The 57,671-nt window shown below is 58.3% G+C and carries 51 protein-coding genes (1 of these 51 only partly in view); 11 read left to right on the top strand and 40 right to left on the bottom strand.

The genetic code is table 11. From position 1 onward, the window contains the following. The 7 genes from AC50YL_RS24755 to AC50YL_RS24725 form a co-directional block, all read right to left on the bottom strand. A protein-coding gene (locus tag AC50YL_RS24755; protein ID WP_494835487.1) for a sugar ABC transporter ATP-binding protein crosses the window boundary here: on the bottom strand, positions 1 to 449 show its 5' portion. Its footprint begins 1,084 nt before the window's first position; 449 of the gene's 1,533 nt are visible here — the first part of the coding sequence; its start codon is at positions 447 to 449; the stop codon falls past the left edge of the window. A 290-nt stretch (positions 450 to 739) separates the two neighbouring features. Then, the gene (locus AC50YL_RS24750; RefSeq protein ID WP_494835485.1) at positions 740 to 1,870 is read right to left on the bottom strand and encodes a sugar ABC transporter substrate-binding protein; all 1,131 of its coding nucleotides are present in this window, start codon (positions 1,868 to 1,870) and stop codon (positions 740 to 742) included. A 165-nt stretch (positions 1,871 to 2,035) separates the two neighbouring features. Continuing rightward, positions 2,036 to 2,653: a M15 family metallopeptidase gene (locus AC50YL_RS24745; RefSeq protein WP_494835484.1), complete on the bottom strand. Its 618-nt coding sequence runs from the start codon at positions 2,651 to 2,653 to the stop codon at positions 2,036 to 2,038. A gap of 153 nt (positions 2,654 to 2,806) precedes the next feature. After that, positions 2,807 to 4,138, bottom strand: coding sequence for an MFS transporter (locus AC50YL_RS24740; RefSeq protein ID WP_494835483.1), 1,332 nt, complete (start codon positions 4,136 to 4,138; stop codon positions 2,807 to 2,809). A gap of 244 nt (positions 4,139 to 4,382) precedes the next feature. After that, on the bottom strand, positions 4,383 to 5,774 hold the full coding sequence (locus AC50YL_RS24735) for a glycoside hydrolase family 32 protein (protein ID WP_494835481.1): 1,392 nt from the start codon (positions 5,772 to 5,774) through the stop codon (positions 4,383 to 4,385). A 75-nt stretch (positions 5,775 to 5,849) separates the two neighbouring features. Then, positions 5,850 to 7,007 carry a glycoside hydrolase family 172 protein gene (locus AC50YL_RS24730; RefSeq protein WP_494835480.1) on the bottom strand — a complete coding sequence of 386 codons (1,158 nt, stop codon included), beginning with the start codon at positions 7,005 to 7,007 and terminating at the stop codon, positions 5,850 to 5,852. A gap of 255 nt (positions 7,008 to 7,262) precedes the next feature. After that, positions 7,263 to 8,000, bottom strand: coding sequence for a ThuA domain-containing protein (locus AC50YL_RS24725; RefSeq protein ID WP_494835479.1), 738 nt, complete (start codon positions 7,998 to 8,000; stop codon positions 7,263 to 7,265). A gap of 184 nt (positions 8,001 to 8,184) precedes the next feature. Between AC50YL_RS24725 and AC50YL_RS24720 the strand changes: the two genes are divergently transcribed. Together AC50YL_RS24720 and AC50YL_RS24715 are read left to right on the top strand one after the other, a co-directional pair. Next, positions 8,185 to 9,111 (top strand): helix-turn-helix domain-containing protein, encoded by a 927-nt coding sequence (locus AC50YL_RS24720; protein ID WP_494835477.1) that lies wholly within the window; start codon positions 8,185 to 8,187, stop codon positions 9,109 to 9,111. An 87-nt stretch (positions 9,112 to 9,198) separates the two neighbouring features. Further along, on the top strand, positions 9,199 to 10,068 hold the full coding sequence (locus tag AC50YL_RS24715) for an imm11 family protein (protein WP_494835476.1): 870 nt from the start codon (positions 9,199 to 9,201) through the stop codon (positions 10,066 to 10,068). 184 nt (positions 10,069 to 10,252) lie between these two features. Here the strand turns inward: AC50YL_RS24715 and AC50YL_RS24710 are convergent, their stop codons facing one another. After that, entirely contained in the window at positions 10,253 to 11,206 is a 954-nt protein-coding gene (locus AC50YL_RS24710; protein ID WP_494835475.1) for a glycoside hydrolase family protein, read from the bottom strand. Between the two features lie 278 nt (positions 11,207 to 11,484). Between AC50YL_RS24710 and AC50YL_RS24705 the strand changes: the two genes are divergently transcribed. Beyond that, entirely contained in the window at positions 11,485 to 12,378 is an 894-nt protein-coding gene (locus tag AC50YL_RS24705; protein ID WP_494835473.1) for a helix-turn-helix transcriptional regulator, read from the top strand. A 403-nt stretch (positions 12,379 to 12,781) separates the two neighbouring features. Here the strand turns inward: AC50YL_RS24705 and AC50YL_RS24700 are convergent, their stop codons facing one another. From AC50YL_RS24700 to AC50YL_RS24660, 9 genes are all read right to left on the bottom strand, one after another. Further along, positions 12,782 to 13,213, bottom strand: coding sequence for an NUDIX hydrolase (locus AC50YL_RS24700; RefSeq protein WP_494835471.1), 432 nt, complete (start codon positions 13,211 to 13,213; stop codon positions 12,782 to 12,784). Further along, complete coding sequence (locus tag AC50YL_RS24695) at positions 13,210 to 13,623, bottom strand: hypothetical protein (RefSeq protein WP_494835470.1); 414 nt, start codon at positions 13,621 to 13,623, stop codon at positions 13,210 to 13,212. The genes AC50YL_RS24700 and AC50YL_RS24695 overlap by 4 nt, the downstream gene beginning before the upstream one ends. A gap of 43 nt (positions 13,624 to 13,666) precedes the next feature. After that, positions 13,667 to 14,254, bottom strand: coding sequence for a metallophosphoesterase family protein (locus AC50YL_RS24690; RefSeq protein WP_494835468.1), 588 nt, complete (start codon positions 14,252 to 14,254; stop codon positions 13,667 to 13,669). Between the two features lie 37 nt (positions 14,255 to 14,291). Continuing rightward, complete coding sequence (locus AC50YL_RS24685) at positions 14,292 to 14,759, bottom strand: hypothetical protein (RefSeq protein ID WP_494835467.1); 468 nt, start codon at positions 14,757 to 14,759, stop codon at positions 14,292 to 14,294. A gap of 8 nt (positions 14,760 to 14,767) precedes the next feature. Then, positions 14,768 to 15,643, bottom strand: a complete 876-nt coding sequence (locus tag AC50YL_RS24680; protein WP_494835466.1) for a phosphotransferase — start codon at positions 15,641 to 15,643, stop codon at positions 14,768 to 14,770. Between the two features lie 401 nt (positions 15,644 to 16,044). Continuing rightward, entirely contained in the window at positions 16,045 to 16,422 is a 378-nt protein-coding gene (locus tag AC50YL_RS24675) for a DUF4181 domain-containing protein (RefSeq protein ID WP_494835465.1), read from the bottom strand. Positions 16,423 to 16,539: 117 nt separating this feature from the next. Beyond that, the gene (locus AC50YL_RS24670) at positions 16,540 to 16,773 is read right to left on the bottom strand and encodes a VOC family protein (RefSeq protein ID WP_494835464.1); all 234 of its coding nucleotides are present in this window, start codon (positions 16,771 to 16,773) and stop codon (positions 16,540 to 16,542) included. Between the two features lie 82 nt (positions 16,774 to 16,855). After that, on the bottom strand, positions 16,856 to 17,395 hold the full coding sequence (locus AC50YL_RS24665) for a histidine phosphatase family protein (protein ID WP_494835463.1): 540 nt from the start codon (positions 17,393 to 17,395) through the stop codon (positions 16,856 to 16,858). 12 nt (positions 17,396 to 17,407) lie between these two features. Next, entirely contained in the window at positions 17,408 to 17,746 is a 339-nt protein-coding gene (locus AC50YL_RS24660) for a hypothetical protein (protein ID WP_494835462.1), read from the bottom strand. Positions 17,747 to 18,339: 593 nt separating this feature from the next. Between AC50YL_RS24660 and AC50YL_RS24655 the strand changes: the two genes are divergently transcribed. Further along, positions 18,340 to 25,071: a S8 family serine peptidase gene (locus tag AC50YL_RS24655; RefSeq protein WP_494835461.1), complete on the top strand. Its 6,732-nt coding sequence runs from the start codon at positions 18,340 to 18,342 to the stop codon at positions 25,069 to 25,071. A 115-nt stretch (positions 25,072 to 25,186) separates the two neighbouring features. Here AC50YL_RS24655 and AC50YL_RS24650 read toward each other — a convergent pair whose 3' ends face one another. The 12 genes from AC50YL_RS24650 to AC50YL_RS24595 all read right to left on the bottom strand — a co-directional run bounded on the left by AC50YL_RS24650 (position 25,187) and on the right by AC50YL_RS24595 (position 39,167). Further along, positions 25,187 to 25,432, bottom strand: a complete 246-nt coding sequence (locus tag AC50YL_RS24650; protein WP_494835460.1) for a hypothetical protein — start codon at positions 25,430 to 25,432, stop codon at positions 25,187 to 25,189. Between the two features lie 398 nt (positions 25,433 to 25,830). Beyond that, on the bottom strand, positions 25,831 to 26,427 hold the full coding sequence (locus AC50YL_RS24645; RefSeq protein WP_494835459.1) for a GNAT family N-acetyltransferase: 597 nt from the start codon (positions 26,425 to 26,427) through the stop codon (positions 25,831 to 25,833). Positions 26,428 to 26,626: 199 nt separating this feature from the next. Beyond that, complete coding sequence (locus tag AC50YL_RS24640) at positions 26,627 to 27,052, bottom strand: hypothetical protein (protein ID WP_494835458.1); 426 nt, start codon at positions 27,050 to 27,052, stop codon at positions 26,627 to 26,629. A gap of 207 nt (positions 27,053 to 27,259) precedes the next feature. Further along, positions 27,260 to 27,574: a hypothetical protein gene (locus AC50YL_RS24635; protein ID WP_494835457.1), complete on the bottom strand. Its 315-nt coding sequence runs from the start codon at positions 27,572 to 27,574 to the stop codon at positions 27,260 to 27,262. Between the two features lie 812 nt (positions 27,575 to 28,386). Then, positions 28,387 to 30,228 (bottom strand): glycoside hydrolase family 127 protein, encoded by a 1,842-nt coding sequence (locus tag AC50YL_RS24630; protein WP_494835456.1) that lies wholly within the window; start codon positions 30,226 to 30,228, stop codon positions 28,387 to 28,389. 27 nt (positions 30,229 to 30,255) lie between these two features. Next, the gene (locus AC50YL_RS24625) at positions 30,256 to 31,086 is read right to left on the bottom strand and encodes a carbohydrate ABC transporter permease (protein ID WP_494835454.1); all 831 of its coding nucleotides are present in this window, start codon (positions 31,084 to 31,086) and stop codon (positions 30,256 to 30,258) included. Beyond that, positions 31,083 to 32,033: a carbohydrate ABC transporter permease gene (locus AC50YL_RS24620; RefSeq protein WP_494835452.1), complete on the bottom strand. Its 951-nt coding sequence runs from the start codon at positions 32,031 to 32,033 to the stop codon at positions 31,083 to 31,085. The genes AC50YL_RS24625 and AC50YL_RS24620 overlap by 4 nt, the downstream gene beginning before the upstream one ends. A gap of 90 nt (positions 32,034 to 32,123) precedes the next feature. Then, positions 32,124 to 33,587 (bottom strand): ABC transporter substrate-binding protein, encoded by a 1,464-nt coding sequence (locus tag AC50YL_RS24615; RefSeq protein ID WP_494835450.1) that lies wholly within the window; start codon positions 33,585 to 33,587, stop codon positions 32,124 to 32,126. Positions 33,588 to 33,706: 119 nt separating this feature from the next. Beyond that, on the bottom strand, positions 33,707 to 35,482 hold the full coding sequence (locus AC50YL_RS24610; RefSeq protein WP_494835449.1) for a cache domain-containing sensor histidine kinase: 1,776 nt from the start codon (positions 35,480 to 35,482) through the stop codon (positions 33,707 to 33,709). Beyond that, the gene (locus tag AC50YL_RS24605) at positions 35,479 to 37,197 is read right to left on the bottom strand and encodes a response regulator transcription factor (protein WP_494835448.1); all 1,719 of its coding nucleotides are present in this window, start codon (positions 37,195 to 37,197) and stop codon (positions 35,479 to 35,481) included. Before AC50YL_RS24605 ends, AC50YL_RS24610 begins: the two co-directional genes overlap by 4 nt. Positions 37,198 to 37,562: 365 nt before the next feature. Then, on the bottom strand, positions 37,563 to 38,339 hold the full coding sequence (locus tag AC50YL_RS24600; protein WP_494835446.1) for an MBL fold metallo-hydrolase: 777 nt from the start codon (positions 38,337 to 38,339) through the stop codon (positions 37,563 to 37,565). A gap of 48 nt (positions 38,340 to 38,387) precedes the next feature. After that, positions 38,388 to 39,167 carry an MBL fold metallo-hydrolase gene (locus tag AC50YL_RS24595; RefSeq protein ID WP_494835444.1) on the bottom strand — a complete coding sequence of 260 codons (780 nt, stop codon included), beginning with the start codon at positions 39,165 to 39,167 and terminating at the stop codon, positions 38,388 to 38,390. A 199-nt stretch (positions 39,168 to 39,366) separates the two neighbouring features. On the opposite strand from AC50YL_RS24595, the gene AC50YL_RS24590 reads away from it, so the two are divergent. Continuing rightward, positions 39,367 to 40,134 carry a DeoR/GlpR family DNA-binding transcription regulator gene (locus tag AC50YL_RS24590; RefSeq protein ID WP_494835442.1) on the top strand — a complete coding sequence of 256 codons (768 nt, stop codon included), beginning with the start codon at positions 39,367 to 39,369 and terminating at the stop codon, positions 40,132 to 40,134. A 211-nt stretch (positions 40,135 to 40,345) separates the two neighbouring features. Here the strand turns inward: AC50YL_RS24590 and AC50YL_RS24585 are convergent, their stop codons facing one another. Then, complete coding sequence (locus tag AC50YL_RS24585; protein ID WP_494835440.1) at positions 40,346 to 40,519, bottom strand: hypothetical protein; 174 nt, start codon at positions 40,517 to 40,519, stop codon at positions 40,346 to 40,348. A gap of 373 nt (positions 40,520 to 40,892) precedes the next feature. On the opposite strand from AC50YL_RS24585, the gene sdaAB reads away from it, so the two are divergent. Together sdaAB and sdaAA are read left to right on the top strand one after the other, a co-directional pair. Next, a complete protein-coding gene (sdaAB, locus tag AC50YL_RS24580) occupies positions 40,893 to 41,570 on the top strand; it encodes an L-serine ammonia-lyase, iron-sulfur-dependent subunit beta (protein WP_494835439.1) in 678 nt (225 codons plus the stop codon). Positions 41,571 to 41,588: 18 nt separating this feature from the next. Further along, positions 41,589 to 42,677, top strand: a complete 1,089-nt coding sequence (gene sdaAA / locus AC50YL_RS24575; protein WP_494835438.1) for an L-serine ammonia-lyase, iron-sulfur-dependent, subunit alpha — start codon at positions 41,589 to 41,591, stop codon at positions 42,675 to 42,677. Between the two features lie 135 nt (positions 42,678 to 42,812). Here sdaAA and AC50YL_RS24570 read toward each other — a convergent pair whose 3' ends face one another. The 4 genes from AC50YL_RS24570 to AC50YL_RS24555 form a co-directional block, all read right to left on the bottom strand. Then, positions 42,813 to 42,956, bottom strand: coding sequence for a sporulation protein YjcZ (locus AC50YL_RS24570; RefSeq protein ID WP_161744230.1), 144 nt, complete (start codon positions 42,954 to 42,956; stop codon positions 42,813 to 42,815). 372 nt (positions 42,957 to 43,328) lie between these two features. Beyond that, the gene (locus AC50YL_RS24565; RefSeq protein WP_494835436.1) at positions 43,329 to 44,111 is read right to left on the bottom strand and encodes an ABC transporter permease; all 783 of its coding nucleotides are present in this window, start codon (positions 44,109 to 44,111) and stop codon (positions 43,329 to 43,331) included. A 4-nt stretch (positions 44,112 to 44,115) separates the two neighbouring features. After that, positions 44,116 to 44,919: an ABC transporter permease gene (locus AC50YL_RS24560; protein WP_494835434.1), complete on the bottom strand. Its 804-nt coding sequence runs from the start codon at positions 44,917 to 44,919 to the stop codon at positions 44,116 to 44,118. After that, positions 44,916 to 45,893, bottom strand: a complete 978-nt coding sequence (locus tag AC50YL_RS24555; protein WP_494835433.1) for an ABC transporter ATP-binding protein — start codon at positions 45,891 to 45,893, stop codon at positions 44,916 to 44,918. Before AC50YL_RS24555 ends, AC50YL_RS24560 begins: the two co-directional genes overlap by 4 nt. Positions 45,894 to 46,337: 444 nt before the next feature. Here AC50YL_RS24555 and AC50YL_RS24550 point away from each other — a divergent pair, with 444 nt between their 5' ends. Beyond that, positions 46,338 to 47,123 (top strand): SDR family oxidoreductase, encoded by a 786-nt coding sequence (locus AC50YL_RS24550; RefSeq protein ID WP_494835432.1) that lies wholly within the window; start codon positions 46,338 to 46,340, stop codon positions 47,121 to 47,123. 179 nt (positions 47,124 to 47,302) lie between these two features. Here AC50YL_RS24550 and AC50YL_RS24545 read toward each other — a convergent pair whose 3' ends face one another. Further along, the gene (locus tag AC50YL_RS24545; RefSeq protein ID WP_494835431.1) at positions 47,303 to 50,038 is read right to left on the bottom strand and encodes an alpha-L-rhamnosidase; all 2,736 of its coding nucleotides are present in this window, start codon (positions 50,036 to 50,038) and stop codon (positions 47,303 to 47,305) included. A 137-nt stretch (positions 50,039 to 50,175) separates the two neighbouring features. Here AC50YL_RS24545 and AC50YL_RS24540 point away from each other — a divergent pair, with 137 nt between their 5' ends. Next, a complete protein-coding gene (locus AC50YL_RS24540) occupies positions 50,176 to 51,042 on the top strand; it encodes a helix-turn-helix domain-containing protein (RefSeq protein WP_494835429.1) in 867 nt (288 codons plus the stop codon). Positions 51,043 to 51,240: 198 nt separating this feature from the next. Here the strand turns inward: AC50YL_RS24540 and AC50YL_RS24535 are convergent, their stop codons facing one another. The 4 genes from AC50YL_RS24535 to AC50YL_RS24520 form a co-directional block, all read right to left on the bottom strand. Beyond that, the gene (locus tag AC50YL_RS24535) at positions 51,241 to 51,741 is read right to left on the bottom strand and encodes a hypothetical protein (protein ID WP_494835428.1); all 501 of its coding nucleotides are present in this window, start codon (positions 51,739 to 51,741) and stop codon (positions 51,241 to 51,243) included. A gap of 67 nt (positions 51,742 to 51,808) precedes the next feature. Further along, positions 51,809 to 52,039, bottom strand: coding sequence for a YczO family protein (locus AC50YL_RS24530; RefSeq protein WP_494835427.1), 231 nt, complete (start codon positions 52,037 to 52,039; stop codon positions 51,809 to 51,811). Between the two features lie 67 nt (positions 52,040 to 52,106). After that, positions 52,107 to 52,658 carry a glutathione peroxidase gene (locus AC50YL_RS24525; protein WP_494836009.1) on the bottom strand — a complete coding sequence of 184 codons (552 nt, stop codon included), beginning with the start codon at positions 52,656 to 52,658 and terminating at the stop codon, positions 52,107 to 52,109. A 348-nt stretch (positions 52,659 to 53,006) separates the two neighbouring features. Further along, positions 53,007 to 53,885 carry a helix-turn-helix transcriptional regulator gene (locus AC50YL_RS24520; RefSeq protein ID WP_494835426.1) on the bottom strand — a complete coding sequence of 293 codons (879 nt, stop codon included), beginning with the start codon at positions 53,883 to 53,885 and terminating at the stop codon, positions 53,007 to 53,009. 130 nt (positions 53,886 to 54,015) lie between these two features. Between AC50YL_RS24520 and AC50YL_RS24515 the strand changes: the two genes are divergently transcribed. Both AC50YL_RS24515 and AC50YL_RS24510 read left to right on the top strand, forming a co-directional pair. Next, entirely contained in the window at positions 54,016 to 54,993 is a 978-nt protein-coding gene (locus tag AC50YL_RS24515) for a Gfo/Idh/MocA family protein (RefSeq protein WP_494835425.1), read from the top strand. Between the two features lie 19 nt (positions 54,994 to 55,012). Next, complete coding sequence (locus AC50YL_RS24510) at positions 55,013 to 55,999, top strand: Gfo/Idh/MocA family protein (RefSeq protein ID WP_494835423.1); 987 nt, start codon at positions 55,013 to 55,015, stop codon at positions 55,997 to 55,999. Between the two features lie 232 nt (positions 56,000 to 56,231). On the opposite strand, the gene AC50YL_RS24505 is transcribed toward AC50YL_RS24510, so the two are convergent. Beyond that, the gene (locus tag AC50YL_RS24505; protein ID WP_494835422.1) at positions 56,232 to 57,479 is read right to left on the bottom strand and encodes an MFS transporter; all 1,248 of its coding nucleotides are present in this window, start codon (positions 57,477 to 57,479) and stop codon (positions 56,232 to 56,234) included. Between the last annotated feature and the right edge of the window lie 192 nt (positions 57,480 to 57,671).

Below are 57,671 nucleotides of genomic sequence, written 5' to 3'. Positions count from 1 at the left end.
ACGCTGCGCAGCACGTCGATCTGCAGGCCAAGCCTCGCCAGCACCTGCGCGGCTTCCTCGTTGAGCTTGCCCCACGAGATCCACTTGCTGCCATCCGAGGAGGCCAGGCGATCCAGCATGATATTTTCCGCGACGCTCAAATGCTGCACGAGCGACGTATCCACTTCCTGATAGACGCAGTGAATGCCGTTCTTCTTCGCATCCGCCGGCGAGCGGACGAGCAGCGTCTGGCCGTCGATGTCGATCGTGCCCTCGTCGCCCTCGTAAGCGCCGGATAATATTTTCATCAGCGTGCTCTTGCCCGCGCCGTTCGCGCCGAGCAGGGCATGAACCTCGCCGCCGCGCAGCTCGAAGTCGACGTTCTTCAGCGCCGCCACGCCCGCGAAGGACTTGCCAATCCCGCGCATGCGCAGCACCCGGGCCGTCCGTACTGGCTGTCCAGAAACCATCGTAATTCCCCTTTCGCGCTTCGCCGAAATAAACAACTTTTGTGAAGTCCGTGACCTGCGGCCGGTATGGGTCTTCGCTCGCTGTTGTACCTGGATTTCTTTGATGATATTAAACATTAATCGGTTGAAATTCAGCTACAAAGGCGATCACTCTGCGTTGCTGCGACTCCATACCGACCTCCGGTCACTTTTTCACTACGTTAGTTTATAAATCGCTAACACTTCTAGACTCATAAACAGCAGGAAACGGCGCGGTTATACCCGCGCCGTGCTTTAATGCGATTTCGTGCTTACTTGCCGACGGTTTGCTCCAGCTCTTTGAGGTAGTCCGTGTTGCCTTGCTCGCTTTTGCCCCAGCCTTCCACGTACTCGCCGAGGTCGGCGGTCGTGACTTTCTTGTCCGTCGGAAGCATGTCGCGGCTTACGAAGACCGGCTCGATTTGAACCGTTGCGTCCGCTTGGTCGCCGTGCAGCTTTTGGTACAGGTAACGCACTTGAACTTGTCCGATCGAGGAAGGATCCGCGCCGGCGGCCGCTACCCATGGGCTGGCCGGATCTTGGATCAGCGCCAGATCTTCGTCGCTCATGTCGATGCCGTAGACTTTGATTTCCGTACGGCCGGCTTGCTTGATCGCGTTCGTGACGCCTTTCGCGAATTCATCCCAAGCTGCCCATACCGCCGTGATGCTGCCCTTCTCCGGATACTGCTTCAGGATCGCTTCCATGCGCGTTTGCGCGTCGAGCTGCGGCGAGTTCGCGTCGCCGAATTGGGAGATTTCCTTGATGTCCGGGTACTTCTTCAAGAAGCTCGCGTACGTGATTTGGCGGCTTTCCATCGGCGGGAAGCCCGCAACCCATACTTTAACGATGTTGCCTTTGCCGCCGGCGTCTTTCGCCAGCGCCTCAAGCGATTTATCTGCCAGCATCTGATCGTTCTGCGCCAGGCTCGTTACGCCTTCGATCGCGAGACCCGAGTCGAATGCGACGACCGGAATGCCGGCCGCGACCGCTTTATTGACGCCGTTCGTCAGCGCGTCCGCGTTGCCGTGGTCGATCAGGATGCCGTCGTATTTTTGGTTGATGGCCGTGTCTAAGTTGGTGACCATTTTGCTCAGGTCGTTATCCGAAGCGAGGACGGTGACTTTGCCGCCGAATTTCTCGACCTGCTTCGTAACGCCGTCGACGTATTGCGCCGAGAACGTGCCTTGATTGAACTGCATGATAAGTGCGATTTTCTTGCCTTTCAACGAATCGACCGCGGAATCTCCGCCTGCCGCCGCGTTACCGGAGTTCGCCGGGGCGTTGCCGCCGTTGCCGGCAGCGGTGTTCGCGTTGTCCGCTTTGTTGCCGCATGCGGACAAGACGAGTACGACCGCAAGGATAAGTGCGAGCGCGAGGCCCGCGCGTTTCTGGAATTTCATGTAGATACTGCCTCCCTATTCTTCTCTCTTAAGCTCTGAAACTTACTATAAACGGTAATATCCTAGTATGTCAATCGGAAATGTGGAATTTTCGACAATACTTGGACAATACTTGGGTCATGTGAAAACCGCCCGGCCGCGGGCGGCTTTCCGCGATATTCCCCGCTATGGCTTAACGGCGTCCGGCGGCCGCTTGCCGCGCTTCAGCTCGTCGATGGAATAGCCGAAATCCATCTGCAAATGCGGATAATCCTTGAAGCTCTTCCAATCGCCGCCCCATGCGAAGCCGAGCGATTTGGCGATGGCGACGACTTCCAGCCAGTCGGCTTTGCCGTTATGGTTGCCGTCGTATTTCAAATCCCAGATCGCGTCCCCCTTCGGGGTGCGAAGCGCGAAATCGATCGCCAGTCCGTAGTTGTGGTACGAGGCCCCGCCTTTGACGTTGGTGACGACTTGTCCCTTCGCGGTGCGTCCTTGCCCGTAGAGCACGTCCTGCTCCAGGCTGCTGCGGAAGCCGTCGGTGATCAGGATCGTGATGCCGGCCTTGGAAGTCAGCTTGATCAGCGCCGTCATCTTGGCGGCCACGACGGGATGAAGCGCTTCGACCGGCGGCGGCGGTTCGCCCGGCACGTCGCCCGGCGGCGGCCAGAGCCGCTCCTTGAAGGGGGAATTCAGAACGATCAAACCCGCCAGCGACAACAGCATGAGCGGAAGCAGCCAAGGCTTCCGTCTCGCCCGCCGCAGTCCGGGCCTCGCCGAAACCGGGAGGTTCATGTCCGGCATTCGAATGGTCACTTCCTTCGAAGCTTTGTTGCGTGACTGTGCTAAATTGCTATTTTACTAGTCTACCCTATTTTAATAGAGAATAACGTGTCGAAAAAGCAAAAAAAACGACATTTCTGTCGCTTTTTTTTGGAAATTATGATGGATCCGTTTTCAAGCCGGTTTCTTGACCGCTTCGCGCGCCTGCCCGCGCTGGGCAAACGGCGGAATGAAGGCGATCAGGCTCATGATCAATCCGAACAAGAAGAGCTTGTGGATCCCGTCGTAGAAATGCTCGGCCTTCGTCACGAAGGCGCCCATGACCGTGACCCCGACGGCCGTCCCGATGTTGCGCGCGAACATTTGGAGCGAGGTCGAGATGCCTTTCTCGTGCGGCTCCACCAGCTGCTGCGAACCGATGATGGACACCGTGGAGAGCAGCCCGTACGCCAGGCCGTACACCGTCATCGCCAGGAACACGAACGCGAGCGGCGTGCTTTCCCGGAATTCCAGCAGGAGGAGGCCCGTCGCGATCAGCATGATATTCCCCGTGACCAGCAGCGGCTTATAGCCGTAGCGCAGCACCCATTTGCCCGCGGGCACCGACACGGCCATCCAGCCGAACGCCACGAACAGCAGCGCCACCCCGCTGACGAGCAGCGAGTGGCCTTGGTTCTGCACGAACAGCGGCACGAAGCTCGAAGCGCCGAAGAGCGCCATGTACGAGAGGAGCGAGCCCCCCAGCATCCAGGAAACCGGCTTGTTGCGCAGCAGCGAGAGCGGCACGATCGGCGACGCGTGCCTCCGCTCGTACAGGAAGAACGCCGCGATCAGCACGATGCCGCCCGCCGCATACCAGATCACGCCGCGTTCGACGATGGTCGTGGCCAGCAGCAGCGAGACGCCGCCGGAGAAGAGCAGCGCGCCGAGCACGTCGATGGACGATTTCTTCGGCACGTACACTTCCTTATAGGGCAGCAGCGTCAGGAACGAGACGAGGCAGATCGGCAGATTGACGTAGAAAATCCAATGCCAGCTCAAGTACTCGACGAACAGCGAACCGAGCAGCGGCGCAAGCACGGCGGACAACCCCCACATCGCGGTGAAGAACGCCTGGATCTTGCCGCGCTGCTCGACCGGGAAGAGGTCGCCCGCCAAGATGGCCGGGAACGGCAGCATGAAGCCTGCGCCGATCCCTTGAACGGCGCGGAAGATCACGAGCTGCACCATCGTCTGCGAGAATCCGCACAGCAGGGAACCGCCCAGGAACAACAGGATGCCCACGGCGAAGATCCGTTTGCGTCCGAACAAGTCGGACAATCTTCCCGCGAGCGGCGAGAGCACGGTGGACGCGATCATATAAGCGGTGAACACCCAGGCGTACAGCTTGGCGCCGCCCAGGTCCTTCACGATGATGGGAATCGTCGTATTGATGATCGTCGAATCCATGGACGCCACGAGCATGGCCAGCACGATGCTGACCATGACGACGACGCGGTTGTTCATTTGGGCTAACCTCCTTGGTTGCGTAAATCATGCTGGTCGTACCTATGTCTATAATTGTATAGGAGTACGACCGATCTGACTAGGGAAAGTGACGCGGGGCGGAAGGTTGTGCGGGAATGGGACCGAGCGACGGCAGGGACAGGGTCGAAGGCGGCGCTTGGGCCGGCAGCGAAAAAAAAGACGGCCGACGCTTGTCGACCGACTCTTTCATAACATCCGTCATGTCCGGACTTCTCGCTCTCGCTTATCTAATCTCGGCCGCTTTCATTTCCCAGAACGCCATCTCGGCAACGCGAACCTCGCCGTCTGCTTGCAGCCGCATGCCCAGGCTGTCGTCCAAGGAAGGATAGACCCGCGCCGTGATGCAGGTCTCGTCGCCCGCGAACAGCTCGATGGACGATTGATCGACGAACAGGCGCAGCTGGAGCGTGCGTTCTCCGTCCTCCAGATTGAACCGGCCGACAAGCGGAGACTTGCGCACCTCCGGGAACAGGCTCGACGCCGAACGGTCGACGGCGATCGTACCCTCCGCGAAATCGACGCGCACGTCCGTATGTTCCCGGCCGCAAGCCGAGACGAGAACGGAGACGGTCAATTCGCCGACGCCGCCGGAGGGAAGCTCGATGTCGAGCGCGCACTCGAAGGAGGACGAAGCCACTCCCGGGTCGAACGGGTTGGAGCCGACCCGCACCTCCGCCCAACTCAGGCGTTCGCCCCGCAATGCTTCCAGCTCGGGAATCGGCGTGATCGCGAGCGCGCCGTTCGGTTTCAGATCTACCAGGCGCGGCAGCGCCAAGGCGCCGGTCCATTCGAGCGGCACCGGGAAATTCTCCCCTCTGCTCTCCGGCATCCAGCCGAGCAGGACGCGCCGCCCCCGCTCGTCGACGAACCCCGTCGAGGCGTAGAAGCCCTCCCAGCCCCCGTAATCGACGATGCCGCGGCGTGCCACTTCCGAGAATCCGTCGGCCGCGAACGTACCCGAGACGTAGCCGACCGGGCCGCTCGGCGAATAGCAGACGACGGCCTGATCGCCGAACCGGAAGATATGCGGGCATTCCCAGATCCCCTCATCCCCCTGATGGAACAACCCGCCGAAGCGCCATTCCTTCAGATCCGCCGAACGATAGATCAGTCCGCAGCCCTTGCCGCCCGCGATGCCGCCGAGCAGCATGTTCCACTCGCCGCCTTCCTTCCACACGTAGGGGTCCCGCCATTCCGTGACGCGAAGTTCCCCGTGAAGCTCGGCCGTCAGGACGGGATTATCATCCGGCTTGCGCCAGTCGACCGCATCCCCGCTTCGGGCGGTCCACTGCTGCGCGCCGGTCGTCGCGTTCCGTTCTCCTTCGCCGATGCTCGTATAGAACAGCTTGACCTCTTCGCCGTCGACGACGGAGCAGCCAGAATAGCAGTGAAGCTCCCCCAGCTCCTTCGAAGGCGCGAGCGCGACGGGCAGCCGTTCCCAATGGACGAGATCCAGGCTCTTCGCATGTCCCCAGTGGATGTCCCCCCATTCCTTTCCGGACGGATTATGCTGATAGAACAGATGGTACTCGCCATGCAATTGAAAAGGGCCGTTCGGGTCGTTCATCCAATTGCGCGGCGGCGTGAAATGATATCTCGGTCTGTAGCGATCCATGTTACGCGCTCCTCTCGTTTCTACAGAGTCTCCGCCGATCGCCTCTTCGCGATCGCGGGCGTCCGGCGGCAATGATCAGAACGTCCGATAAAACCTGCGCGCGCTCTCCTTCTCGGCTAGCGGCAGCCGCAGCGCGACCGGCAGCATCTCGGGAAACGCCTTGTGCGGCTCGCGCTGGTACCAGTACGCGACGGACGAGTAGTCGTTGGACTGGGCGTTCCCATGGCCGTGCTCGATGCTGAAGCGAATCGAGCTGCGGAAGATAATCGGATCGACGATATGAAAGCGGTACTGCGTCATTTTGCCGGAATATTCGTTGAACGGGATCGTATTGCTCTCCCGCCAGGCATCGCCGTTCTCCCGGATCGGCGCGTAGAGCGACAAGCCGTGATAAGGCGCGTAATACTGGCCGGAGGGATAGCCCCATGCCGCGCAGAAATAATCTTCCGTTCCCGTTCCGTGCAGGCGCGGGGGCCACGGCTCCCCGTCGATGAAGAACATGTCGTCCCCTTCGCCGGGCCAGCTGAACCCCGGCATCGGGTTGATATGATCGATGCTGAGGTTGCAGCCTACGTAATGGCCTTCTCCTTCGGCGTCCAGCAGGACATAATTCTCGTCTCCCGTCAGGTTCTTGACCTCGTACACCTTCGCGTCGGCATACGAGGCTTGGTCCTGGCCGTCCTGCTCTGCCTTAAGCCGGTCGAGATCCACCGTCCCCTTGGCGGGATTCTCTCTCCGCCACGACGCGTGGAAGTAGAAGCTGTCGTCCGATACCGGCTGCTTCGCGTAGTCCACGTAATAGTAGAGCACGATATCGTGCTCGCATTCGTTGACCAGCTCGATCCGCGCGCTCTGCCGGAACGGCATCTCGAAGAAGCAGTTCATGGCGGCTTTGTTCTCCACGACGCCCTGCGTCGTGATCATGTTCAGCGGCATCGACACGTAATGGCTGGCCACGCCGTGCCCGACGCCGAAGAAGTCGCCGACGGGCGACTCCACGCTCGGCTCGCGCTCGCCGTCCCAGTACATGCGAAGCAGCACTTTGCGGAACGCATGCTTGTCCCGGGAGGAGACGGTCATCCAGATATGCTTGATGATGCCCGCGCCTTCGATGTCCGCGAGCACTGCCGCGGTTCCTGCCTGAATCTCGATAAAATCCCGATTGCCGCCGGTTCGGTCCCAGCTGGACGCCCGGTGGGAGGTGCCTTCCTTGCGCAGATAGAGTGAATGCATGTCGCGCGATCGCTCCGTTTCCGTTAATGGCTTGATTGCAAACGCTAACATTTCCTTAATGCCGTTATTATTTCAAATGCGCGCATAGGGGTCAATCCCTCTTCCAGCTTATTTCCATTAGCTGTGCACGAGCAGCCTCGCTCCAGCCGCGACCGCAGTACCGGCCGTCGCGCAAACGGGCTTCAAGCACGTTCGCTTGAAGCCCGTTCGTTTCCATCATCGGCTTGCCCGTTCTCGAAGCCTGCGTGCCGACGCTTAATGCGCGCCCTTGATCGGCTCGAGCGGCGTCGCGGCATGGCCGTACTTCGGATATTCGCGGCCGACCGGCGCCGCCCATTTGACCGCGTTGTCGATGACCTTGCGCACCTGCGGGTTATGGTAGGTCGGGTACGTTTCGTGGCCCGGACGGAAGTAGAACACCTTTCCCGCGCCGCGCGAGTAGCAGCAGCCGCTGCGGAACACTTCGCCGCCCTCGAACCAGCTCACCATGACGAGCTCGTCCGGCTGCGGGATGTCGAAGTGCTCGCCGTACATTTCTTCCGCCGGCAGCTCGATGTATTCGCCGATGCCCGCCGCGATCGGATGCGCCGGGTTGACGACCCAGATGCGTTCCTTCTCGTCCGCTTCGCGCCATTTCAGATCGCAGGACGTGCCCATCAGCTTCCGGAAAATTTTCGAGAAATGGCCGGAGTGCAGCACGATCAGCCCCATGCCGCGCAATACGCGGTCGTAGACGCGCTGGACGATCTCGTCCTGCACCTCGCCATGCGCCAGATGTCCCCACCAGATCAGGACGTCGGTATTGTTCAATACCTCTTCCGACAGGCCATGCTCCGGCTCGTCCAACGTAGCAAACCGGATCTCGCCCTGCACGTTCAGACCTTCGGCAATCGCGGCATGCATGCCTGCCGGGTAAATCTCGCCCACGACGGGGTTCTTCTTCTCGTGGCGGTACTCGTTCCAGATCGTTACGTTAATCGGTTGTTGGGTCATGTTCTTATCGTTCCTCCTGTAAGGGCATTCATTTTGCTTTTATTATAAGGAACGGGGCGGACCGGATCGATTGCAGATCGGACGAATTTTTTACGGTATTCTGTCTTCCCGCGTCCAAGATGCCCGATTCGTGCTACACTGGCCTTACGAGATCTTGCATTCAGACCGCCGAAGGAGCAGCGCGATGACAACCGAAATCCACCATGAGCATGTCGCTTACCAGAATCCGTTTCTCGCCATCAAGATCTGGCGGATCGATTCGAGCCGGGAGCATGACAAAGCTTACGGGACAGGCAAGCAGGCGGGACGCAAGCCGCCCTTTCCCCCGTGGAATTACCATGACGAAATCGAATTTCTGCTCATCCTCCGCGGCGAGATGACCGCCTATTACGGCGACGAGCAGCTGCCCTTGCGCAAAGGCGACGTCGCGCTGTTCGGTTCGGCCGAGCCCCATACGACGCAGCAGACGAAGGCGACCCCGCTCAGCTATCTCGTCTTCCAGCTCAACCTGCGCAAATACTGGGATCACAGCACGATGAACAACATGATGCATTTCGCGGAGATTTTCCGGCCCCTGAGCGCGCTCAACTATATCTTCCGCGAGAACCGCGATGCCCGCGCGCGGGTCTCCGCGCTCATCCGCGACATCTACAAGGAGATGAACGAGGAACGGATCGGCTGCGAGCTGGCGGTATCGTCGATGGTCAAGCTGATCCTGCTGACGCTCCTGCGCAGCGACGACCGGAAGCTGCTCCACTATCACGACCATCTGCTCTACGACCGGCTGCGGCCCGCGATCAATTACGTGGAAGAGCATCTGCACGAGAAGCTCTCCGTGGAGACGGTGAGCGGGCTGCTGAACCTGAGCGGCACCCACTTCATGAAGTCGTTCAAGAAGGCGCTCGGCATGACCTTCACCGAATTCGTGGTCTTTAAGCGCATTAAACGCGCCGAACAGCTGCTGCTCACGAGCGACATCAGCATCGCGGAGGCGGCCGTCGCCGTCGGCATGTCGAACCTCGGGCATTTCTACCAGCTGTTCAACCGCCTGAACGACTGCTCGCCGAAGCAGTTCCGTGACCGGCTGCGGACGGATGCCGGGAATGGCTGAGACAAAACGCCTCTTTTCTGCTAGGATCATAGTGACTTCCCAAAATAAGGAAGTCATCCTATCATCCATCCAGAGGAGCACGAAACGATGAAGCTTTGGCTGCTAGACTATCATCCCGCTTATGCCAGCTGGGATTTCGAGCAAATGGAAGATTTCGATCGCCTCGCCTTCGACGGCCAGCCCATGCTGGCGAGCTGGGTGCCGCCGAAACTGAAATGCACGCCAAAAGGCCGGCATTCCGATTTCTTGAAGCGCCACAACGGCGCGCTGCTCGTCACGGAGAAGGCGAAGGCATTGTTCGAGCGGCATATTCATCCCGGGGAAGCCGAATTTCTGCCCGTGGAGCATGAAGGCGAGACCGTGTATTTTGCCCACGTCCTGAATCTGGTCGACTGCGTGGATGCTGCCAATAGCGAAGCGCGCAGAGTCGGCAGCACGCTGGTCGACTATAACCGTTACGCGTTCCACGAACGCCTCGCGGCGCCGCATCATATGCTGAGAGTCAAGTTCCACGAAGGGGACAGGCTCGTTATTTATCCGTTCGTCAGCGATACGCTGCAGGAAGCCATTGCGAACTCCGATCTTGCCGGCTATCAGTTGCTCGAGATGTGGGATTCCGAATACAGCTGGCAGCAGAAGGATGCCGATTTTCAAGCCATGCAGGACGCGCTGACCGCCTCGTTGACGAAAACCTTCGACTATTCGACGGCCGTGCGTTATACCGAGAAGAAGGGCATGACGGTCTACAGCGGCAAATGGGCCATGCGCCACGATCCGAAGAAGGGGCTGCTGCTCGGCGATCTGCTCGCGGACGGCACTTACAGCTGGATGGATCCGATCTACCTTCCGCCGATCTTGTTCGGCCTGACCTGGGGCATCAGGGACCCCGAACCCGAGCCGACCGGTCTGATGGGCAAGCTCGCCGGCACCTTCTCCGGCGGTCGGAAGAAATCGTGATTCTACCAACCTGATCTGCTTCCGGAATCCCTGTTCCGATTCCCCATCCTTCCGCAAAAAAGCTATTCCCGGGCTACGGTTAGTCGGGGCTGCACCCCGTCCGAGGGGCAGGCCCGACCCACAGGGCCATGGAATAGCTTTTTATCGTTCCCTATAACGGGCACGCTGCTCATCGGATCCCGCGCTACGCCTTCGGAATCGAGGCCATGCAGATCTGCGAGGAGATGTCCCAGCTGTATTTGCCCCGGCTTCCCTCGTACAGGAGGACGAACTCGCGCTCCGTCTCGATCAGCGCCGGGAACCAGATCGCGCCGCCGTCCTCCTGCCCCATCGCGCCGCAGCCGAAGATCGGATTGCCGGGATGCGGCTCCCAGGTCAGCAGATCCGCCGAGCGGGCCAGGCCGAAGAAATCCGGCTCGTCCGCCAGGTACGAGCTGCCGCCGTACAGCATGTAGAACGCATCGCCGTCCTTCATCAGCCGCGCCGTGACGATGGACAAGGCATCCCAGCTGCCCGCCGTTCCGGCGAATACCGGCTGATCCGACACCGGTTCGAAATGAATGCCGTCCGCCGAGCGGGACAGATAGAGCTGGTAGCCGTTATTTTGCAGGAGCTGGTAGATCATGTAGATCTGCCCGTCCTTCACGATGGCGGCAGGGGCCCGGCCTTCCATGATGTTGCCGACCTTCTCGAAGCTGACGCCGTCGCGGCTGACCGCGAGGCCGACGCAGTCCGGTCCGGCGCCGATCGCGGAATAATAGACGAATACCCGGTCCTGGAACACGACCGCGGACGGGTCGAGCACGTCCTTGCCGTCGAACGCGTCCGGTCCGCCGACGTCCACGATCGGCTCGCCGCCGTTCAGCTCGCGAAGCCGGATATTGTCCCGGGTCACCTCCAGGATCTCGGCAACGCCCAGCCGGTCATGCCGCTGTCCGTCCGTATTCGGCTGAACGCCGTTGCCCCTGTAGTAAAGCAGCTGTTTGCCGCCGAACGCGATCACGTCGGGGTTCGCGACCCAGACGCTCCGCCAGGAATCGCCGCTTGCCGGGACGACCGGATTATGGGCGGAATGCTGCCAGGACAGGCAGTTTTGCCGGTAATTGCCGTTGAATAAATGCCACAGTTTCTCGCTCATGATACGTGCCTCCTTCTTCTCCTCTCCACTATAGAAAACGATGAAGCGAGCGGCAAGCGCCGATCGAAACGAATGCTTGGATTTATGAAACGAACGCTATCGCTCCCGGTCTGCTCCTGCGGCATCGTTACGGGGGATTGGTCAGTATGGCCCGAGGTCCCATTGACAAGGATTCTGCGCTCGGCTTATCTTTGGATAAAATCATAACGCGGTTTCGTTTCTTCTGTGACAACCTGCATTTTCGAAACCCGCTAAACGCTAAGAATAGAGGGATCCCTATGCCCCTGACCGATCTGATCGTCCAAATTCCGCCCCTGCCCCATTTTCTGACCGCGGGACGGGATGTATTCGCGGCCGGCTCCCGGCACGTCGAGCGGCGGGCGATCGGCGTCTTCGATCTGATCGTCGTTGCGAGCGGCGCGCTCTTCATGGGAGAAGCCGGCGAGGAAGCTCGGGTCGGCGCCGGGGAGACGCTGATTCTGCGGCCGGATCTGCATCATTACCCGACGCGGCCCTGCGAGACGGAGACGCATTTTTACTGGCTGCATTTTCAGATCCAATCGCCATGGACGGAGTCCGGCGAGCACGCCGCTCTCCCGCCGTCCTCGCTGCGAGGCGCGGAATCTCTTCATCCGGGTGATCTCGGGCGTCAGTACGAGCTGCGGCTGCCCCGCCATCTAACGTTGTCGAATCCGCCGGATACCTACGCGGAGATCGAAGGGCTGCTCGCGCTGAACGCCAAATCGGATCTGGCGAGCAGCTGGAAGCAGCAGTCGGTCTTCCACGGCCTGCTGTTTCGCCTATGCGGCGATGCCCGGCAGCATCTCGCCGATTCCGCTTCCGTTCAGGTGGCGGAACGCGCCGCCTCGTTCCTCAAAGCGCATTACCGCCAGCCGGTGACGAACGAGCGGCTGCGGGACGAGCTGAACTACCATCCGATCTACATCACGCGCTGCATGCGCGCCGTCTTCGGCCGCACGCCGAACGAATACGTGAACGAGTATCGCTTGGAGCAGGCGAAGCTGCTGCTGCTGACCACGGACAAGCCCGTCGCCGAGATCGCCGCGGCCGTCGGCTACGAGGATCCGGCGTATTTCGCGCGCCGCTTCAGCCGAGCTGCCGGGATCAGTCCGTCGGCGTACCGGAATCGGTTCGAGGCAGGGGAGCGGTGATGGTATGGAAGGAAATTCAAGACACCGCGGCCACAGGCGTGACGCCGAATGCTAGCTTACCTGCAATCCGTTGCCGCCGCGAGAACGAGAACGGCCGCTCGTCACTGGAAGGACGAACGGCCGTCTGTTTTCTTAATCTAGCAAAATTATCTATTTTCACACATGGTGATTCTATGAATATCCGCTTATTGCGCCACTCTCCAGTAAATTAAATTGCAGATTCACAACGTTTACGCGCCATTTTCCGGTCGACTATTCGGCCATTCGGAACGCTTCATATTCCGCATCCACGCCCTGCATCCAGGGCTCGTACGCCTCCAGAACATCGGACAGCTCCCGATCGATGACATCCAAGGTCCGTTGTACCGTCATTGGAATTCCTCATTTCGACATGATTGGCCAATCACCAGCCCAAGCTTTCAAACCATAGCGTCCGATGATCCTTCTCGAGCGCCATTCGGATGTAGCCGATCATGGGCTCCGGCAGCTCCCTGACGTGAAACCAGGTCAACGCTTCGCATTTGTGCGGCTCGACATTGGTGATTTCCCCGCTCCATGCGCGTACCGTCAGATAGAAATCGATCCATTCCGAGCTGACGTTCTTGCGATGGACGACCCCGACGACATCGAGGTCCTCCGGTAAAATATCGACGCCGGCTTCTTCCTTCGCTTCCCGGATCGCGGCCGACTTCACTTCTTCTCCGCCGTCGATCCGACCGGCAACGACGCTCCATTTGCCGTCTTCGAATCCGGTATTCTGTCTTTTCAAGAGCAGCACATGCTCGTCCCGATAAAACAAAAGATGGACGGCTCCGTAAAATATAGGTGTGTTCACTTCAATCCTCCGCGGTCTATCTTCTCGATGGTGGCGTTCACTTCGTTGACGATTGCGTGCTCGGCTTCCTGCGGCACATTGATGACGAGTACGCCGCCGAATACCTGCTCGTATCTACCCTCCAGTTGGCTGATCGCTTCCTTGATCTGCTCGATCTCGGGGGATTCGCTGACTTCCTTGCTCAGCAGCCACGAATGCCGGACCAGCTCCGACTTCTGCAGGGTCTCGATGTAGTAATAGATGTCTTCCTCCTCTTTGACGCGAATCCGATCCCCATACGAGACATGCTCGCTAAAGATCGAATTCTCCGCCATGATCAAGATATCGTGATCGACTACGGACACATCCAGCACTTCAATCTCGCGGCCGACCTCATCGAAACATAAGGACAATGCACGAATCTCATTCATCGGGTTCACCTGCTTTGACTTTATATTCGCCTCCGTTCTCCCGCTAGACCTCGACCAAGTGGTAACCGAAGGCATTTATAATCCGCGTGTCCTTATACTGATGCACGCGTTGGTTTCTTCCGTAGTTCAGATGCTGATGGCCATGTAAAAGCAATTTTGGCTTATAACGGTCCATGAAGTCAACAAAACATTGAAATCCGCGGTGACATAAATCTTCGCCGTCCCCCAGCTTATAGGCCGGAGCATGCGTCACCAGGACATCCACGCCTTTGCCCAACCACAGCCTCGGCTTTCGTTTGGCGATTCGCCGGCTCATCTGACGTTCGGAATATTGATGCGTGCCCGGACTGTACCGATAACTGCCCCCGAGTCCCATGATCCGCAGTCCCCGGCAGCGAACGATTCGATCTTCGATGCATTCGCAGCCTTCGGGCGGAGCCGCTGCATACTTCGTGTCATGGTTGCCATGCACGTACAACAAAGGCACGGGAATCATGCTCACCGAATAGGACAAATACTCGGCCTTCAGATCGCCGCAGGAAATGATTAATTCAACGTCCCGGAACCTCTTGCGGTCAAAGTGGTCCCAAATGTACGTCGATTCTTCGTCGGACACAACCAGTATTTTCATGACCGTTCGACCTCCGCCTGGCCGTATTTGGCATTCGTTACCGGATCTCGTTCTTTTCGTTGATACCGGGCTTTCCGGGCAAATATTCGAGAATCACGCTGTCCGCTTCATCATAGAATACCGTCACTTCCGGGAGTCCGTCCACACTCGACGAGAGCACCGAGGCTTCTTTCTTCCTTCGCTTCCGGTCCCGATAGGTATAGACCAAAAATACCAGATTGCTGTTGTTGAACGTGATAAACGAGTTGCTCCACCCTTTAAAGCTGCCCTTCGTTTGAAGCCCGGTTTGAATCAGCCTGATTTTCTTGTTCGCCCGCACGATGCTGACCGCCACGAGCGTTAGCCCCGTCAGCAGGATGGCCACGACTGCGGGCAGCGCATTTATATCCTTTGCCACGGAATAAGCGAGCGTAATGAACCCGATAAGGGCGACTACGGCGCTGAACCGCGTGAATCGGCTGCCCAGCCGGATGGTCCAGATACGGAATTTCGATATCGTTCTCATGTTAGTTGTCATCGCCTGTCCGGTACAAGATCTTCCCAAAAATCAGTTTGCACAGTCCATTCTAATCTTCGTATCCATTCCTTTCTTATATCGTCGTTGGCATTTTGAAGTCGCGTCATAATCGTTAAGACTCTTCTTACCGCGTAGGCTTTCATTTGTCTTGCGGTAATACGGAGTTCGGAATGGCACTGATAAGAATGCAGGAATATCTTGGACAACTCCATCGAGATGGTTGGATAGTGTAAATTCACAAACCAGATGACCCAAGAGATATCATTCATTGAGCTGCCCCATCCAGCCCATTCCCAATCAATCAGATATAACGAATGATCCGCATAAATGGCGTTGTGCGGGCCGGCATCCCCATGAATCAATGCATACTTCCCGGGATCACATAGATTCTGAATACGTCTACCTTCAGTTAATATAGAGATTGGAACATATGCTAACGCATTTTCATCCATAGCAAACTCATCAACAATAGTTAAACCGGAAAGATTTGAAGGCATTTCGATAGAATGGATATCCCTTGCCAAGTTCAATCCAAGCTGCCTATAGATTTCCTTAGCGATTAATAAATCACCATTGTTTAAGCAGGTTTGTGCATTTATACCATGCAAATAATCCATTATCGTAATGCGGCTTTGATCAAATTCAAACACATCATATATTTTTGGAGTAACCGATAAATTGTTTAATAGTTTCAAACAATTAATCTCGGTTAATCCGTCGGTATTATTAAGGTTAGAGACCTTTGCCATAACGGGTGGTGACGAGCCCTCCAAAAGTAGAGCGTAATTCGTGAATCCTCCCGTAAGTTCCTTCAGTGTGAGGTTCTGATGTGGAAACTTCTGCAATAAAAACTCTGCAATAATTCGAGTCATTTGTCGGCCCCCATATAAAATAGGCGTATCCATCCGATTCTCTACCGGTGTGAATAGGCTAATGCTTATTTAAGTTCATATCTCTGTTCCGCCAATTTCTTTAATTCATTATTCCGATGTTCCAAGAACCGTTTCAAATACCGCTTCAATAACAAACGTTCAACAGCCCATCCTAATAGCCCGAATGGGGCTTCGAAAGTCAATATATCGCTCATGAACGTTTTGTTGTCTTGTTCGTTAAACGCATGGATGTGTTTTAATTTCTTAAAAGCGCCCTGTTGCATTTCATCGATAAAAAGATACGGTTCTTCGAACGCGGTTATTTTTGAGGTCAGCCTCTGCTTCACAAAAAAATGAACGGCGCGTGTCTAGCATCATGGTGTACTTGTCTCCAACGCGTGTCAGAAGATAAAAATTAAAATGTATATGAATCCGACCGCGAATTGAATAAGCGAACTCATGTATTCCTTGGAGCCTCTTAAATACCTCCATTCCATAAATGCTTGCTGTCCCGTGGCAACTGAAAAAACCAGTAACCAGAACCATTTCAGCGCGTTGATATTCGAGGTATCCAACACAAAGAAAAAAACGAACAACGTGACGATTACGAGCAATCCTTTGACCCACCGATTGATATTCTTGCCCGGCGTATCGGAAATCTTATTTGAATCTTCTGGAAGGATAAATTTCTTGACTGCTAGTTGCGTTATAGCCAACAGCATCAGCAATAACGCAAGGGGTAATGTCAGGGACTGTATATTCGAAACGGAAAACGCCATATACCTCCCCCTTCGAATTAGGCATTATTCGGCTAAAACAACGAGTTCGATTTGTTGGCTGTTACCGCTATTCCTTCGGTTCATACGCTCCCAATTCGAAGCGTTGCATGTAATCGCTCAATATTCCTGGTTAAGAACATAAAAGACGGCATCGGAAAACCATGAGGTTTTTTCGTTCTTGGTGCTGAGATGCAACATTAACACGGGACCCGACCCGAATTTCAGCCATGCCGCATGGGGATAGACGGTGGTTGTTGCGAGACCTAATACGTCATGATACCAACTGACGGCCTTATCCATATCCGTTACCGGCAATTGAACATGATCGACGTTTTCAATCATTTTACTCATGTTTATTTTCCCTTCCTTGTTCGCATGCCGCCGCCTCGCGTTCGATCCGCGTAGCGCCCTATAAAATAATTTTCGGCATGGTTCACTTCCATAGCCGCTTTACGCTGTCTTTGTCCGTATCCAGAACCAATTCATATACGTCCGGGTTATCCATGTCCTTCCAATCATCGAATCCAAAATCCTTTTTGAAATTCCGGATCATCAATGCCAGCAGGTTCCCATGCGACACGATGGCAATCGTATGTTCGCCGCGATCCATAAGTTCGTTGATGACTGCCATCCCCCGCCGGGCAGCTTCCGAAGAGGATTCTCCCCCTTGCAATTTCAGGTCCATGTCTTCAAAGGATGCTCTCAACCCTTCCATCCAATCGGCCATAGCTACCGAACTTAAGACTCTTTCCGATAATCTCGAATCGATATTCACCGAAAGGTTGGATAGCTCCGAAAACGGCTTTACCGAATGAACGGCTCTTAAGAAAGGGCTCGAAATAATCAATTCAATCTGCTTATCCAAGAGAAATGCGGAGAGAAATTCCGCTTGCTCCAACCCCTCGAACGTAAGTTCCGCGTCCGGCTCTTGCCCTTTGGCCTTGCAATGTCGAATGAGATAGATCGTCTTCATGAACATCCCTCATTATCTTATGATTACGCCGATCAGGAAATATACCGCGGCAAGAACAAGCATGCCAATCGCGAAGGCTTTAAGAAAATCGGCAATCGAACGCTTAAGATCGAAACGGTCCTGCTTCAGATTTCTGTAGAAGCTAAACACCCCATACGAAATCACGAACGCGATCGAAGTTCTGATCGCTGCACGCAGCATATCGAAAACCAGATCTCTAATAGGCACGGTTTGCTCTGAAATCATGCCAAATCCCTCATGGATGACCTTCGTATCCGGATAATAGAGGATGGCGATGAACAGCCCGAAAATGAATCCATATAGACCCGCTTTAATGATTTTCCGTTCCATTGCGATTGAACCGCCTTTCGAATTTCAAGATGTTTGCCGTGCTTACGCCGGTGTTCACGGCGTTCCTCCGCTTTGACCGTCCCCTCCCGCACCGTGACCGGACTCTCTTCTTCTAATTTCCACTTTACGGAAATATCGAGCGAAAGTCGACAGCTTTTACGCACTTATCCGCTTTCTTGATAAGAGGCCAACCTAAATGCCCGGTGGCGCCCGAGAGGGACAGACCGGCCTTTGCCGCCGTTCTTGACAGGCTTGCCGGAGTCAGCGGCTTATCGGGCAATCGACTTTTCTGCGATCCACGCGAGGCGAATTCTTGCCGAAAAACGTTATATCCCCCCGCAATATGCCATTTTTTAGGCAACTGCCAATCTTTGGAACTATTATGAAAGTCTCTGTCCATCCATTCATTTCCACTCTATAATTTAAATCATTAAATTGTCTTAATTTTCGCACTAAAGTAAAAATTTAACGAAATTTAAGGTTACACCGCATTTTATGAAAGGAGGTGGTCGGAAAACCATAACATCTCTCCCATCTACGAGCTGCGGAAGGAGTACCAGAAACCTACTTTATCGAGGAGTTGAAGAAGCACTGTGAAATGGAAAACAATCCAACAGATTTTTCCGATCGGGATGGCTGCCATCCTTGCATGGACGATCTCCATTCCGGCCGCTGCCGCAGCGGATACGATCGTTCGGAAAAACACAGTTTCAGCCGTCTCCCCCGCAACCGTACAAGCAAAAATCGATCCACAGGTGACGAAAGGATTCGACGATGACGAGTACGTCACGTACTTGATCAAAATGAAGGAGCAAGCGGATCCCGCGCAAGCTTCCTTACTCGCCCAAGAAAAAGCGCGACAAGACAAGGTCACCCCCGCCGCCGCCAAGCTTTCCATGCGCAATGCGGTTATCGGCACGCTGCGTGAAACAGCCTTACGCACGCAAGACTCCCTCGAATCCTACTTAGACCGCGCGAAATCCTCCAATGCCGGCGTGAAAGACTACAAAAGCTTCTTTATCGTCAACGCTTTGGCGGTCACGTCCACGAAAGCAGAAATGGAAAAGATCGCGCAACGCCCCGAAGTCGAGAAAATCCTCCCGAATACGGAGCGGTTCCTGGATACGGTCCAGAAAACAAAGGATACGGCGGCGCCTAACGCTGCTGCTCCCGTGACTGATCCTGCCCCTGCTCCGGAAACCGCTCCCGTGACTGCACCGGAAACGACTCCGGAAACTGCACCCGTGACTGCACCCGAAGCTGCTCCTGCGACTCCGTCGGCGCCCGCGCAAAAAGCAGCCGTGCCGCTAACCGAGAACGTGGAATGGAACATCGATTACGTCAACGCCCCTCAGGTTTGGGAGAACGGCATCGACGGAACCGGCATCGTAGTCGCCAACATCGACACGGGCGTCGATTACACGCACCCGGCCTTGCAGCGCAAATGGCGGGCATACGATGAAAACGGCCAGATCGTCCATCCCGAGCTGAGCTGGTACGACGCCCACAGCGCGGTCCCGCTCCCGGAAGATAACGTGGGCCACGGCACGCATACGATGGGCACCATGGTCGGCTCGGAGGAAAACGGGACCAACAAGGTCGGCGTCGCTCCCGGAGCGAAATGGATCGCCGTCCGCATATTCGACCCTTCCACGACGGATGCCATCATTCTCGATGCGGGTCAGTGGCTTCTTGCCCCGGTAGACAGCGAGGGCAATCTGCACCCCGAGATGGCGCCCGATGTCGTTAACAATTCCTGGGGCGGCGGAGCCGGCATCGACGAATTTTTCCGTCCCATCGTGCAAGCTTGGCGAGCGGCGGGGATTTTCCCCGAATTCTCGGCCGGCAACGTGCGGGACGACAACCCCGGCGGTCCCGGATCGGTCGCCAATCCCGCCAACTATCCCGAATCGTTCGCGACCGGCGCAACGGACAGCAACGGCATGATCGCTTCCTTCTCCTTGCGCGGTCCATCTCCGTACGACGAACTTAAACCGGAGGTCTCGGCGCCCGGCGTGAACATTCGCTCCACCGTTCCGGGCGGCGGTTATGAAGGCGGCTGGAACGGCACCTCCATGGCCGGACCGATTACGACCGGGATCGCCGCCATGCTGCTGCAAGCCAATCATTCCCTGACGATCGATCAGATCGAAGAAATATTGGAGAGCACGGCTACGCCTCGCACGGACGAGGAATATCCCGAGACGCCTAACCAAGGCTACGGCTACGGCATCGTCAATGCGCTGAACGCCGTTGGCGCCGTAACGAGCGGTATCGGTTCCGTGTCCGGCAAAGTAAAAACGGCCGGCGAAGATACGCTGGCACCGGTAATCGAGCACACGCCTATCCCCGTCATTTATAGCGGCAGGGACGCTCAACTGACCGCGCAGGTCTCCGACAACGTCAGCGTTCTTCAGGTCGAAGCGTTCGCGAGAATCAAAGGAACGGACGAATACGTCTATCTTCCGATGAAGAGAGCGTCCGGCAATTATAAATCCGGTCAATATACAACCGCCATCCCTGCTTTCCTCATCGATCCGGCAGGCTTGGAGTATTACATCAGGGCCAACGACTACGGCAATAACCAGATCTCCACGCCCGTGTATACGGCAACCGTCTCGAACGGAATGAAGCCAGGGTACGTACAGGATTTCGAAGGAGACGTCAGCGGATTCGAAAGCGGCGGCTACAACAATACGTGGGAAGTCGGCGCGCCTTTTTACGGAACGCCTGCTTCGGGAAGCAAAGTTGCGGCTGCCAGTCTGGGCGAGCACTACCTGCCCGGGACGAATGCCTACTTCCTGGCCCCGCCGATCGACTTGACGGACAGTCCGGAAGGCGCGGTGCTGTCCTTCAAGAACAGTTTCGATCTGGGCTCGGACCACGGCGTCGTCTATCTGGCGACCGAAGCCAGCAATCATGAATTCACGGAGGTCCTGCATTTCACCGGCGCGAGCGGCGATTGGAGAACCCAATACATCGATCTGCGTCCATATGCCGGCCAGCAGGTTCAACTCTTGTTCAACTTGTATGCCAGCGATTTTGGCGGCGGCAAGGACTGGTACATCGACGATCTCTCCGTTCAGCCTCCGGACGCGGTAGCGCCAAGCGCGCCTACGAACCTTGCGGGAACGGCAGACACGATTAACAACGTCACTCTGACTTGGAATGCCTCGACCGACGAAGATGCAGCCAAGTATACGGTCTATCGCTCCGTTGGAGACGGCGCATCCGAACCGATCGGCACGACCACGCTGAACGCGTTTACGGATAGCACCGCGGCCGGCGGCAGCAGCAACCGCTATACGGTAGCAGCCGTCGATTACAGCGGAAATACCAGCGAGCTTTCGAACGAAATCACCCTTGAGCTCCCTGAGATCGTGTCGATCTACCAGGATACGTTCGACGGGGACACGGACAACGGCTGGACGCATTCCGGCGTCAACGACGAGTGGGAACGCGGCACGCCGACCACTATCGGACCCGAGAGCGCGGTTTCGGCTCCGAATGTATGGGGAACGGACTTGGACGACACCTATAGCGACGCCAGCGATTACGCCTTGGTGTCCCCCGTCATTGATTTGAGCCAATCGGACAAAGCTTCGGTCTTCTTCAGCAACTGGTACGACCTGGAAAGCAGCTATGATTTCGGCCATCTGGATATCACCACGAACGGAGGCTCGAGCTGGACCGAGCTCGCATCCTTCAACGGCAACACGGTGGACGGACAGTGGGAGACGTTCGGCTACGATCTCGCGCCTTATTTGAATCAGCAGGTTCAATTCCGTTTCCGCCTGACTTCCGATGGAACCGTCAGCCGGGCAGGCTGGTATATCGATAGCTTCAAGGTGCTGGAAGTGGATGCGCCGACGGAAGTTACCGCGCGCAACCACGTATTCGACGGCGTGATCGGACCGAAATCGCCGGTCACCAAGCCGGCTTATACCAGCCAAGCAACCACCAAAGAAGCATTCGAAGCAAACAAGCCGTCCGGGGATGTCAATCCGCAAAGCCTCCCGGCCAATGCGACCGTCACGGTCTTGGAAACCAATCGCTCCGTGAAGACGGATCCCGCGACGGGCGATTATTCCTTCAAGCATATTGCCGGCGACTACAACCTGAAGGTCGAGGCCTATGGCTATTATCCGCAGGTCAAACCGGTCACGGTGACGGACAATGTGTATACGACGGTGAATTTCGACCTGGAAGCCATTCCTCACGGTCAAATCACGGGCGTCATCGCGGATGAGCGCACCAAGGCGCCGATCGCCAACGCCAACGTGATGATTATGGAGGACGCGAACATTTCGCCTGTTCGTACCGATGAGCAAGGCGCCTTCTCGCTGGATGTTCTGGAGGGCACGTATACGCTGTCCGTCTCCGCAGGCGGTTTCTACGGAAAAAGCGTCGCCGTGACGGTGCCGGCGAACGGCTCGGCGGAGACGAACGTCTCGCTCAAGCCTTTCGTTGGCGCTCCGGACGGCATCGGCTACGATGACGGAACAGCCGAGGACGCCCATGCTTTCTATGATGCAGGCAACGGTTGGGCGGTTCGCATGACGCCCGCCGCGAATAGCGCTCAAGTGACGGGCGCGTTGTTCCGCATCTGGGATACTTCTTGGCCGGAGCCGGGCGCCACGCCGTTCAAGTATGCGCTGTACGACGCAAGCGGCACGGATGGAGCACCGGGCAAATTGATTGCCGGACCTTTCGATGGCGACGGGCTGCGGAACGGCGAGTGGACGTCCGTGACGCTCCCGACGCCGGTTGTCGTAACCGGCGATTTCTACATGGCTTATATCCAAGTCGGAGCCTATCCGAATACGCCGGGACTCAGCACGGACGTAGACGGCCCGAACGCCCTGCGCAGCTGGCAGCTGGTGAGCGGAGCGTGGTCCCCTTCGCCTGAAGACGACGGCAACTACATGATCAGGGCGCTCGTAAGCAATGAAGTTACCGCCCCTGTCATTACTTCGCCGGCAGCGAAGTCGTACACCAATCAAGCGAAGCTGGACGTCACGGGAACGGTGCCCGTTGACGGAACGACCGTCACGTTGTTCAACGGCAGCGACGAAGTAGGCACTGCCGTCGTCGACAAGGGTACGTTCACCATACCTGTCGAGCTGAAGGCCGGTGTAAACAGCTTGACGGCGGTGGCGGCCCTGGACGGCAAAACGACCGATCCTTCCGCGCCTACCGAAGTCACGCTGGATGTTACCGTGCCGAGCCTGACCGTAGAGGCGCCGATCGACGGCTTCAAGACCAACCAAGAAGCCTTGACGCTGAACGGAACGACCGGCGATGAATACTTTAGCCAGTTAACCGTGAATGGCGAGCAAGCCGATGTAGCCGCCGACGGCACATTCAAGCATCGCGTGCTGCTGGATCCGGGCGCGAATGTCGTCACGGTCACGGCAAAGGACCTTGCCGGCAACGAAACCACGGTGACGCGCACCGTTCATCTGGACTTGGATAGTCCTGCGATTACGGATATCGCGCCGGCAAGCGACGTTAAGCTGGCACAGGGCGAAACCCTGCAGGTATCCTTCAAGAGCGATCCGGGCTTGAACGCTTCGTTCCGCATCGAGCTTCCGATCGCGCCTGCGGCGACGAAAGCAAACGAAATCGCGATGACGGAAAGCGCCGCGACGCCAGGCTTGTACGAAGGAAGCTACAAAACGCCGGATAAGCTGATCCTGGACGACGGTCTCATCGTCGTTCGGGTAGCGGATGCTGCCGGCAATGAAACGGAAGCGGTCGCGCCGGGCAAATTGTTCGTCAACGTCGATCCCGCTTGGGCGCTCGTGAACGACGCGAAGGCTGCTTTCAAAGCCAACGTCGCCAATACGACGGAAGCGGACAAAGCCGTGCTTACCCTTCCCGAGGCAGACGACATCTCCTACGCGGTTACGGGAAGCAGCAACGACGAGCTGATCAGCGATGCCGGCCTCTTGCTCAAACAGCCTGGCACCAGCACGGACGTCGAATTGACCGTCACCATCGCCGCGAAGGCGAAGCCAGCCATTAAGACCGAAGTCAAAGTAACGGTCACGCTTCCGGCCATTTATACTGGAGGCGGCGGCGGTCCAGTCGTTGTGATCCCGCCTACGCCAAGCACCAGCACGAATTTTGCCTTGACGGCAGTCGTGAACAAAGGCTTGAATCAACAAACGCTGAAGCCTGCATTTAAAACGGACGGGAACACCGTAACGGCGTCGGTATCGGATGCCGATCTGCAGCAAGCATTGACTTCGTCGCCCGTTGCCGTCGTGGTGCCTTTCACGACCACTGCTTCGCAGCATGCGCAGTTTAACTTAACGGCCAGCCAAGTAGCCTTGCTCGCCGCGTCCAATCCGGCGAATGCCATCGTGATTACGAACGGAACCAGCGCCATTGCGCTTCCGGTCGGCATCCTGGCCAAAGTTCCCAAGAACGCCGGCCTTCAAGTCACGCTGGCCGGCAGCGATCAAAGCACGGCCTTTACGAACGCGGTACCGGGTATCACCGTACTTGGAACGCCGGTTGCGTTTGAAGTGAGCGCGGTCCAAGGCACGACCGTCACGCCGCTTCAGCTCTCGGGCAAAGAACTGATCAAGCAAGCCTTTATCCTTGCGAAAGGCGCAGACGCCAAGGCAGCCGGCGTGCTCTATCTTGGCGGTCAAACCGCAAGCCCGGCTCCTGCGGCGTTTGCAAGCAACGATGACGGCACCACCACGGTAACCGTTACACGTCCCGGCTTCTCGACCTACGCCGCCGTGACGAGAACGATCGGCTTCGCGGATCTCGGCAGCACGACGGCGAAGGATAAGATCGAGGCGCTTGCGAGCAAGTTCCTGATCGACGGCACGTCGAACGCCGCGTTCTCGCCGAACGCCTCCGTGACGCGCGCCGAATTCGCGGCGATGCTGACCCGCGCGCTCGGACTGCAAGGCAGCGGCAATGCTCCGTTCACTGACGTGACGGCCGACAAATGGTATGCGGACGAAGTCGCCGCCGCGTACCAAGCCGGTCTGATCACCGGCCTGGGAGACGGAAGCTTCAAGCCGAACGGCACGATCACGCATCAGGATCTGGCGGTCATGCTGGAGCGAGCCGCGAGTCTGGTTCGTCTGCAGACGAATGGCATCGCCAGCCCGACCTATGCGGATGCCGCGGCCATCTCCGGCTATGCCAAGGACAGCGTACAAACCGTATCCGCCGGCGGACTGATGAGCGGCACGGAAGCAAACGGCAGCCTCTTCTTCACGCCGAAGTCTCCGTCAACCCGCGCAGAAGCCGCAACGGCGATTTACAACCTGCTGAAACAAGCCGGCTTGATTAACTAAAACGTTCCGAATGCGAAAACAGACTGCAGCTCCGGCTGCAGTCTGTTTTATTTCGTTACATGCATGGAATCATGGATCATCGATCATGCTCATTTAACATCTAGATCATTCACCATCAAGCTCTCTTTGTCGTCCTGGAGGTAACGTACACGACCAGGCTGATAATCATGCCAACGAGCCCAAGCCCGCTCAAGAGCATGCTGATCAGGATCGGCAGCATATTGCTCGGCTCCGGAATAAATGCCTTGATCTCATCGTTCATATGCTGCACTTGAATGGCAAAGCCGACAATCCCGCTGACGATCCAGAGAAGCCCGCCGATGATGGCGCAGATGAAGGCTTTTTTTTGTAATATGTTCATGAGGGGACCTCTCTTTCGATCTTTATATTCTTGTAATTTTGCTAGATCGCTTCCATGGTAAAGATGGTTAAGTTTTAATTCTTCCTCTTTTTACCGTTAGCCTTTTTAAACCGAACCTGATCAACATCCATATTCCTACCAATAGATAATATAAAACAAAAGAATATAGACCTAAGAAAATAAATGAAATCCAATTAAAGTCCATCCATAAAACGAAATAAGTATCTTGGTATTGAAACTGGTCATTATTACTTTGAGAATTTAGAAGCCAGTCTATTGCGTGAGGCAGAAATAATAAACTAGTCGGTGCGGCTATTGAAAATAGGATTGATCCAATAAATACCTTCTTCTTCATTAGACTATCCCTTCTTTTGGAATTTCGGGTAACAATCTTGTGTTCAGAGTTCTATTACCATATGAATATCATTCGGTTCTTTATCAAAAAGTTCTTGATCAATCTCCTCTGTTAATCGACTGCCGTTGTGTTTGTAAAATGAAACCGCTGATCTAGTTTCGGTCGAAGAGATGTACAGATACTGGGCTCCTCTTCTTCTTGCCTCTTCACTTAATTGGTTGAGTATTTGTTTCCCTATACCTTGTCTTCTATAATCTCTTGATACATACATCAGATCAATTTGAAGTCTGTCTTGATTCATACCCCTTAATTGATGGGCTAGAACTCCGAATCCAACTAACACTTCGTCTGAAAATGCCCCAACGGACATTCCACCGTTCTCTAATTCATGCAAAAATCTATTTCGTATCTCTTGTAGTACATCCTCATCCCACGTTGGACAATCATGTTCATTTTTGACTTCTTTGATTTCGCCTTCTGACACTTTGTAGATAACATCAATGAATTCAGAACGGTCAATCTGATGCAAACAATTAACATGATCGCGATTCAATATTCGATAAGTAACCACTCGTTTCCCTACTCTCTTGATCTTCTTGATGGACTCACTTTGCCTTATAGATTTGTTCATGTAATTCATGCTTATGTTCTTCGATATATTCAAACAAGTCTCAGAAGGGCCGGCCGGGTGTATTCGGCTGATCCCGCTTCCTTGCTGCTGCCAATTGCCCCCGGAGTCCACATCTAACTCCGGCCGTACCGACGGCCGAATGACCCGATGCATGATTATGGTGTTTGCTGATGCTGACGTCTTCTCTGAAATACATTCAATGTTTCTATTAATTCAAAATCGTTATTTCAATAGCTTCTAATTGATCTCGATGACTTGGTATTGTATTGATCCAAAACTCGATTTGTTTCCCTCGGTTTGTTTCTAATTCACGAGCATCTATTATTTCTTTATGATTATCGGCGTTCATTTTATAGATGATTGTTCTGTTTGTAATATTGAAATAATCAGTACCCTTTGTTTGGTTTGATTCTAAATATTCTTTGTATCCCTCTATTATTGGAGAGATTTTAATTACTGTAACAGTAAACATACTTCCAGTTTCTTTTGAGTAACGGTTACCTTTTTGATTTACAACACTGAGCAGTTCTCCAGTGAACTTAAAAAATTGATTATTAACTTCATTTTCATTTTTCGAAGTACAACCACAACAAAAACAAAGTATAAAGGTAATCAATACTATTTTGATTTTCATTTGATCACCTCTCAGCCACGTCAATTTTAGCTAATGTGCTTGTATTTACAAACCAGAGAGCTTTAAGTTAGCGACAGCGAGCAGGTTTTCAAACTTTGACTCACAGGGTTCTCCGGCTGACTTCACTTCCCGAAATCTTCGACCGGACCACGGGACATATTCCCTGGTGCGTGAACATTTGATCCGACGAAGTTAGGACTTCTCGAATCACCCAAAAGATTTCTTGATGGATTCTATATTTTCCTTTGCCCACTTTTTATGGTTTTTATCAACTGCATATTTAGGATTAAAATAAATGGAGTTAAACTCTAGCGCATTGCACGGAAATTTCGAGTATTCCCAAGCATTATCATCAGAGAAAACAAGACCATCAGTCAGCTCAGCTAATGCGGAAGCAAAAAAACCATATGACATATTAAATAAAGGGAGAGTCCCCGCATATCTGACTATATTCCAGTGATATGGTTTAACTAAACTCCTTTTGATTTGATGTACATATTTCTTTGCTTGTTCTCTTTCCATTTCATCTTCCCATAAATCCTTATACATTTGTTCATTATCGAATTGATTATATAAAATCCACCTGGTATTACTGGGCTAGAAACTCTAAGAGATTTGCCGTGGGGAATATTGATTAAATCTGTGAGTATAACAGGGTACGACTCTTCCGAGTTCTCCATAGAAAACTCGAACTCCAAATCAAGTTTTACTCCTATTGCTTTTAATTTTGTTGTTATATTTTCCTTAGCTTTTCTTAGAAGATCAAAATATGATGGCAATTGATCTGAAGTAGGATAGACATCAAAGCTTGTACTCACTTTTTCGTTCCTTCCGTAATTTCCTATAACGTTCTTGTATGCACGACGCCGCACCACCTTAAGGTTCCGAAGGAACCGGCCGCGATGCGGTTAGGTGGTGCGGGTGTGTCCGGCTGTTTACTCTTCCCCGATACTGATAATGCCTCTTCGATCCCACTCCTAACTTCTGCCGGACCTTCACAAAACGTCTTTTTCACGTACTTCTATAAATATTAAACCTTCGGAGTATTCACGAAGGTACTTCACCACACACTCACATTAAGTTCACTACGTTCTGAATCGAACTCAGTCTTTCAATGTTTTAAATTCCATTTTACGGAAATTTAATATGGATGTCGACAGCTTTTACATAAAAGCCATAATTGTCATTACCATCATGACTGCAAAATCAAAAAGGCCAACCGAAACTACCGGTTGACCTCCCAAAATACAAAGACTACCTACTCTGATGATCCCTTTTGAGGAAGTAAAACCACCGTCGCACAATGCGATTCAACCTACCTCCAACCACCCCAGCTACCGATACAACCGCCCATCCTCCGCCTCGCGAACCCACACCTGCATGAACCCCGCTTCGCGGTTATCCCACGCATAGTAAGGGATCAACTCACAAGCCGCGCCGTCGGCCGTCCGGCCGCGCAGCACGGTCACGCCGCCGAGCAGCTCCGCGCGGTGCTCGACCGCGAACGCTTCGTGCGCCGCAAGCGCGAATGCGTCATACCGCAGCCCGTCATTGCCGGCCTGCTCGGCGCAGTACACGACCGGCCCGCGCTGGAACGCGACGCGCCCGCGGTTCGCTTCCACCTCCGGCCGGGAGCGGACCGCCTCGACGGGCATATCCAGCTCCAGCTCGACCGTATCGCCCGGCGTCCAGTGCCGCCGCAGCACGAGATAGCCCTTCTCCGCCAACGCCTCCGCGCCTTCGACTCGCTCGCCCTGCGCGGATATCCGATAGCTCCGGCACCAGCCCGGCAGGCGCAGCCGCACCGCGAACTCGCCCGCCTGCTCCGGCGTGACCGCGAGCGCCACGCGTCCGTCCCACGGATACGCCGTAGACTGCGCGATCCGCACCGCGCCGACGCCACTGTCGAGCGCGACGGTCGTCTCGCTGCTCATGTACTGATTGACCGCGATACCATCCTCCGCCCTGGCATACGCGTATTGGCCGATGGCGGGCAGGAACCGCGCCAGATTCGTCGGGCAGCACGATGTATGGAACCATTCGACCCGGTGATGCTCGCCCTTGGACGCGAGCGGATTCACGTAGAAGAACTTGTCGCCGGAGAGCGAGATGCCGGACAGCGCGCCGTTGTACATCTCCCTCTCCACGAGGTCCGCGTATTTCCCGTCGCCGTGCAGCAGGTTCATCCGATGGTTCCAGAACGCCATCGCGATGGCGGCGCAGGTCTCGCAGTACGCTGATTCGTTGGGCAGATCGTAATCGTGGGTGAACCCTTCGTTGTGCACGGACGGCCCGATGCCGCCGGTCACGTACATATTCCGCTCCACCGTATGCGCCCAGACGCGGTCGAGCGCGTCCAGGTACGCGGTATCGCCCGATGCGAGCACGACGTCGGCCATCGCCGTGTAGAGGTACATCGCGCGGACCGCGTGCCCTTTCACCTCGCGGATATCCCTGACCGGCACGTCGTCCTGGCAGTACGCCGGACCCCAATCCGGTTTATCCCAGATCGCGCCGACGCCGTGGCCGTGGCCCCGTTCCTCGAGCAGCCAGAGCGCGAGCTTCCAATACCGCTCCTCGCCCGTCGCGCGGAACAGCTTCACGAGCGCCAGCTCGATCTCCTCGTGCCCCTCGGCCCAGTGCCGCTTGCCCGGTCCGAACGTCGCGTCGTAATGATCGGCCATCCGGCACGCGACGTCCAGCAGCCTGCGTTTGCCCGTCGCTTGATAGTACGCCACCGCCGCCTCGATCAGATGGCCGCCGTTGTACATCTCGTGCTTCTCCATGTCGGTCCACTTCAGGTCCGGCGCTTCCACCGTGTAATAGGTAGACAGGTAGCCGTCGCTCTCCTGCGCGGCTTCGATCAGCCCGGCGATGCGGTCAATCTCCGCTTCCAGCGCGGGATCGCGGTCCGTCATGAGCGCGTATGCCGCGCCCTCCAGCACCTTGTACACGTCGGAATCGTTGTAATACATGCCCTCGTACTTGCCTTCCGCCAGTCCGGCAGCCAGCGCGAAATTCGCGATCCGGTTCGTCTGCTCGCATTGGTCGAGACAAACGCCGATCGTCACGCTCTTCAGCACTTCCAGCCGCGGGCGCCAGAATTCGTCCTTGATCTTCACCGCGGAGAAAGGGACGCCCTCCCAGCCCTTGACCGGATTTCCCACCATCGACATCTTGCATGCCTCCTTGTCAGTCGTTCCTTACCCTTTCAACCCCGTAAGCGTAATTCCTTCCAGAAAGTAGCGCTGCCCGATCAAAAATACGACGACGCACGGCAGGACGACGGCCGCCGAAGCCGCCATCAGCAGATCCCACTGCGCGGTGTAGCTGCCTTGGAACATTTGCAGGCCGAGCGCGAGCGTGAAGCGGCTGTCGCTTTTCAAATAAATGAGCGGGCCCATGAAGTCGTTCCACGAGCCGAGAAACGTGAACAGCGCGACCACGATGACCGCGGAACGGCTGAGCGGCAGCAGGATGCGCCAGTAGATCTGAAAATAGTTCGCCCCGTCCACGAACGCCGCCTCGTCGAAATCCTGCGGAATCGTCAGGTAGAACTGGCGCAGCAGGAAGATGTTGAAGATGCCCCCGCCGAAGTACGCCGGGACGATCAGCGGGTAGAACGTGTCGTAGAAGCCGATCTCCTTCCAGCCGATGAAACTCGGGATAAGCGTGACGGCCCCGGGCAGCATCATCGCGGACATGAGCACCGCGAAGATCGCATCGCGTCCCTTCCAGCGGATGCGCGAGAAGCCGAACGCGGCCACGGTGCTCGAGACGACCGTGCCGAGCAGCACGCTCGCGACGATGATGAGCGTGTTCTTGAAGAACGCGCCGAACGGCACGACCGTCAGCGCTTCCTTGAAATTCTCGAAGTGAAACGGCTTCGGCCACCACGCCGGCGGCATGATGAAGATCTGGGACAGATCCATGACGGAGCTGCGCAGCAGCCAGACGAACGGGACGATGAACAGCACGGCTACGATCAGCAGGGCGATATACCCCGCGGTAAGCTTCAGCCTGGACTCTCTCATGCGCGGTCCCCCTCGTAATGCACCCAGGATTTAGACGTCTTGAAGACGATGAACGTGAAGAACAGGATGATGACGAACAGCACCCACGCCAGCGCGGACGCATACCCCATCTCGGTGTCGCGGAACGCGGTCCGCCACAGGTAGAACACGAAGAACATGCTTTTGTTGTTCGGTCCGCCCTGCGTCAGGATATACGCCTCGCTGAACACTTGGAAGGAGCCGATGATCGTCATGATCGTGTTGAAGAAGATCGTCGGCGTCACCATCGGTATCGTGATATGCCGCAGCTTGTGGTACCAGCCTCCGCCGTCGACGTCGATTGCCTCGTAATACTGCTTGGGAATGCCGGAGAGCCCCGCCAGGAAAATGATGACGGTGCCGCCGATGCCCCACAGCGTCGTGAGCACGATGGACGGAATGACGCTGCTCTCCCCGAACAGCCAATTGCTCGTCGGCAGATGCAGTCCTCTCAGCATCGTGTTGACGAGGCCGAGATCCGGGTTGAGCAGCCACAGCCAGATCATCGAGGACGCCACCGCCGGCACGATGCTCGGCAGGTAGATGATCGTCCGGAACACGGACCGCCCCTTCACGTTCATATTCAGCAGAAGCGCCAGGACGAACGAGATGATGATGACCGCCGGCACGCGCAGCACCACGAAATAAAACGTCGTGCCGAGCGACTGGTAGAACAGCTCATCCTCTCCCGTGAACAGCTTCGCGTAATTGTCGAAGCCGATAAAAGCCGTCTTGTCCTTGAAGACGTTGTAGTCCGTCAGGCTGAGATAGAAGCTCGCGATCATCGGCCCAAGCGTGAAGATCAGAAAGCCGAGTATTGCCGGCGACGTGAACAAAAGCCCGTAGAACAGCGCCTTGCGCTCTCTGGAGGTGGTTTTTTTTCGTGCTGCGGGTCGAGCCTGCTTTCCATCGACTGCCGAAATCTCCATGCCGAATACCCTCCTGTCTATGAAAGAAGACGGCGTTCCCAGGGCAAGAACGCCGTCCCCCTATCGTCATCCGCTTCCGCGGACGGCATATTACTTGATGTCGCGGCGGCCCTGCACCTGCTCCTGCGCCTTGGCGGCGACGGCATCGAGCGCTTCCTTGGCCGATTGCTTGCCAAGCCATACTTTATCCATGGCGGGATTGATGACGTCCATGATCTTGTTGAAGTTCTTGACGTACGCCGTCGGCGTCTGGTGACTGTGGCTTAGCAGCATGTCGATGACCGCGCCCTTGTAGCCCGACGGACGGGCAGGCAGGTCTTGCGTCCACTTGGCCAGCTTGTCGGCATCCGTGTACCAGTCCTTATGGGACGGCATCCACGTGCCGGCCGTCAGCATGTCGAGCGACGCTTCCGGATCGATCAATGCCTTCAGCAGGTCCCAGGATTCCTGCGGATGCTTGGTCGACTTGAAGATCGAGAACATGCCGGCGACGACGGTCGTGACCGGCTCCTTCATGACCGGGAGCGCGGCGACGTTATAATTGAACTTGGACTGCGCGAGCGCCGTCGTCGCCCATTGTCCGTCGAACGCCATGGCGACCTTCTTGGTCTGGAGCGCCACGTTCGTGCCGGGGATATTCTTCGCTTGCAGCGGGGAAGGAGCCACGTGGTCCACGTTGATCAGATCCGCCAGCTTCTGGATCGCTTCCACCGCTTCCGGCTGGTTCAAGCCGAGCGTCTTGCCGTCGGCCGAGAGGAAATCCCCGCCGTTCGAATAGATGAAGTTGCTGTAAAGCCCCCACCAGGTGGGCAGATTGATGCCGAACTGCTTGATGTTCTTGGGATCGAAGCCCGTCTCCGTCGCGTTGCGGCCTTTGTTGTCGATCGTCAGCCGCTTGGCGACGTCCACGAATTGGTCCCACGTCCACGCGTTCGCCGGGTCGGCCGGCGGCGGATCGATGCCCGCGTCCTTGAACACGTCCTCGTTGTAATACAGCACGAACGTCTCCGGTCCCGGCCCGATCCCGATCACGTTGCCGGGCTCGGCGGAATACGTAATGTTCGGCACGAGCGCGTCCATGTTGATTTCCGTGTCTTTATCGAGATAGTCCTGCAGGTTCAGGAATTTGCCCTGCTCCGCGAGCGGGAACGCGATCGTGGCGGATTCCATCATGGCCACGTCCGGTTCGTCGTTGCCGGCGACCATGGTTGTCATCTTGGTGTCGTAATCGGCGCTGATGGCTTGAAATTCGACCTTGATGTTCGGCTTGGCTTTCTCGATCCGGGCGATGGCGACCTTGTACGCCGCGATCTCGTCCGGGGAGCCCCATGCGGCGAGGCGAAGCTTGATCGGCTCGCTGCTGCCGGCGTTGGCCGCGCCATCCTCCGCATCGGCGTTCGCGTCGGCATTGCCCGCTGCATTGCCGGCGCCGTTCTGCGCAGCGTTCGTGTTCGCATTGCCGCTATCCGATTTCGTGCAGCCGGACAGCAGCGTCACGGCCGCCAGCAGCAGCACCAGGAACAGGGAAATCGGCTTCGATTGCTTTCTGATCATACGATAAGAGCCCCTTTCTGCGATCATCCTCATTGGCTCATAGCTGCAGTCTATGATGGTTTTATTGTAAGAGATAGATAACGCTTTCAAAACCCGAGCTTTTCTAGAATGGTGGACTATTATTGGGTATTGCGCGGAAGCTCGATCAAGATGCTCGTCCCTTCGCCTCGCGCGGAATGGATCCGGATGCCGTACGTCTCGCCGTAGGCCATCCGGATGCGGGAGATCGTGTTCTTGATGCCGATGGACGCGGATTCCTTGTACAGGATGGCGTCGATCCCTTCCTTGCTGATGCCCCGCCCGTTGTCGCGGATCTCGAAATGCCGGCTGCCGCCCGACGTCCAGCCGCGGATCGCGATCAGCCCGCCGGCCTCCAGCCCGCCGAAACCGTGCAGAATGGCATTTTCCACGAACGGCTGGAACAGCAGGCGCGGCAGCTTCTCTTCGTAAAGCGCGGGCTCGATCTCGTAGACGACCTCGAATTTCCCTTCGAACCGGGCCGCCATGATGTAGAAATAGTTGCGCATCCATTCCAGTTCCTCCGACAGATGAACGGCGCCCCAGTCCTTGCGGGACGTGTAATGCAGCATGTTGGACAAGCAGACGAGCATCTTGCTCAGCTCCTTCTGCCCGTTCTCGATCGCCGTCCAGTTCATGATGTTGAGCGTGTTGTACAGGAAATGCGGATTCATCTGCATGTTGAGCGCCTGAATCTCCGCTTCCTTCTCCTTGAGCTTGATCTCGTAATTTTCCTTGACCAGCATATGGATGCGGTCGTTCATCCGGTTGAACCGCTGCGATAGCAGGCCGAACTCGTCCTTGCGCGTCACCTCGACCCGCGTCTGGAAATCCCCTTCTCCCACCGACCGCATCGCGCTCATGAGCTTCTTGATCGGTCCGGTGATCCGGCCGAGGATCACGTACGCGAACAGCAGCGCGACGCCGCTCAGCGCCAGCGCGCTCACGATCGTCGAGGTGCGGATGACGGGCACGAGACTGCTCACGAGCGCCGACTGCGGCGTCACGACGATGGACAGCCAGCCCGTCAGCTCCGAGCGGTCGAAGCAGACGATCCGGTTCTCCCCGTCCAGCGACAGCCGCTCCGTCCCGCTTCCCTGCGCGCGGAATCGATCGATCCACGGCTGCTCGTAGCGCTTCGTGATCTGCGACTTGTCGCTGGACGCCACGACGATGCCGTCGGGGTTCAGGACCATATAAGACGAACCGGCAGGAATGTCCTGCTCGAAGAGCTCGTCCAGCACCGTGGACTTGTAGCTGATCGTCAGCACGGGGCGCTCCACCCCCGGCTTCAGCTTGACCAGCGTGCTGTCCTCCAGATGGGAGAAATTCAGCAGCCGGGTCGCGGAGAACAGGTAGCGAAAATCGATCGTCCCCTCCTGAAGCCAAGGCTGGTCGAACATCGCCGTGAAATCGTACGTCGGGTACCAGACCATTTTCCCGCCTGCCTGCACGGCCTCCTTATAAATCCGCGATTGGGACGGATCGCCCTGGGGAAGCGAGAGCGACAAGCCGAAGCTGTAGTACGAGGTCCAGAGCTGCGCGGCGTACACTTCTTCGTTCTGGGAGAAGTACTTGCTCAGGATCGCGGAGATCTGGCGATCGGCGGCCACGAGATCCTCTTCCTTGGACGGATCGAGCTTGTTGAAGATCTGGAACAGATCCTTGTCGACGAACATCGACCGGCTGTTCTGGTCCGCGATGCCGAGCTTCGTGTCGATCACGTCGTTGTTCTTCTTGACGACGGCGTAGACGTTCTTCTGCGCCTGCTCCGTGACGACGTTCAGGCTCGACCGGTAGAACAGCGAGCTGAGCACGAGGAGCGGCAGCGCGATGAGCGTCAGGTAACTGAGCAGCAGCCTTGCCCGGAACGTCATGGCGTGTCCCCTTTCCCGGCCTGCGGCCGCGCCATATGCTTATAGTTTTCCGGAGACAGTCCGACCTGGCGCTTGAACATCCGCGTAAAATATTTCGTGTCCCGGTAGCCGCTTTGCTCCGCGATCTCGTAGACCTTGAGCTGCCCGGCGGCAAGCAGCTCCTTGGCCCGGCGCATGCGCGCCTCCGTGAGATGGTCGGAGAACGAGCGTCCCGTCCGCTGCTTGATTAACGTGCTGAAATACGAGGCATTGAAATGAAACTGCTCCGCCGCCATCTCCAAGGTGACATCCTCCCGGTAATGCGTCTGAATCCAGCTTAAGCAGTGCTCCACGACGAGCTCGCTCCTGCCCTGCTTGCGTTCGGCGAGCGACCGGTGCACCTCGCCCAAGCAGCGGAGCAGCAGCTCCATGAGCGCCTCGCCGCTGCGGCATGCCGGCAGCTCCGAGGCGGCTGCTTGGGTGAGAGCGCTTCCAATCCGTTGCTCGACGATATCGCGGGTTCGGCTCTTGATCTTGATCAGCGTCAAGGACGCGTAATCCTTCATGAGCTTGGGATCGGCGCGCCCTCCGGCCGCAAGCTCCCGGAATGCCCCGCGGCACAGGGCCTCGGCTGCCGCCATCGTCGGCTCCTGAAGCGCCTCGAACAGCCGCTCGCCGTCCAGCCGGAACGCGGGTTCCGCTGGCGGCTCAAGCGTATCGCCGCTTGCGACGCCCTGCCATTCTTCGTGGAACGTATATGCGAGCGCCGTCTGGGCTTGTCGGTACAGGCCGGGGATATCCGCGCCGTCCTGCCCGTTCACCGTCCCGGCCGATATGGAACCGATGCCATACGAAGCCCGGATGCCGCATCGCCGCCATTCCTCCCCAAGCGCCAGCAGCGCGCCGCGGAGTTCCTCCCGCTTCGCGGACGGCGGCCGCCCGAGCAGCAGCGCCGAGACCAGCCTCGCTCCTTGATTCGGAGCGACCTGCAAGGAAAACGTGCAGACTTCGCCGAATGCCGCGACCGCGCTGCTCAGCTGCTCCGTCAGCGTTTCAAGCATGAGCGGCGACTCGCCGGGGTCATGGCCGCACTCCCCTCCACCCGGACTGAATTCCGTCAGCACCAGCGTATCCGCCTCACGCACCCGCTCCCAGTCCTCCAGCTCCGCCCGTTCGTCCGGCGGCAGCTCGCCGCTCAGCCACAAGTGCAGCAAGCGGCTCCGGTACGCGGAGGATGCCAGCCGCAGCCTTTGCTTCATGCTGTCGGACTCCCCGCGCTCCTTCGTTTCCGCAGCGAGCTGCTCCTCCAGCCGCCGCAGCAGCGCCTCCACCTTCTCGGCATCCACCGGCTTCAGCAAATAATCGTACGCGCCGTGCCGGATCGCGGTCTGGGCGTATTCGAACAGATTGTAGGCCGATACCATGACGACCTTTGTCCGCAAATCCTCCTCCTCCAGCAGCTGCAGGAACGCAAGCCCGTCCATGTTCGGCATTTGGATGTCGCTCAGCACCACGTCGGGCAGCCCGGACCGCACGATCGCGACCGCCGCTTGCCCGTCTTTGGCCGTCGCGACCTGCGCGTCCGGCCGCATCTCCCGGATCATGGCCGCCATCCCTCTCAAGTGCCGCGGCTCGTCGTCCACGATCAGAATGTTCATGCCGCTCTCCTTCCCGCCCGCCAGGGCCAATAGTTTCTTATACAGTACTACGTCCCGAAGACCTTGGGTAGAGGGCATGAAGGCGCATTCTTTAATTGGGTTAATTATCTCCTGCCTTTGGACAGGCGCCTGATCTGCGCGGCTTTCGCACCGCTATCAATTATGCGGACAACCCAAACAGGCCGCCGAGCGCCTCGGGCAGCCTGTTGCGTTACCGATCCGGATAACGGGACCGATCCTATTAGTTGTTTCGCGGAACTGCGTCTCCCCCGATCAAGGCGCGATCGGGATCGTCTCCTCGTCCCCGCTCCATCGCACGATCAGCTTCAAGGCGACGTTCGACTTCGCTTCGATCCGCGGCGGCGGTAGGAATCCTTCCATTCGGCAGTTCACGATTCGCCGCCGCTCCTTCGTTCTTCATGCGCGTGCTCTCCCTGCGTGCCTTAAAGCACGTATGTTTGACCGTCCTTCGGCCATTCCACCTCGCCATGGAAAACCTGCTTCGCGGCCTCGACGCACGATGCCGCTTTGCCCGACTCGGCGTGAATGAGCAGCAGCTTCTGCACGCCCGCCGCCTCCGCGATCCGGCCCGCGTCAAGCGCGCCTGCGTGCATGTAGGCATTGCGGTCCGGATCCGCGGCGATCGGTCCGAGCGCCGATTCATGAATAAGCAGCGCGCTGCCCTTCGCATGCTCGGCGATCGGCGGATGATACGCCGTATCGCCGGTAAACGCGATTACCTTCTCCGTCCGCTTGTCCGCGAACCGGTAGCACAGCCCCTGCACGGGATGAATCGTCGAACAGGTCGCGATCCGGAAGTCCGCCTCTTCATAGCCGTCCCCGGGCACGAGCGGAATAAGCGTCGGCACGTTGTCCTTCTCGTAGTACCGCTCCGCGTGCAGGAAGCTCAAAGCCCGTTTCACGATCAGCTCCAGGTCGTCCGCCGGTCCGACGATCTTCAGCTCCCGCAGCGGTTTGCCGCGCATCAGAAAGTAATACAGCAGCGACGGCAGCGACATGTAATGATCATGGTGAAAATGCGTAAAAAAGACGTATTCCAGCTGCAGCGGATCGATCCCCCGATTGCGTAAATTCGAGATGACCGACCAGCCTGTATCGACCAGGTAGCGGTCGTTGATCAGGAACGTCGGCGAATCCCCGCCGACCTCCGGTATCGCTCCCGACGTTCCCAAGAACGTGATCGTCGTCCGATTATCCATGGCGCGTTCCTCCTTCGCGCGATGCTCCATTGCGCAATTCCCCCTTCGTTAAACGGTCACCCGCATGAGATCATGCGCGATCCGTACGCAGCCCGCATGTCCGGCGGAGACGATCCGCTGCAGTTCGTCCGTCCGCAGGTCCCATTCATGATGAATATGCGTGATCAGCAGGTCGGCGATCCGCTGCTCCCTCACGAACGCATTCAGCTTCTCCGGATGAATATGGCCGAACTCGTGAATGACCAGATCCGCGTCCGGCAGCGCGGGGACGATATCGCCGGACGTCAGGACGTCGCCGCTGACGACGATCTTCTTGCCGTCGGCGCGAAGCACCATGCCGTAGGCGATCGGAGCGATTGCATGGCCGTGCTTCTCGTCGATTTTGCGCCAATTCTCGTTGTTCAGGTGCATCGTTTTGAAAAATTCGATCCGCAGCCCGTCCTGCTCGAATACGAAGTCCTCGTCGTAATCATGCGCTTCGAGCTGGAAAGGATAGATGTCCTGCGGGATAATGAACATGTTCTGCAGCAAGCCGACTTTGCGGACCGTGCCCGCGGGACCGTAGACCGGCAAATCGTCCCGCTTGTGCGTCAATTGCAAATCCTGGATGAGCATCGGCAATCCGCTCGCGTGGTCGGGATGCCAATGGGTCAAAAATACGGCATCGATATTTCTGGGATCCTCCCCCATCTTCTTCAGCAGCATGCTCGCGGGGCAACCGCAATCGATCAGATACAACCGGCCGTTCCGTTTGACGGCCATGCCGCTGTGATGGCGATTGGCCGTCGACACGCCGGCGCTCGTTCCCAAAAACAAAAGTTCAGTCATGTGTGCACCTCATCCGAATATCGTTCAACTTCCAAGCTGCCGCGCAGAAACTGGCGGCGCTGGCGGGAATATGCCAGGAGCTATCGATTCCACTCATTTTGATTGATTTTGATGATCAAAATGATATATTTAGATGTATTCCTTGTAAGAATGTTTGCAAACGATCAGGAACGATGATCATAAACGGGAGCGCGGCCGAATGAAGAAAAGACATGTCGACATCATAAAATTGGTCAAACAGAAGCCATACATGACGATCGAGGAGTTATGCCAGGCGCTGGAGGTATCTCCCGCTACGATGCGGCGCGATCTGACCTTGCTCGAAGACGCGGGAGCCATCCTGCGGATCAATGGCGGCGCGATGTTCAAGCAGCAGGACGAAATCCAAACCGCCGGCGGCAAGGAGGCCGATCCGTACGAGGGCGAGAAGATCCGCATCGCGAAAGCCGCCGCCGCGATCGTCAAGGAAGGCGATACGATCTTCATCGACGCGGGCTCGACGAACCAGCACATCGTCGATCGCCTGGCGGACAAATCCAACATTACCATCATCACGAACAGCCTCGAGATCGCCTACCGGCTTAATCCGATCAAGGAAAAGCGGGATCTCTCCGTCATCATTTGCGGCGGCGCGCTTGGCGAGGCGAACCCCGACAGCATCGTCGGGCCCGTGGCCGAGAAGATGATCGCCATGTTCCGCGCCAACCTCGCCTTCATCGGCACGTCGGCCATCGATATCAAGCAAGGCGTGACCGATGCGTACCTGGCATCGGCCCGCATCAAAGAGAACATGATCGAGAACGCCAACAAGGTATACCTCGTGACCGACCGCAGCAAATTCGGCGTCATTAATACCGCCTTCGTCTGCCCGATCGACAAGATCGACCATGTCATCACCGATCGGGACGCCCCCGCGCATGACATCGGCGAATTGAAGAATAGAGGCATCGCCGTCACGCTTGTCTAGCTCGGCGGCCGCTCCCCTTGTCCCGTGCATGTACGACCGGGATAAGGGGATTTTTTATGGGCCGCGCTTCCTTGGGGCACGCTCAGTTCGCTTGCTTCAGGAGCTGCAGCAAATGCGGCAGCTCCTCCGGTTTCGGCGCGGGTGGCCTGCGCCACCGGTGCGAACGGGCCGTCGCCGACCCCGCTTATCAAGCCCTTCAGGACGGCCGCGTTCATGCCCCGACGGCCCAAGCCGACACGTCGCCCCGATCGGCCAAGGTCGCCGATTCCGCCGCCAACTCTCCTCCGCCGGCGAAACCGAAGGCGCGCACGAGTATCGTCGCCATTTCATCGCGCGTGACGTTCGCTATCCGTTTCGCGCCTGCCCATTTCGTCAACCCAACCATTTTCCCGCCCCATCCTCCTCGATAAAGATGAGTAAACTCGATCCGTCCGAAACTTCTTCTGTCCGATTTGATCGATAATGATCAAAATGTTGCTATACACATGTATTATAGGCGCTAATATTCATATACTCTATCATATTTCGGAATTTTTCCATATATTATTTGTAAATATGATTGAAAGTGATCATTTTATTTCCGGCACCGTTCGGTCTGCTGCAGCTGTGCGCGGCAAGCGCCAATATACCTGCTGTTGCTTGCCCGGCGATATCAGGGATGCGCCGCCATGTCGCGGCGTCCGTTTCGCGCATAATCCCCCGGTTATGAAGCACACTAATATTTTCCAGCATGAATGATCGATTCGGGAGGCCTGGCCATGCGGTTCAAAGACGTCTTCTCCATCATCGGCCCGCCCATGATCGGGCCATCGAGTTCCCATACGGCGGGCGCGGCGCGCATCGGCAGAGCCGCCAGGCAGCTGTTCGGGCGGCTGCCGCGGCGCGCGGACGTGATCTTCTACGGCTCGTTCGCCGCGACCTACGAGGGGCACGGCACGTATGCCGCCATCGTCGGCGGGCTGCTGGACATGGCGACCGACGACGTCCGCCTGCCGGATTCGCTGGAGCTCGCCGTGCAATCGGGCATGCAGGCGGAGGTTGGGACGGGAACCGGCCTGTACCCTCATCCCAACACGGCCGAGCTCCGGCTGTACGAGGATGCCGACGACGAGCACCCGGCGTTCACGCTCATTGGCACGTCCATCGGCGGCGGCAATATCGAGATCGTGGACATCGACGGCTTCAAGGTGAAGATGACGGGCAATTATCCGACGCTCGTCATCCGAAACGACGACGCGCCCGGCATGATCGCCATCGTGGCGCGCCTGCTGCAGCAGCACGGGATCAACATCGGGACGATGACCGTCGACCGCAAGAGCCGCAGCGGCGAAGCGATGATGGCGCTGGAGACGGACGAGGATTTTCCGCCGGAATTGAAGGACGAGCTCGCAGCCTATCCCGAGATCCATAAAGTCGGCTTTGTCCATATCACGTAAAGGAAGGAACGATCGACCATGCAATTTCGAACGCTGCGCCAGCTTGCCGAGCAAGCGGAAGCGCGCGGCTTGTCCATCGGGCGATACATGCTCCAGGAGCAGGCGGAGGAATCCGGCAGGCAGCCGGAGGAGGAATTCCGCCAGATGGCGGCATATTACGGCATTATGAAAGAAGCCGTCCGGCGCGGCTTGACGGAGGATACGACCTCGCGCAGCGGGCTGACCGGCCAGGACGCCAAGCGCGTCATGGCGTATCGCGGAGGCGGCGCGGCCGGAGGTGGTACCTCGGCTGGCGGTATGGCGGCGGACGGCGGAGCGATGAGCAATCCTGCGGCGCGCAGCGCGGCAACGGACAGAGCAGCGGCTGACGGTACAGCCGCTAGCGGCACCACGGCTGACGATACGGCGGCTGGCGGCGCAGCCACGAGCGGAGCCGCGACGAGCAACGCGACGACCAGCGGTGCGGCGACGGGCGGATACACGCTGCTCGGCGACGAAGCCAGCCTCGCGATGAGCTACGCGCTGGCCGTCTCCGAGGTGAACGCGTCCATGGGACGCGTCATCGCGACGCCGACCGCCGGGTCCTGCGGCGTCATTCCCGGCGTGTTCGTCAGCTGCCAGGAGCGGTTCGGCTGGACCGACGAGGACATGACCTACGGCTTGTTCGCCGCCGGGGCGATCGGGTACGTCATCGCCAACAACTCGTTCGTCTCGGGCGCGGAAGGCGGCTGCCAGGCCGAGATCGGCTCGGCGATCGGCATGGCCGCCGGCGCGTTGGCGGATCTGCGCGGCGCGAGACCGGCGCAAGCCGTACATGCCGTCGGCCTCGCGCTCAAGAATTCGCTCGGCCTCGTCTGCGACCCCGTCGGCGGCCTCGTCGAGGTGCCCTGCATCGTCCGCAACGGCTTCGGCGCCGTCACCGCGCTGGCCGCGGCGGACATGGCGCTCTCGGGGGTGCGCAGCGTCATCCCGTCCGACGAAGTGGTGCAGGTCATGCTGGAGGTCGGCACGGCGATGCCGGACGCGCTGCGGGAAACCGCGCGGGGCGGTCTCGCGCAGACGCCGACGGGCAAGCAGATCATGGCGGACCTGCGGAAGAAGAAATAAGCCATCGCGACAAACAGGCATGCCCAAGCCGAAGCTTGCGGGCATGCCTGTTTGATTGCGCCTGTTTGTTCGATGCCGAAATCATTTATGCCATGCTATTGGTTCAGGAGGTAGTACCAATAGGACCCATTTCAATTAGCAGAATACGGGACGCGAGATGATGACCAGCAAGATGAACAGGACAAGAATGATTCCGGCGAAGCCGCCGCCCAAGCCGATGCCGCCGACAGGGCCGCAACCTTGACCTACTCCTCCGACGTTTCCTAATCCATAACCCATTTTTTCATCCCCTTTAAGTTTAGGTACATCTGTAATATATGTCCTTTCGTCCAACTTGCATGGGCCTCGCCGAAGAAAGGGCCATTACCCCGCTCGGCCGCATCCGCGGGATGAACCGAATGCGGGCGTTCGCGAGCCGCAAACCGCGTCAATGGCGGGAATCGGACCGGGAGACGCACGCGCCCTCGTCCAGCCCAACATGAGGCCGGCAGGTAGAATAGCCCGGCATCCGGACGTTTGGGTCGATGCCATTCCCCTCCAAATGCCCGCGCCCGACTTACCGGGCCACGCTGGCAGCTCCGTCCCACGCTAATCGAAATCCCGTCATTGAAGAAGCTCCAGGCCCACAAAAACAAACGGCAACCGCTCCTCCTACGAGCCCGTGGAACGATAATGGCGTACGCCGAACTGCCATACGAGCACGCAGGGCAGCATGAACGCGAAGCCCGCGAGGGGCGTCAGCATGTAGAGAATACCGTTGCCGTCGGCCCGGCCCAGTATATAGAGCATCGGCAAATAGTTGACGCAGCCGAACGGAATGATGAACGTGAAGAACACCGTCACCCATTTCTGATAAATATTGAGCGGATACTGCGCCATCTCGCGGCCCCCGTCGGTAAAGATGTTCGCGATCTCCAGCCCCTCGATGGTCCAAAAGCACAGCGTCGCCGCCAGCATGAAGATGCCGGTGAAGATCATCACGCCGCTGGCTACCATGAGGATCATCGTGATCGCCTTCGCCGCGGTCCAAGCGATGGGCAAGTGAACGAGCGCCACCGCGAGCACCAGACAGCTCTGAAGCAGGCGGCCGAAGCGGGTGAATTCGAACTTGGAGCCGAGCACCTGCAGCGCCGTCGTGCGGGGACGAACGAGCAAGCGGTCGAAATCGCCGCTGCCGACCAAGCTGGAGAAGGCATCGAAGCCGCGGGAGAAGCATTCGCTGAACGAAAAGGCCAGATGGATCACGGCAAAGCAAAGCGCGACCTCGTAGAAGCTCCATCCCCGCACCTGGCCGAAACGTTCGAACATGAAATACAAGCCCGCGAACACCGAGAACGGGATGAAGAATTGGCCGATGGTCAGCAGCCAGAACGAGGTCCTGTACTGCATCTGAGACTTGAATTGAATCAATAAATAGTGAACGTATAAACGCATCGCGTTACCCTCCCTGAACGACGACTTGCCGCAGCGCCCGATGCAAGCTCCATCTGCCGAAGCCGACCAGCGCCGCAAGCCACAACAGCTGAATCAGAATCCCCCACAGCGCCTCGGCCTGCGGGATTTGCCCGGAATACACGCGGAAAGGAAAATCCGCCGTCCATCGGAACGGCAAGGCGTTGGCGATTTGCTGCAGCCATGCGGGCATCAGCGGGACCGGAATGACCAAGCCGGCGAAAAACTCGCCCGCCACGGCGATCAACAGCGTCGAACCGACGGGCGACATGGTCCAAAACACGGAGATATAGATCAGCATCGAGATCGAAACCACGACGAGCAGGCCAAGCAGAAGCGACACGACGAAGAGCAAGCCTGCCGTGAGCGATGGAGGTAGTTGGAGCCGATAGGCCCGGGGAAGCAGGAACGCGACGACGAGGATCGGGAAACAACGCAGCGCCGCGCTGGACACGCGCTGCGCGAGCAGCTTGGAGAACCAGAATTCGTAGATACCGCACGGCCTGCAAAGCTCGTAGGCGATATTTCCTCCGGTGATCAATTGAAAGATCTCGTTATCGCGGAACCAGAGCATGATGAAAGCCAGAAAGATCTGCTGCAGCCAGGTATACGTAACGACGTCCTGCAGGGAAATAGGCTGCTCTTGCGTGCTATGTTGATAGAAAGCGACGAAGATCATGATAAAGACAAGGCCGAAGAACAGCTGCGTCGCCATGCCCGCGTAAGCGGCCGCGCGGTACTGCATCCCGTTGATGAACCGCAGCCTCCAAACCGAGAGATACGCGTTCATATCCGATGCTCCTTATACAGCTCGACGATCAGTTCGTCGACGGGTTTCGTCTCGATCGCCACGTCCACCAGCTCGACCTGCTCCGATAATCGCGCGATCACGCGGGCCATCAATACCTGCTCGGTGTCCACGCTCAGCACCGCCCTCTCCGGCGACCACGAGAGCAAGGAAGCGCCCGGGATATCGAGCGGCGTGGCATTGGGATGATAATCGACCGTAACCGTGCGATGGGTGCCAAAGCGACCGCGGAGCTCATCCAGGTTGCCGTCGTAGAGCAGCGTCCCGTTGCCGATCATCAGGATCCTGTCGGCCAAGGCCTCGATATCGCTCATGTCGTGCGTCGTGAGGATGACGGTGACGCCTTTTTCTTTATTGATGGTTTTGATGAATTGCCTGACCGCGATTTTGCTGATCGCGTCCAACCCGATCGTCGGTTCGTCCAAGAACAGAATCTTGGGGCCGTGCAGAAGAGACGCGGCGATCTCGCAGCGCATCCGCTGCCCTAGGCTGAGCTGCCTGACCGGGGTTTGAAGAAGACTGCCGAGTCCCAGCGTTTCCGTGAGCAAGTCGAGATTTCCGGCATACGATGCTTGGGGGATCTTATAAATATCCCTTAGGAGCTCGAAGGAATCGATGACCGGCACGTCCCACCACAGCTGCGAGCGTTGGCCGAAGACGACGCCGATATTGCCGACGTAAGCCCTTCGTTCCTGCCAGGGCGTATAGCCCATGATGGAACAGCTTCCGCGATCGGGCACCATGATGCCGCTCATGACTTTGATCGTCGTGGATTTGCCCGCGCCGTTCGGTCCGATATAACCGACGATCTCCCCTTCCTTGATGGTGAACGAGATATCCCGGAGCGCATCTACGATGGTATGCTCACGGACGAACAAAGCTTTCATGGCTTGCCGCATGCCCGCCGACCGCTTCGCTACGCGGAAAGATTTACTGATGCCTTGCAGTGTGATCATCGCTTCTTAAGCCTCCTCTTTATTAGCCGCTCGAAAAATATATCCAAAACCGGAAAAAAAGTATAGACTTATAATAAATCCTCGTTTATAATAATATTATAGAGGTCGAGGACATCTATTTCGTACCCAAAGATTTAAAAATTACTTTTTTTACGAACATTTTCGTTTTTTTAATTGTCTATTATGTACGACCGAACATATATGAAGCACCTGTTGCCGCGAGCAGCAGGTGCTTTTTTGTTTTTAGCTGGGCGCCATGCACCCTTGCCTGCACGCCTGCGGCTTTTTCCGCGAGGCAGCCCGGCCGCGCCGGACTCGACAAGGCGGTTCGAATATTGCATGCTGTAAGTAACCGCCGATTGCGTCATCGTTCAGGAGCATATCGTCTAGCCCATACGATCGGCGCTAATCGGACTCGCTTGCGCGAACAAGGAGGAACATGCCATGGATTTGGAACTGAAGGGGCGAACCGTCATCGTGACGGCCGCCAGCAAAGGTCTGGGGAAAGCAGCCGCGCTGCGGCTCTCGCAGGAGGGGGCGAACGTGGTCATCTGCGGCCGCCATGCGGAGACGATCGAGGGCGCGGCCGCCGACATCCGGTCGGCGACCGGCGGGGACGTGCTGGCCGTGCGGGCAGACGTCTCCTCGGCGGCGGATATCGCGTCGCTCGTCTCGGCCAGCGTCGAGCGGTACGGCCGGATCGACGGCCTCGTATGCAATGCCGGGGGACCGCCCGCGGGATCGTTCGCCGCGATCACGGACGAGCAATGGGAGTCCGCGTTCCAGCTGAACATGATGAGCGTCATTCGGCTCATCCGGCAGTCGCTGCCGCATTTCACGGCGGATGGCGGCCGCATCGTCTACGTCTCCTCGACGTCGATCAAGCAACCGATCCCGGGCCTCGTGCTCAGCAACGCGCTGCGGCTCGGCGTGCAGGGCTTGATCAAGACGCTCGCCGACGAGCTGGCGCCGCGCAACATTTTGATCAACACTGCCGCGCCCGGCCGCTTCGCGACGGACCGCGTCCGGTCGATGGACGAATCCCGCGCCGCCGCGACGGGCGTCCCGTACGAGGAACAGCGCGCGAAGTCCGAGCGCGAAATCGGCGTGGGACGTTACGGCGACCCGGCGGAGTTCGCCCGTTACGTCGCGTTCCTGGCATCGCCCGCGAATAGCTACGTGACCGGGCAAAGCCTGATGGTCGACGGCGGCTTGGTGCGCGGGGTGTAGGCGTTTGGCGATTCGAAAAAGGGGCTGGCGCCTGTCGGTGCCGGCCCCTTTTCGTTTGTTTGCCGTGTGCTGTTACGTCGATGCATAGCACCGGGTGCCATCCCGTCCCCGAACAAAACCAGCCCCGAACCGCCGCTGTACCGGGCGTTTCGAGGCTGGTTTCACAAGTCGATGATGCGCTATACGAGCGCATGCTCCTTCTGCGCATCCTGCTTGACGGCGTAGATGAACGCGTACGTGCCGGATCCCACGGTCAAGCTCACGCCCGTACCGGTCTCCGCGGCCGCGAAAACGCCATCCGCCTCCGATGCATCGGCTCCGCCTTCCGTTAATTCTGCCAGCGTCACGCCGTCCAGCACCACCTCGGCCGTTGCATTCGCCGGGATCGTCAGACGCAGCACCGTCTCGCCGGCCTCCTGCGTCCAGCCGGATTCGATGCGGCCGTACGGGGACTCCAATGCCGCGCGCGCATGCGTGAGCGCGCCTTCGGCAAAGCGCGGCCGGATGCGGATTTTTTTGTACGCGGCGAACGATTCGTCCATGTCGAGTCCGGCCACGTAACGGTACATCCACTCGCCGATCGCGCCGTACGCGTAATGATTGTACGAATTCATGTCGTCGCTCCAGAACGAGCCGTCCGGCTTAATCCCGTCCCAGTGCTCCCAGATCGTCGTCGCGCCTTTGGAGACGGAATAGAGCCAGGACGGATAACTTTCCTGCATGAGCAGCTTCACGGCGGTGGCGTGGTAGCCGTTGTCCGACAGCGCGAAGCAGAGGTACGGCGTGCCGACGAAGCCCGTCGTCAGGTGGTAATCGTTCTGCGCGACCAGCTCGTTCAGCTCCCTGGCGACCCGCTTCTTGTCGTCGCCTTCGACGAGCCCGAACATGAGCGCGAGCGCGTGCGCCGTCTGCGTCGGCGCGGCCAGCCGGCCGTTCGGCGTCAGGAACTCGCGCCGGAACTCCGCTTTGATCCGGTCGTGCAGCTCGCCGTACGCGCGGACGTCCGCCGCTTTGCCGAGCACGACGGCCGTATCGCGGACCAACCGCGTCGAGTACGCGTAGTAGGCCGTGGCGATCAGATCGCGCGGCGTCGCGCCGACGTAGCTGTTTTCCTTGGCATCGAGCCCAAGCCAGTCGCCGAAATGAAACCCGGTGTTCCACAGGTACTCGTTCTCGCCCTGCCCGCGAATATAGGCCACCCACGCGCACATGCTCTCGTATTGCTCCTCCAGCAGACGGACATCCCCGTAACAGAGGTAGATCGTCCACGGGCAGATGACGGCGGCGTCGCCCCAAGCCGCGGACGTCGGAATGTTCTCCTGCGGCGGCGGGGTCGCGGATTCGTGCAGCGCGTTCGGGATGACGAACGGCACGCTGCCGTTCGGGTTCTGGTCCGCCTTCAGGTCGCGCAGCCACTTCGCGAAAAAGGACGCCACGTCGTAGTTGAACGCGGCGGTCCGGACGAATACCTGCGCATCGCCCGTCCAGCCGAGACGCTCGTCGCGCTGCGGACAGTCCGTCGGCACGTCGACGAAGTTGCCCCGCTGCCCCCACCCGATATTGCGCTGCAGCTGATTGATCATGTCGCTCGAGCTGTCGAATTCGCCGGTCAGCGCCATGTCGGTGTGAAGGACTTCGCCCGTGACGGCCTCGAGCAGGCCGCCTTCCTGCTGCTCCGGAACGCCTTCGATCCGCACGTACCGGAAGCCCATGAACGTGAACGTCGGCGCGTAGCTCTCGCCTGCGATTCCCTTGGCCGTATAGACGATCGTTTGCTTGGCGGTCCGCAAATTGCCGACGTAGAAATTGCCCTCCTTGTCCAGCACTTCCGCATGGCGAAGCGTGATCGCCGTTCCCGTCGGCACGTCCAGCGTCATTCGGATGCGCCCGACCATGTTCTGCCCCATGTCGAGCACGATCTCGCCCTTCGGCGTGCGGATCAAGCTTTGCGGCTTGATGATTTCCGTCACGCGAATCGGTTGATGCTCCTGAGCCGCCAAATGGTTCACCGGCAGGCCGACGGTTTCCGTCCCGCTCCAGCCCGAATCGTCGAATCCCGGCTCGCTCCAGCCTTCCTGCTCCAGATTCGCGTCGTACGTCTCGCCGTCGTAGAGATCCGCCAGCCGGATCGCGCCTTCGGACGATTTCCACGTAGCATCGCTGCACACGATCTCCTCCGTGCCGTCGGCATAGGCGATATGCAGCTGCAGCAGCAGCGCCCGGCGGTCGCCGTAGAGATTGATGCGGTTCGCTTCCCAGCCGAGCCGCCCCTTGTACCAGCCGTTGCCGAGCATCGCGCCGATGGCGTTCGCCCCGTCTCCCGCCAGCATGTCCGTCACGTCATAGGTTTGATATTGCTGCCGTTTGCGATAGCTGGTCCAGCCCGGCGCCAGCAATTCGTCCCCGACCCGCTTCCCGTTCAAGTACAGCTCGTACACGCCGGCGGCCGTCGCATAGATGCGCGCGGACGCGACGTCCGGCTTGACCGCGAACCGCTTGGCGAGCAGAAAAGCCGGCTTCGCCTGCGAATCGATCGCCGCCGCGTCGGGGGAGATCCACTCCGCCCGCCATTCGTCCGGCGAGAAGAACGACGTTTCCCACCAGACGGGTTCGCTCCATTCCGATTCGCGCCCGGACCGGTCCCATGCTTTGACCCGCGCCTGATAACGTGTCCGCGATTGCAGCTCCGGACCGGCGTACACCACCTGTATCGACGCATCCGAGAGAATTTTGCCCGTATCCCAAATCGGATCGTCGAAGCTTCCGTCCGCCTTGGCCGCCTGTACCCGGTAGGCTTCCTGCACCGTTCCCCGATCGGCCGACTGCAGCTTCCATCCTAACCGCGGCGCCTTGACGTCCGTTCCCAGCACGCCTGCGCGATACTCGCAAGTAAGCGATTTCACTATCAATCCCATTGATTGCCCACGCTCCATTCTATTCGTCGCTTGAAGGCTTCCTAGATCCAGTATAAGATGGAACCACATCGAATATTGCAGGCGAATGCGACCTTTGCCGTTGGCAAATAAGACATATCATGAAGAGGTGCCCAACGATGCCCATCCAACGCCCGATCGCGCAAATGCACGGCAAAGACTTCTTCGATCCCGCGCTGCCGATCTATGTCAACCGCGCGGTCGAGACGTACCAGCTGACGGAGCACCGCCACGATTTTGTGGAAATCAGCTACGTCAGCGAAGGGGCCGGCACGCATCATCTCGGCGAGGAAGCGTTCCCGGTCGCGCACGGCGATATTTTCCTCCTGCCCGTCGGGGTGTCGCACGTGTTCCGGCCGTCGAACGCTTCCCCCAAGCATCCGCTGATCGTGTACAATTGCGTTATCGCGCCGGAGGCCGCTCGCCGTCTCGCGGAGGCCGTACCCGGCGGGGAAGCGCTGCTGCCTTTCCTGGAGGCGGCCCACTACCGCAGGTACCGGGACCCGCACGGCGAATTCCACCGGTTGTTCCAGCGCCTGCATTACGAGTATCTCTCGGACCAGCCCGCCCGCGAGGCGGCGCTGCACCAAGGCGTATTGGGGCTGCTGCTCTATCTGTTCCGGCTGGACGGCCGCCATGGCACTCCCCCCGCTTCGGCCATGCTGCCCGCAGGCCTCGAGACGGTCATCGAAACGATCCACAGCCGCTTTGATCAGGACCTGCCCGCCAGACGGATGGCCGCCCTGGCCGGAATCGGCGAGCGTCAATTCCACCGGTTGTTCGCGAAGCAGACCGGCATGTCCTACAAAACCTACCATCAGAACGTCCGCATCAGCGAGGCCTGCCGGCTCCTCCGCACCACCGACCGCAAAATCAGCGATATCGCTTCCGCGGTCGGTTATCTGGACATCGCCTACTTCAACGGACTGTTCAAGCGGAAGAACGGCGTCACGCCGAGCGTTTACCGACAGGGCGATGCTTTTTGAATGGCCTGCGGAAGCGCGGCTTGGCGAAAACGGAGGTCGTATCGTCCGATTCGCACCGCCGATCGCTTCCATGAGCGACAGCTCGGCGCAATCCGTCGCCATCGAGTAAACAAACGCACATGCGCACATGCAAGAAGCCTCCCCGGCACGATGCCGGAGAGGCTTCTATTGCGTTAACTGCACAATTTTCCAAATCCATTACGAAGAAACGAGCTGCGGCCGCTCCGCGTCAAGCCGTTCTTCCAGGATCCGCTTCGCGACCCGGTAGCAATCGTCGACATGCGAATTGCCGACGTACTTCATGGCGCCGAAGCTTAAGGCGCCGGCCACGGCCGTGCCGATAACGGGCACGAATTTGGTCGTTCCTTTCACCGCGAAGCGCGCGGCCGCTTTCTTCACCAGCGCGAAGACCAGCCTGCGCGTGACGGCATGGCCGATCAGCTGGCTGCCGACCGACGTGATCATGCCGTAGACCACCGCCTTGCGCTGCGTGTCCAGCTCGGCCAGCTGCGCTTCCGAAAGCCCGAAGCGCCGGTTGATGTCCGGAATCAGGCTCATCAGCATGCCGACGTCCGCCAGCATGTCCGTTCCCGGAATCGGCACCATCGCCGCCGTCCCCGACAGCATCGCGCGCCTCGTTACCAGTTTCTTGCACGACTTGCGGATTTGCTCCAGCTCCTGCATCGATCGAGGCAGCATGGCAAGCCCCACCCTTCTATGCGACTCTTCCCGCCGTTGTCCGGCGGCGGCCGGAGGGGAGCAAGCGCTAGATCCCCGTACGGTATTTACGTTCGCTCGAGGAGTCGCGTTTCGTCTCGTCCTTGCTCTTCTCGTCCCGCTGTTCGATGGTCTGATCCTCGACCGGTATGGGATCGACCGTCCGTTCGCTCGCGAACCGGTCGAACAGGCTCTCCTCGTCGGTCGGCACGCCTTCCGGATTGTCCCGCTTGCCCTGCTGCGTCCGGCGGCCGTCGGCGCTGCGTTCGAATGCGTTCATTTCCATCACCCCGTAAGTTCGTCGTACCCTTCATTACCTTTTTCGGAGGATCGTCAAACAAACGGCGCTAGGCGCGCAGCAGCGATTCGATGACGGGCCGGAGGCGATCCGGCTCCTCCGGCGTCTCGAACCGGTCCGCGATCGTGCCGTCCCGGCCGACCAGGAACTTGGTGAAGTTCCACTTGATGCCGTCCCCCGCATACAAATCCGGATGCTTCGCCTGCAGGAAATCACGCATCCAGCGGCCGTTCTCGTCGGCGAGGTCGAAGCCTTGGAACGGCGCTCGGCCGGTCAAGTACGCAAACAGCGGATGCGCCCGTTCGCCGACGACGTCGACCTTCGCGGCCAGCGGAAACGACGCGCCGAACGACGCTTCGCAATACGTCCGGATCGCCTCGCCGTCGTCCGGCTCCTTCGCGTTGAACTGATTGCACGGGAAACCCAGCATATCGAAGCCCTGTTCGCGATAAGCGTCATACAACTGCTGCAGGCCCGCCATTTGCCGGGCGTAACCGCACCGGCTGGCCGTGTTGACGATCAGGAGCACCCGTCCGCGATACGCCGCCAACGGAATCGGCTCCCCGTCTATGCCTTGAACGGTAAAATCGTATATCGGCATGCCAGCCAACCTTCTTTCTCCCATCGAATGTGCCTCCATCATAAGACGGGAGACGCGGCCGGTCCAATAGGATTATGAAATATCGGCTATATGGAATGGCAATAAGCCCGCTGCGAAGAGCGGCTGTTCCGCGTGCGCGGTACGGGGCGGTTGCGCGGCTGCCGGGTCTGCGCGGGAGACCATTCGGTCGACTCGGTCAGCCCTGGCGGTCGTTCGGTCGGCACGCATAGCCAACGCCCAATGCGGCTGGAAAAGCATCGCGGCCGGTCGGTCGGCACGCAAAGCCGCGCTTGACCATGTTGCGGCTCGCTCTGCACGAACGACTTCGCTTTGCCAAGCGCTCCACCCTTATTCTTCGCGCTGCAGCAGCCGGTGCGCGTATTGCTTCGGCGTGCAGCCGCTGTAGCGCTTGAACAGCTCGTAGAAATGCGCCATATTGGCGAAGCCGACGTCAGCCGCGATATCGGCGACGCTGGCGGGCCGCGTGACGAGCAGATGCTCCGCCTTGCGAATGCGCTGGCGGTTGACGTAATCGACGAAGGATACGCCGATCGATCGCTTGAAATACTTGGAGAAGGCGCTGTAGCTCATCCGGGCGATCCGGCTGACCTCGTCCATATCGATGCGCTGGGCCAAATGCTCGTCCACGTAATCGAGAACCGGCCGCATCGTCGCGTCGTCGACGTACGCGTAGCCTTGCAGCAGCTCCCGCCGGTCGTGGCGCAGCAGGGTCAGGAGCAGCTGCTTGATGCGCATGCTGGCCGCGATCTCGTAGCCTTTGCGCTTCTCCATCATCTCCTTGTGGATATCGAAAATAATGGCGGCCGTCTCCAGCCTGGCTTCGCCGCTTTCCCGAAAAATATAGTTCAGCTCCTCCAGCGGCCGCACGAGCTCGGAGAAATGCCGGTAATACATCATCATCGCCGGGTCGAAATAACGCTGCAAATCGACGTGAAGCACGATGTAGACCAAGTGCTCCTCCGACGTCTTATGGCTGAGATGCAGCTGCGAGGAGCCGACGATGGCGATATCGCCTGGGCGAAGCGCGTAGACCGCGCCGGCCGTGTGCACGCCCATGGCGCCTTGGAGCACCAGGATCAGCTCGACTTCCTTGTGGTAATGCCACCGCCTTCCGGCCGGCGCGGGGTTGGCGTCGTCTTCGAACTGCCAGGCTTTGATGCACAGCTGCGGGTTCTGATATTGAATCGGCTCTTGGAATTGCTCCACCGGGGATTTCCTCCTTGCCGTTCGTGTAGGATTGGATACAAACTCGCCAAAAATCGTGATTGTTGGCGGCGGTGCCTCGTACTATGATGATTCATGAGCATTATACCTCAGAACAAGGAGCGAATCCGATATGAAAGTTGCGGTAGTGGGCTGCGGCGGCATGGGCCGCGTGCATGCGGAAAGCTACGCCCGAATGGCCGGCGCGGAGCTCGTCGGGGTCTGCGACATCGACGGGACGGCTGCCGGCGAGCTGGCGGCGCAAACGGGCGCGCGCCCGTACCAGTCGTTCGAACGGCTGCTGGAGGAAACGGACCCCGAGGCGGTCAGCATCGCGCTGCCGAGCCATCTGCATAAGGAATACGCGCTCAAGGCGGCGGCCGCGGGCAAGCATGTCATCTGCGAGAAGCCGATCGCCCTCGCGCTGGAGGACGCGGATGAGATGATCGAGGCCTGCCGGGCAGCGGGCGTGTCGCTGTTCGTCGGACATGTCGTGCGTTTCTTCCCGGAATACGAGCAGCTTCGCCGGCAGCTCGCGGACGGCCGGATCGGCGTCCCGGGCGTCGTCCACGCGAAGCGCGGCGGCGGCCACCCGGCCGAAGCGAAAAGCTGGTTCGGCGACGCGGACAAAAGCGGCGGCGTCATCGTCGACATGATGATCCACGATATCGATTTCGTGCGTTGGACGCTGGGCGAACCGAAATCCGTCTACGCCCTCAACAAACGCGACGACCGCATGGATTACGCGCTGGTCACGCTGGAATTCCGGAGCGGCGCCGCCGCCAACCTGGAGGCGTTCTGGGGCTATCCCGGACCGTTTCATTACGCGGCGGAATTCGCCGGTTCGGAAGGCGTGATCCGGCTGGACAGCACGAAAGCCGGCTCGCTGTCGATTCGCAAGGCCGAACGCTCGCAAGCGGACGGCCCGGTCGTCGAGATTCCGCAAAGCGTCAGCGCGCACAGCCCGTACGACCTGGAGCTGGCGCATTTTCTGGCTTGCCTGCGGGACGGTTCGGAGCCGGCCGTCACGGCGGCGGATGCCCGCGAAGCGCTTAGAATCAGCCTGGCCGCGCTGGAATCGATCCGCACCGGCCGGACCATTACCCTATAACCGAGGAGGAGGAGCAGCGGTGAAGAAACTTAAAATTGGCATGATCAGCTTCGCTCACGGCCATGCGTTCAGCTACTATGCAAGTCTTCGCGCCATTCCGGGGGTCGAGATCGTCGGCATTGCGGACGAGTCGGCCGAGCGCGTGCGGCAGCTCGTCGAGCGCGACGGCGTGCCGTACTTCGGCGATTACCGGCAATTGCTGGCAAGCGACGCGGACGCGGTCGTCATCTGCGCGGAGAACGTGCGTCACGCGGAGCTGACGATCGCCGCGGCGCAAGCCGGGAAGCACGTGCTGTGCGAGAAACCGCTCGGCATCAGCGTCGCCGAGATGGAGGCCATGATCGCGGCCTGCCGGGAGAACGGCGTCCAACTGATGACGGCATTCCCCTGCCGCTACTTGCCGGCCGTCGCGGAAGCCAAGGCAGCCATCGTCCGGGGCGAGATCGGGGAGATCGTCGCGGTCAAAGGCACGAACCGCGGATCGAATCCCGGCGGCTGGTTCGTCGATCGCAAGCTGTCCGGCGGCGGCGCGGTACTGGACCATACGGTGCATGTCATGGACCTGATCAACTGGATGCTCGGCGCGAAGGCTAGCGAGGTGTATGCTTACGCAGCGACGCGTTTCGGCGCGACGGAGATCGACGACGCAGGTCTGGTCCACGTCAAGTTCGACACGGGCGCGTTCGCCGTCATCGATACGAGTTGGTCCCGTCCGAAATCGTTCCCGACTTGGGGAGACGTGACGATGGAGATCATCGGCACGAACGGCGTCATCTCCATCGACGGGCTCGCCCAGAAGAACGAGGTGTACAGCGACGGCGACGGCAAGGGCACCTGGAGCTATTGGGGCGACGACATGGACGAGCTGATGGTCCGCGATTTCGTCCGTGCCTTGCTGAACGGCGCGGCAGTGCCGATTACGGGCGAGGACGGCCTGCGTTCCGCGGAGGTCGCCCTGGCCGCCTACGAATCATCCAAGCTTGGCCAGCCGGTTAGTTTGGCATAAACGAGCGGGCGGCCCTGTCCGCGGTCGCGCTCGATAAAATGACGATGCCGGCGAAGTTAAGCCGCAGCAAAAGCCCTTTCGCCTCCCAACCGGGAGAGCGGCAGGGCTTTTCATTTGCCGGACTCGGCGCAGTTTGGCGGGGATAGCGGGAATAAGTCGGATGCCGCACAAAAAACCATGCCTTTAAAAGGGCATGGTCAATTTGCGCGTCTCGTCCAGTGAGTCCGTACCCTTACACTACCTCGCCCCGCTTGCGCAGCAATACGTACAGCACCGCGCAGCAGACCGAGCAGAGCAGCGCCATGAGGGCGATGAATTCGTAGCCCGCCTGCAGGCCGATAAGCTGGCCATTGGCCGAACCGCCTTCGCCTTCTCCGAACAGTCCGCGGACGAACTCGATCACGTATCCGATGAACAGATTCCCGATGACGCTGGCGATCCCCATGAGCGTCACCGTGAACGTAATGGCCGTATCCGTTCCTTTGGGATAGCGCTTCGCGATCATCGCCATGACGGTCGGATAGATCGGGGCGATGCCGGCGCCCGCGATCGCGAACAGGATCGCGCCCGGCTCGCCGATAAAGATCGCCGCCAGGCTGCAGACGCCAGAGAACGCGGCGAAGATCATGACCGACCTCGTGTAGCCGATCCGATCGGTCACGGGGCCGAGGAACAGCCGCGCCAGCGTGAAGAACAGGAAGAAGAGCGACAGCATGCCGGAGGCGTCGCCCATGCTCCAGCCGTACGCCTTCTCCAGGAAATTGACGAGCCAGCTGCCCACCGCCAGCTCGGAGACGACGCCGAACGACAGGATCGCGACGATCAGCCAGGCGATGGGGTCGCGCAGCAGCGCGCGGTACGAGGTCTGTTCCCCCTCCTCGTGCGTTTCCTCGACCGGAAACTTGCCCCACAGCGAAGGGATGATCGGCAGAACGGCCAGCGACAGCATGATCAGGTACATGCCCCGCCAGCCGAGCGCGCCGCCGCCGGGCACCTGCCAGCCCATCATGGACGCGGCGATCAAAGGCGCGACGATGGAGCTGAGCCCGTAGAAGAAATGAGCCAGGTTCATCATCGTCCCCGTGTTGCGGATGAAGATGCGGGCGGCCATGATCGCGAGCCCGATCTCCAACATGCCGTTGCCGATGTACATGAGGAAGTAAGAAGCCGAGAGAAATCCATAGCCCTGCGCCGCGTGCATCAGCACGCCGGCGATCGCCATGGACGCGAACGCGGCGATCCCGGTCCATTTGATGCCGATCCGGCGCGATAAGGCCGACGTAAACGTGCAGGCGACCAGATAGCCGAGCGAATTCAAAGCGAGCAGCATGCCGAGCTGCCCCTCGTCGAGATTGAAATCCGCCTGCATGCGGGGAATGGCCGGACCCTTGATGTTTTCCGAGAACCCGAAAACCAGGAATCCGCCGAAAACGACGATCAACAGCAGGACGTCGTTGAGCTTGAACGTTATTTTTCGCATGCGCGCGTATGCCCCGTTTTAAAGAAGATTAGCCCCTCGTTCCCTCGGAGCCCTCTTCATATTCCATGCATTCACCAAATTTGTCAATCGCTGCGCTGCGGGTACGCCAAAAAAGAGCCGCTCGCATGAGCGGCCCTCGATGATCCGGCGCCGGTCGGCAGTTTCCCCGTCACCGGCACGAAATGCCTGTAC

Source organism: Paenibacillus sp. J22P277 (genome assembly GCF_059383675.1).
This window is presented reverse-complemented; position numbering and strand designations above follow the sequence as displayed.

Bases quoted from the DNA above. Each gene is read 5' to 3' on its own strand.
- AC50YL_RS24750 (WP_494835485.1), bottom strand. From the start codon at position 1,870: ATGAAATTCCAGAAACGCGCGGGCCTCGCGCTCGCACTTATCCTTGCG.
- AC50YL_RS24745 (WP_494835484.1), bottom strand. From the start codon at position 2,653: ATGCCGGACATGAACCTCCCGGTTTCGGCGAGGCCCGGACTGCGGCGG.
- AC50YL_RS24740 (WP_494835483.1), bottom strand. From the start codon at position 4,138: ATGAACAACCGCGTCGTCGTCATGGTCAGCATCGTGCTGGCCATGCTC.
- AC50YL_RS24735 (WP_494835481.1), bottom strand. From the start codon at position 5,774: ATGGATCGCTACAGACCGAGATATCATTTCACGCCGCCGCGCAATTGG.
- AC50YL_RS24730 (WP_494835480.1), bottom strand. From the start codon at position 7,007: ATGCATTCACTCTATCTGCGCAAGGAAGGCACCTCCCACCGGGCGTCC.
- AC50YL_RS24725 (WP_494835479.1), bottom strand. From the start codon at position 8,000: ATGACCCAACAACCGATTAACGTAACGATCTGGAACGAGTACCGCCAC.
- AC50YL_RS24720 (WP_494835477.1), top strand. From the start codon at position 8,185: ATGACAACCGAAATCCACCATGAGCATGTCGCTTACCAGAATCCGTTT.
- AC50YL_RS24715 (WP_494835476.1), top strand. From the start codon at position 9,199: ATGAAGCTTTGGCTGCTAGACTATCATCCCGCTTATGCCAGCTGGGAT.
- AC50YL_RS24710 (WP_494835475.1), bottom strand. From the start codon at position 11,206: ATGAGCGAGAAACTGTGGCATTTATTCAACGGCAATTACCGGCAAAAC.
- AC50YL_RS24705 (WP_494835473.1), top strand. From the start codon at position 11,485: ATGCCCCTGACCGATCTGATCGTCCAAATTCCGCCCCTGCCCCATTTT.
- AC50YL_RS24695 (WP_494835470.1), bottom strand. From the start codon at position 13,623: ATGAATGAGATTCGTGCATTGTCCTTATGTTTCGATGAGGTCGGCCGC.
- AC50YL_RS24690 (WP_494835468.1), bottom strand. From the start codon at position 14,254: ATGAAAATACTGGTTGTGTCCGACGAAGAATCGACGTACATTTGGGAC.
- AC50YL_RS24685 (WP_494835467.1), bottom strand. From the start codon at position 14,759: ATGAGAACGATATCGAAATTCCGTATCTGGACCATCCGGCTGGGCAGC.
- AC50YL_RS24680 (WP_494835466.1), bottom strand. From the start codon at position 15,643: ATGACTCGAATTATTGCAGAGTTTTTATTGCAGAAGTTTCCACATCAG.
- AC50YL_RS24675 (WP_494835465.1), bottom strand. From the start codon at position 16,422: ATGGCGTTTTCCGTTTCGAATATACAGTCCCTGACATTACCCCTTGCG.
- AC50YL_RS24670 (WP_494835464.1), bottom strand. From the start codon at position 16,773: ATGAGTAAAATGATTGAAAACGTCGATCATGTTCAATTGCCGGTAACG.
- AC50YL_RS24665 (WP_494835463.1), bottom strand. From the start codon at position 17,395: ATGAAGACGATCTATCTCATTCGACATTGCAAGGCCAAAGGGCAAGAG.
- AC50YL_RS24660 (WP_494835462.1), bottom strand. From the start codon at position 17,746: ATGGAACGGAAAATCATTAAAGCGGGTCTATATGGATTCATTTTCGGG.
- AC50YL_RS24650 (WP_494835460.1), bottom strand. From the start codon at position 25,432: ATGAACATATTACAAAAAAAAGCCTTCATCTGCGCCATCATCGGCGGG.
- AC50YL_RS24645 (WP_494835459.1), bottom strand. From the start codon at position 26,427: ATGAATTACATGAACAAATCTATAAGGCAAAGTGAGTCCATCAAGAAG.
- AC50YL_RS24640 (WP_494835458.1), bottom strand. From the start codon at position 27,052: ATGAAAATCAAAATAGTATTGATTACCTTTATACTTTGTTTTTGTTGT.
- AC50YL_RS24635 (WP_494835457.1), bottom strand. From the start codon at position 27,574: ATGGAAAGAGAACAAGCAAAGAAATATGTACATCAAATCAAAAGGAGT.
- AC50YL_RS24630 (WP_494835456.1), bottom strand. From the start codon at position 30,228: ATGTCGATGGTGGGAAATCCGGTCAAGGGCTGGGAGGGCGTCCCTTTC.
- AC50YL_RS24625 (WP_494835454.1), bottom strand. From the start codon at position 31,086: ATGAGAGAGTCCAGGCTGAAGCTTACCGCGGGGTATATCGCCCTGCTG.
- AC50YL_RS24620 (WP_494835452.1), bottom strand. From the start codon at position 32,033: ATGGAGATTTCGGCAGTCGATGGAAAGCAGGCTCGACCCGCAGCACGA.
- AC50YL_RS24615 (WP_494835450.1), bottom strand. From the start codon at position 33,587: ATGATCAGAAAGCAATCGAAGCCGATTTCCCTGTTCCTGGTGCTGCTG.
- AC50YL_RS24610 (WP_494835449.1), bottom strand. From the start codon at position 35,482: ATGACGTTCCGGGCAAGGCTGCTGCTCAGTTACCTGACGCTCATCGCG.
- AC50YL_RS24605 (WP_494835448.1), bottom strand. From the start codon at position 37,197: ATGCCCTCTACCCAAGGTCTTCGGGACGTAGTACTGTATAAGAAACTA.
- AC50YL_RS24600 (WP_494835446.1), bottom strand. From the start codon at position 38,339: ATGGATAATCGGACGACGATCACGTTCTTGGGAACGTCGGGAGCGATA.
- AC50YL_RS24595 (WP_494835444.1), bottom strand. From the start codon at position 39,167: ATGACTGAACTTTTGTTTTTGGGAACGAGCGCCGGCGTGTCGACGGCC.
- AC50YL_RS24590 (WP_494835442.1), top strand. From the start codon at position 39,367: ATGAAGAAAAGACATGTCGACATCATAAAATTGGTCAAACAGAAGCCA.
- AC50YL_RS24585 (WP_494835440.1), bottom strand. From the start codon at position 40,519: ATGGTTGGGTTGACGAAATGGGCAGGCGCGAAACGGATAGCGAACGTC.
- sdaAB (WP_494835439.1), top strand. From the start codon at position 40,893: ATGCGGTTCAAAGACGTCTTCTCCATCATCGGCCCGCCCATGATCGGG.
- sdaAA (WP_494835438.1), top strand. From the start codon at position 41,589: ATGCAATTTCGAACGCTGCGCCAGCTTGCCGAGCAAGCGGAAGCGCGC.
- AC50YL_RS24570 (WP_161744230.1), bottom strand. From the start codon at position 42,956: ATGGGTTATGGATTAGGAAACGTCGGAGGAGTAGGTCAAGGTTGCGGC.
- AC50YL_RS24565 (WP_494835436.1), bottom strand. From the start codon at position 44,111: ATGCGTTTATACGTTCACTATTTATTGATTCAATTCAAGTCTCAGATG.
- AC50YL_RS24560 (WP_494835434.1), bottom strand. From the start codon at position 44,919: ATGAACGCGTATCTCTCGGTTTGGAGGCTGCGGTTCATCAACGGGATG.
- AC50YL_RS24555 (WP_494835433.1), bottom strand. From the start codon at position 45,893: ATGATCACACTGCAAGGCATCAGTAAATCTTTCCGCGTAGCGAAGCGG.
- AC50YL_RS24550 (WP_494835432.1), top strand. From the start codon at position 46,338: ATGGATTTGGAACTGAAGGGGCGAACCGTCATCGTGACGGCCGCCAGC.
- AC50YL_RS24545 (WP_494835431.1), bottom strand. From the start codon at position 50,038: ATGGGATTGATAGTGAAATCGCTTACTTGCGAGTATCGCGCAGGCGTG.
- AC50YL_RS24540 (WP_494835429.1), top strand. From the start codon at position 50,176: ATGCCCATCCAACGCCCGATCGCGCAAATGCACGGCAAAGACTTCTTC.
- AC50YL_RS24535 (WP_494835428.1), bottom strand. From the start codon at position 51,741: ATGCTGCCTCGATCGATGCAGGAGCTGGAGCAAATCCGCAAGTCGTGC.
- AC50YL_RS24530 (WP_494835427.1), bottom strand. From the start codon at position 52,039: ATGAACGCATTCGAACGCAGCGCCGACGGCCGCCGGACGCAGCAGGGC.
- AC50YL_RS24525 (WP_494836009.1), bottom strand. From the start codon at position 52,658: ATGCCGATATACGATTTTACCGTTCAAGGCATAGACGGGGAGCCGATT.
- AC50YL_RS24515 (WP_494835425.1), top strand. From the start codon at position 54,016: ATGAAAGTTGCGGTAGTGGGCTGCGGCGGCATGGGCCGCGTGCATGCG.
- AC50YL_RS24505 (WP_494835422.1), bottom strand. From the start codon at position 57,479: ATGCGAAAAATAACGTTCAAGCTCAACGACGTCCTGCTGTTGATCGTC.